Annotated in this window: 47 protein-coding genes and 1 pseudogene (1 of these 48 running past the window's edge); 36 read left to right on the top strand and 12 right to left on the bottom strand. The window is 67.1% G+C overall.

Annotated elements, in window-relative coordinates; all coding sequences use genetic code 11:
* On the bottom strand, positions 1-281 hold a 281-nt coding region (locus tag GTK09_RS16485), incomplete at its 3' end, for a hypothetical protein (protein ID WP_163464501.1).
* A gap of 395 nt (positions 282-676) precedes the next feature.
* Between GTK09_RS16485 and GTK09_RS16480 the strand changes: the two genes are divergently transcribed.
* From GTK09_RS16480 to GTK09_RS16405, 16 genes are all read left to right on the top strand, one after another.
* Positions 677-2098 (top strand): nitroreductase family protein, encoded by a 1422-nt coding sequence (locus GTK09_RS16480; protein ID WP_163464499.1) that lies wholly within the window; start codon positions 677-679, stop codon positions 2096-2098.
* A 13-nt stretch (positions 2099-2111) separates the two neighbouring features.
* Positions 2112-3353: an acyl-CoA dehydrogenase family protein gene (locus GTK09_RS16475; RefSeq protein WP_163464497.1), complete on the top strand. Its 1242-nt coding sequence runs from the start codon at positions 2112-2114 to the stop codon at positions 3351-3353.
* Complete coding sequence (locus GTK09_RS16470) at positions 3350-4843, top strand: class I adenylate-forming enzyme family protein (protein WP_163464495.1); 1494 nt, start codon at positions 3350-3352, stop codon at positions 4841-4843. The genes GTK09_RS16475 and GTK09_RS16470 overlap by 4 nt, the downstream gene beginning before the upstream one ends.
* Positions 4840-5130, top strand: coding sequence for a hypothetical protein (locus GTK09_RS16465; RefSeq protein WP_163464494.1), 291 nt, complete (start codon positions 4840-4842; stop codon positions 5128-5130). The genes GTK09_RS16470 and GTK09_RS16465 overlap by 4 nt, the downstream gene beginning before the upstream one ends.
* Positions 5127-5987 carry a hypothetical protein gene (locus GTK09_RS16460; protein ID WP_163464491.1) on the top strand — a complete coding sequence of 287 codons (861 nt, stop codon included), beginning with the start codon at positions 5127-5129 and terminating at the stop codon, positions 5985-5987. The genes GTK09_RS16465 and GTK09_RS16460 overlap by 4 nt, the downstream gene beginning before the upstream one ends.
* A complete protein-coding gene (dapB, locus tag GTK09_RS16455) occupies positions 5885-6697 on the top strand; it encodes a 4-hydroxy-tetrahydrodipicolinate reductase (protein WP_312869905.1) in 813 nt (270 codons plus the stop codon). Before GTK09_RS16460 ends, dapB begins: the two co-directional genes overlap by 103 nt.
* Positions 6694-8592, top strand: coding sequence for a non-ribosomal peptide synthetase (locus GTK09_RS16450; RefSeq protein ID WP_163464487.1), 1899 nt, complete (start codon positions 6694-6696; stop codon positions 8590-8592). The genes dapB and GTK09_RS16450 overlap by 4 nt, the downstream gene beginning before the upstream one ends.
* Positions 8593-8596: 4 nt before the next feature.
* Positions 8597-14092 carry a type I polyketide synthase gene (locus tag GTK09_RS16445; RefSeq protein ID WP_163464485.1) on the top strand — a complete coding sequence of 1832 codons (5496 nt, stop codon included), beginning with the start codon at positions 8597-8599 and terminating at the stop codon, positions 14090-14092.
* Positions 14089-14988 carry a 3-hydroxyacyl-CoA dehydrogenase family protein gene (locus tag GTK09_RS16440; protein WP_203561073.1) on the top strand — a complete coding sequence of 300 codons (900 nt, stop codon included), beginning with the start codon at positions 14089-14091 and terminating at the stop codon, positions 14986-14988. The genes GTK09_RS16445 and GTK09_RS16440 overlap by 4 nt, the downstream gene beginning before the upstream one ends.
* Positions 14989-15033: 45 nt before the next feature.
* Positions 15034-15324: an acyl carrier protein gene (locus GTK09_RS16435; protein ID WP_163464483.1), complete on the top strand. Its 291-nt coding sequence runs from the start codon at positions 15034-15036 to the stop codon at positions 15322-15324.
* A 3-nt stretch (positions 15325-15327) separates the two neighbouring features.
* Positions 15328-16488, top strand: coding sequence for an acyl-CoA dehydrogenase family protein (locus GTK09_RS16430; RefSeq protein WP_163464481.1), 1161 nt, complete (start codon positions 15328-15330; stop codon positions 16486-16488).
* The gene (locus GTK09_RS16425; protein WP_163464479.1) at positions 16485-17561 is read left to right on the top strand and encodes an HAD-IIIC family phosphatase; all 1077 of its coding nucleotides are present in this window, start codon (positions 16485-16487) and stop codon (positions 17559-17561) included. Before GTK09_RS16430 ends, GTK09_RS16425 begins: the two co-directional genes overlap by 4 nt.
* The gene (locus tag GTK09_RS16420; RefSeq protein ID WP_163464477.1) at positions 17558-18334 is read left to right on the top strand and encodes a thioesterase II family protein; all 777 of its coding nucleotides are present in this window, start codon (positions 17558-17560) and stop codon (positions 18332-18334) included. The genes GTK09_RS16425 and GTK09_RS16420 overlap by 4 nt, the downstream gene beginning before the upstream one ends.
* A 68-nt stretch (positions 18335-18402) precedes the next feature.
* Positions 18403-19026 carry a LysE family translocator gene (locus GTK09_RS16415; protein WP_163464475.1) on the top strand — a complete coding sequence of 208 codons (624 nt, stop codon included), beginning with the start codon at positions 18403-18405 and terminating at the stop codon, positions 19024-19026.
* A 47-nt stretch (positions 19027-19073) separates the two neighbouring features.
* Positions 19074-19559 carry an aminoacyl-tRNA deacylase gene (locus GTK09_RS16410; protein ID WP_163464473.1) on the top strand — a complete coding sequence of 162 codons (486 nt, stop codon included), beginning with the start codon at positions 19074-19076 and terminating at the stop codon, positions 19557-19559.
* Positions 19560-19894: 335 nt separating this feature from the next.
* Complete coding sequence (locus tag GTK09_RS16405; RefSeq protein ID WP_163464471.1) at positions 19895-20230, top strand: Rossmann-fold NAD(P)-binding domain-containing protein; 336 nt, start codon at positions 19895-19897, stop codon at positions 20228-20230.
* Between the two features lie 25 nt (positions 20231-20255).
* Here the strand turns inward: GTK09_RS16405 and GTK09_RS16400 are convergent, their stop codons facing one another.
* The 7 genes from GTK09_RS16400 to GTK09_RS16370 all read right to left on the bottom strand — a co-directional run bounded on the left by GTK09_RS16400 (position 20256) and on the right by GTK09_RS16370 (position 28603).
* Entirely contained in the window at positions 20256-20537 is a 282-nt protein-coding gene (locus GTK09_RS16400; RefSeq protein ID WP_163464468.1) for an usg protein, read from the bottom strand.
* Between the two features lie 315 nt (positions 20538-20852).
* On the bottom strand, positions 20853-21581 hold the full coding sequence (locus GTK09_RS16395; protein ID WP_163464466.1) for an SDR family NAD(P)-dependent oxidoreductase: 729 nt from the start codon (positions 21579-21581) through the stop codon (positions 20853-20855).
* Between the two features lie 150 nt (positions 21582-21731).
* A complete protein-coding gene (fhuB, locus tag GTK09_RS16390) occupies positions 21732-23717 on the bottom strand; it encodes a Fe(3+)-hydroxamate ABC transporter permease FhuB (RefSeq protein WP_163464465.1) in 1986 nt (661 codons plus the stop codon).
* A complete protein-coding gene (locus GTK09_RS16385; RefSeq protein WP_163464463.1) occupies positions 23714-24613 on the bottom strand; it encodes an ABC transporter substrate-binding protein in 900 nt (299 codons plus the stop codon). The genes fhuB and GTK09_RS16385 overlap by 4 nt, the downstream gene beginning before the upstream one ends.
* On the bottom strand, positions 24610-25431 hold the full coding sequence (locus tag GTK09_RS16380) for an ABC transporter ATP-binding protein (protein WP_163464461.1): 822 nt from the start codon (positions 25429-25431) through the stop codon (positions 24610-24612). The genes GTK09_RS16385 and GTK09_RS16380 overlap by 4 nt, the downstream gene beginning before the upstream one ends.
* Positions 25431-27635: a TonB-dependent siderophore receptor gene (locus GTK09_RS16375; protein ID WP_163464459.1), complete on the bottom strand. Its 2205-nt coding sequence runs from the start codon at positions 27633-27635 to the stop codon at positions 25431-25433. The genes GTK09_RS16380 and GTK09_RS16375 overlap by 1 nt, the downstream gene beginning before the upstream one ends.
* 251 nt (positions 27636-27886) lie before the next feature.
* Positions 27887-28603, bottom strand: a complete 717-nt coding sequence (locus GTK09_RS16370; protein ID WP_163464456.1) for a GntR family transcriptional regulator — start codon at positions 28601-28603, stop codon at positions 27887-27889.
* Positions 28604-28697: 94 nt separating this feature from the next.
* Between GTK09_RS16370 and GTK09_RS16365 the strand changes: the two genes are divergently transcribed.
* The 8 genes from GTK09_RS16365 (at position 28698) to GTK09_RS16330 (ending at position 38046) form a co-directional block, all read left to right on the top strand.
* Positions 28698-30749 (top strand): hydantoinase/oxoprolinase family protein, encoded by a 2052-nt coding sequence (locus GTK09_RS16365; protein WP_163464454.1) that lies wholly within the window; start codon positions 28698-28700, stop codon positions 30747-30749.
* Positions 30746-32449 (top strand): hydantoinase B/oxoprolinase family protein, encoded by a 1704-nt coding sequence (locus GTK09_RS16360; protein WP_163464452.1) that lies wholly within the window; start codon positions 30746-30748, stop codon positions 32447-32449. The genes GTK09_RS16365 and GTK09_RS16360 overlap by 4 nt, the downstream gene beginning before the upstream one ends.
* Positions 32450-32511: 62 nt before the next feature.
* Entirely contained in the window at positions 32512-33504 is a 993-nt protein-coding gene (locus tag GTK09_RS16355) for a TRAP transporter substrate-binding protein (RefSeq protein WP_163464451.1), read from the top strand.
* 115 nt (positions 33505-33619) lie between these two features.
* Positions 33620-34138 (top strand): TRAP transporter small permease subunit, encoded by a 519-nt coding sequence (locus GTK09_RS16350; RefSeq protein ID WP_163464448.1) that lies wholly within the window; start codon positions 33620-33622, stop codon positions 34136-34138.
* A gap of 43 nt (positions 34139-34181) precedes the next feature.
* Positions 34182-35492: a TRAP transporter large permease gene (locus GTK09_RS16345; protein WP_163464446.1), complete on the top strand. Its 1311-nt coding sequence runs from the start codon at positions 34182-34184 to the stop codon at positions 35490-35492.
* A 6-nt stretch (positions 35493-35498) separates the two neighbouring features.
* Positions 35499-36014, top strand: coding sequence for a GAF domain-containing protein (locus tag GTK09_RS16340; RefSeq protein WP_163464444.1), 516 nt, complete (start codon positions 35499-35501; stop codon positions 36012-36014).
* A 61-nt stretch (positions 36015-36075) separates the two neighbouring features.
* Positions 36076-37299, top strand: coding sequence for a metal-dependent hydrolase family protein (locus GTK09_RS16335; RefSeq protein WP_163464442.1), 1224 nt, complete (start codon positions 36076-36078; stop codon positions 37297-37299).
* Positions 37300-37326: 27 nt separating this feature from the next.
* Positions 37327-38046 carry a haloacid dehalogenase type II gene (locus GTK09_RS16330; protein ID WP_163464440.1) on the top strand — a complete coding sequence of 240 codons (720 nt, stop codon included), beginning with the start codon at positions 37327-37329 and terminating at the stop codon, positions 38044-38046.
* 237 nt (positions 38047-38283) lie between these two features.
* On the opposite strand, the gene GTK09_RS16325 is transcribed toward GTK09_RS16330, so the two are convergent.
* Genes GTK09_RS16325 through GTK09_RS16315 form a run of 3 tightly spaced genes read right to left on the bottom strand, consistent with a single transcriptional unit; the run spans position 38284 to position 40957 of the window.
* Complete coding sequence (locus GTK09_RS16325; RefSeq protein WP_163464438.1) at positions 38284-38910, bottom strand: response regulator transcription factor; 627 nt, start codon at positions 38908-38910, stop codon at positions 38284-38286.
* Positions 38911-38939: 29 nt separating this feature from the next.
* The gene (locus GTK09_RS16320) at positions 38940-40418 is read right to left on the bottom strand and encodes a histidine kinase (protein WP_163464436.1); all 1479 of its coding nucleotides are present in this window, start codon (positions 40416-40418) and stop codon (positions 38940-38942) included.
* Positions 40415-40957 carry a hypothetical protein gene (locus tag GTK09_RS16315; RefSeq protein WP_163464434.1) on the bottom strand — a complete coding sequence of 181 codons (543 nt, stop codon included), beginning with the start codon at positions 40955-40957 and terminating at the stop codon, positions 40415-40417. Before GTK09_RS16315 ends, GTK09_RS16320 begins: the two co-directional genes overlap by 4 nt.
* A 322-nt stretch (positions 40958-41279) precedes the next feature.
* On the opposite strand from GTK09_RS16315, the pseudogene GTK09_RS16310 reads away from it, so the two are divergent.
* The 12 genes and pseudogenes from GTK09_RS16310 to GTK09_RS16255 all read left to right on the top strand — a co-directional run.
* Positions 41280-43157 (top strand): annotated as a pseudogene (locus GTK09_RS16310) (methanol/ethanol family PQQ-dependent dehydrogenase); the annotation flags it as partial.
* A 165-nt stretch (positions 43158-43322) separates the two neighbouring features.
* Positions 43323-44264 carry a methanol oxidation system protein MoxJ gene (gene moxJ / locus GTK09_RS16305; RefSeq protein WP_163464430.1) on the top strand — a complete coding sequence of 314 codons (942 nt, stop codon included), beginning with the start codon at positions 43323-43325 and terminating at the stop codon, positions 44262-44264.
* Between the two features lie 21 nt (positions 44265-44285).
* Complete coding sequence (gene moxG / locus GTK09_RS16300; protein ID WP_163464429.1) at positions 44286-44810, top strand: cytochrome c(L), periplasmic; 525 nt, start codon at positions 44286-44288, stop codon at positions 44808-44810.
* Between the two features lie 72 nt (positions 44811-44882).
* Complete coding sequence (locus GTK09_RS16295) at positions 44883-45200, top strand: methanol dehydrogenase [cytochrome c] subunit (RefSeq protein ID WP_163464426.1); 318 nt, start codon at positions 44883-44885, stop codon at positions 45198-45200.
* Between the two features lie 347 nt (positions 45201-45547).
* Positions 45548-46576 (top strand): AAA family ATPase, encoded by a 1029-nt coding sequence (locus GTK09_RS16290; protein WP_312869904.1) that lies wholly within the window; start codon positions 45548-45550, stop codon positions 46574-46576.
* Between the two features lie 3 nt (positions 46577-46579).
* Positions 46580-47488 carry a DUF58 domain-containing protein gene (locus GTK09_RS16285; RefSeq protein ID WP_163464422.1) on the top strand — a complete coding sequence of 303 codons (909 nt, stop codon included), beginning with the start codon at positions 46580-46582 and terminating at the stop codon, positions 47486-47488.
* Positions 47485-48411 (top strand): nonribosomal peptide synthetase MxaA, encoded by a 927-nt coding sequence (locus tag GTK09_RS16280; protein WP_163464420.1) that lies wholly within the window; start codon positions 47485-47487, stop codon positions 48409-48411. The genes GTK09_RS16285 and GTK09_RS16280 overlap by 4 nt, the downstream gene beginning before the upstream one ends.
* A complete protein-coding gene (locus GTK09_RS16275) occupies positions 48408-49436 on the top strand; it encodes a VWA domain-containing protein (RefSeq protein WP_163464418.1) in 1029 nt (342 codons plus the stop codon). The genes GTK09_RS16280 and GTK09_RS16275 overlap by 4 nt, the downstream gene beginning before the upstream one ends.
* A complete protein-coding gene (locus tag GTK09_RS16270) occupies positions 49433-50041 on the top strand; it encodes a hypothetical protein (RefSeq protein ID WP_163464416.1) in 609 nt (202 codons plus the stop codon). Before GTK09_RS16275 ends, GTK09_RS16270 begins: the two co-directional genes overlap by 4 nt.
* Positions 50038-51054 carry a vWA domain-containing protein gene (locus tag GTK09_RS16265; RefSeq protein WP_163464414.1) on the top strand — a complete coding sequence of 339 codons (1017 nt, stop codon included), beginning with the start codon at positions 50038-50040 and terminating at the stop codon, positions 51052-51054. The genes GTK09_RS16270 and GTK09_RS16265 overlap by 4 nt, the downstream gene beginning before the upstream one ends.
* Positions 51051-51596 (top strand): SRPBCC family protein, encoded by a 546-nt coding sequence (locus GTK09_RS16260; RefSeq protein WP_163464412.1) that lies wholly within the window; start codon positions 51051-51053, stop codon positions 51594-51596. The genes GTK09_RS16265 and GTK09_RS16260 overlap by 4 nt, the downstream gene beginning before the upstream one ends.
* Positions 51597-51795: 199 nt before the next feature.
* The gene (locus tag GTK09_RS16255; protein ID WP_163464410.1) at positions 51796-52251 is read left to right on the top strand and encodes a hypothetical protein; all 456 of its coding nucleotides are present in this window, start codon (positions 51796-51798) and stop codon (positions 52249-52251) included.
* Positions 52252-52328: 77 nt separating this feature from the next.
* Here the strand turns inward: GTK09_RS16255 and gbd are convergent, their stop codons facing one another.
* Positions 52329-52718, bottom strand: partial view of a 4-hydroxybutyrate dehydrogenase gene (gene gbd, locus GTK09_RS16250; protein ID WP_163464408.1) — the end only. Its footprint extends 720 nt past the window's final position; only the last 390 of its 1110 coding nucleotides appear in the window; the start codon falls outside the window, past its right edge — the gene reads right to left on this strand; its stop codon occupies positions 52329-52331.

Raw genomic sequence — 52718 nt, 5'->3', positions numbered from 1 at the left:
CCGGCGGTGCAGGCCAGGACGGCCTGCCCGGCCTCGACGAGCGCCCCGGCGGACCGCCGCGGATGGCCCCTCCCGGCCACGCGGAAAAGGCCCCACGCCACCACGACGGTCATCGCGACAGGCTGCGTGAGCGATTTCCGACCGCCGGCGAAGAGGCCCTCGCCGACGACGAACTGCTCGACGCGAAAGAACGCATCATCGACTGGTCGAAGACCGAAAAGCGGAATGCCCCACGCGATCCCGGCGCCGACGATCGCCGCCGAGCTCATCGAGTCGATCACACGCGGACACCTCGATCTACTTCGCCGACGGTTCTCCTCGCATCGTGAACCATAAAAATCTGCGGAACAGCCAATTCTCCCGGACCAACTCACTGTCTGGCGTTGGGCGGGCGCCCGACAGGCCGAACATCCGTGATCCGCGCGGCGTCCATCTGGCCCATGAGGCTGTGAAAGCCGCTACCCGCAAAACGCTAACAATTTCTAGATTGACTATTTTGGTTGTGCTCGTTTAAAGTGTATTTCGATTTATCTATCATCAAAAGTTGCATAGCTTCTCCATGTCAGAAAGCACCGGCGACTCCTCGCGAGAACCCAGCGCCCTCCAATTCTTCTGGACAAAGACACGCCTCCGCAATCAGCCCGCGAGCCTTCCCCGCAGTGATTGGCGGGCGGCCATGTTGAGCGATGAAGATCTCTTGGGCTTGCGAGCCCGGCTCTTCTCCCTTCTCGGCGACGCATGCGGCCAAACCGGGCAGGTCTTGCCGCGGATCGGTCTCGATCCGGTTTGCGGCCGGGCGGTGCCATCAGCCGGCGCGCTCTTCCCCTATGAACTCTACCTCGTCTTGCCGGCTGGCGAGACGACCCCCTCGACGAGCTACATTTCCGACGTCGACGCGAACGTGATGCGGGCGGTCGAGGCGCCGGACATCGGGGCTCTCGGTGCCGCCGCCGGCATTCCGGCTCCAACCGGGGCCTTGCTCTGCGCATTGGTCGTCGCCGTGGCGCGACCATGGCGCAGTATGCGAAAATACGGCGATCGCGGTTATCTCTACACATGCCTCGACGTTGCGCACGCCACGGCCTCGATTGCTGCGGCGGCCGAGGCGCAAAGGTTCGCGCCCACGATATTCCTGCGCATTCGCCGCAGGGCCCTGGCGCACGCCTTGGGACTGTCGGACCATTGCCGCGAGCCACAGGTCGTCCTGGCGTTGTCTGCCGACGCGGACGCGACGGATCGGGGCGGCAAGGGCGGAGCGTCGCAGCGCATGCCGAGCGTCTGCAACCTGCCCTTTTACCACGCGGAACCGACCGACGAATTCGAGCAGCGCGCCTGGGAAGGCCTGCGGGCGATCACCTGCTATCATCAGGACTTCCCGCCGCCGCAGGTCATTCGCCGGCACTCCTCCCTTGCCGGTCGATCGCCGGCGCCCGTCGGTGCCGATACGCGAGACTCCGAAACGCTTTGGCGCGGCCTCTTCGAAGCTGCTCCGCTTCGCTTCTCCGCACGCGGGTTTTTGCCCGAGCCCCTGTCGGTGGATGCCCTCGAGGGAGCCCTCCGCGATCTCGATGCCGACCTGCTTCTCGACTGCGCCGACTTCGATGCGCGATCCGGCGTCTCGCTCAGCCTCGCCGCACGCCGGATCGATGGCCTGGAACCCGGCATCTATCGCCTCGACCCAAGCGGCGCCATGAGCCGCGCCGTGGGCGGGTCAGACACCCCGGCATCCTTCTCCCTGGCCTGCATGAACCAATCGGTCGTCGAAAACGCCGCCGGCTTGGTGGTTCTGCATGCTCCGGTTCGCGAAGTCCTGGCGAGACGTGGACGCTCCGGCCTGTGCGAGTTGCATTTCCATGCCGGACAGGTCGCCCATAAGCTGTGCGTGGCGGCAGCGCGCCATGATTTCGGCATCACCTGCATCGGGGGCTTCGACGAACAGCTCATCGCGCAGGCGGTTTGGCTGCAATCGGAAGACGACGCGATCTACGTCATCGCCATCGGCAAGGCCGATCCGGAGGCCGTCAAGCTGGATCGCGCCGCGATCGCCTATGCCCACGGCGCAGCTCAATCCACCCTGCAATGGTCTCGCCTCTCCTGAAGGACCAGCCACGTTGAACACACGTTTTCTCGTTGAAAGTGCACAGAGCGGCGCCGAGACCGATGCCACCCGATTCCGTCTGAAAGGAATGCTCGGCGCAACGGAGTACGCTTCGATCGAGGCACTGTTCTCGCGGCTTGCACGCGAGGTCACGGCGGAGCGGCTCGCGGGGTTCCGGCGCGGGGACGGCGGATCGGTCACGCGGGAGGCGTTTTCCTTTCTCGGGGGTGTCGGCGCTCTGGGCGTCGGCGTCCCGGCCGATCGGGGCGGACACGGCCATGGTCTTACGGGCAGTCTCGCCGTGACGACGCTTCTGGCGGCATGCGACGAAGGTGGGCTGGTTCTCGGCGCCAACGTTCAGAGCGAGGTCGCCTGCAGCTGGCTACTGCGCGCCGAAGCGGACATCTGCGAGACGCATCTGCCGCGCCTCGTGTCCGGCCAATCCATCGCCTGCCAGTGCGACACGGACCCGTCGGCCGACGAGCCCACCCTTGCCGAAGTCGACGGCGACGAAATCGTGGTTACCGGCATCAAACACTACGTCGTCAACGGCGATCAGGCCGACCTTTGCTTCGTCGCCGCGCGCATGGGACCCTCGCCGGCGATCATCCTGATCGATAAGAGCCGGCCGGGTGTATCGGTCGAAAAGGTGTGGGACAAGCTCGGCACCCGCAGCATCGACTCTGCGAGCATTCGCTTCGATGCGGTTCGCGTGCCGAAATCCCATCTTCTGTCCCGTCACGGCCTTCGCCAGATGATCGTCTGGAACGAAGTCATGTCGCGCCTGCGGCTCTCGATCGCCGCGGCGGCGACGATTATCCATGGATGCGTTCTCGACGGCATCATGGCGCATGCGAGCGCGAGACGGCTTGGCGGCCGACCGCTGGCGGCCTGGCCGGTGAACCACCATGCGCTGAGCCAAGCGGCTGCGGACGAGCAGCTGATGATCGCCGGCGTCGCAGGCGCGGTCCGACGTCTCGGGCGTTCGCCCGACGTCGTGTCTCGGGTTGCGCAGCTCAAATGGTTCTGTGTCGAGCGCGCCTGCGACCTGGCGCGGCTCGCCTGCGATCTCGAAGGCGGTCGCGGCTACATGGCCGAAAGCCGATCGCTCGGCGCCTATAAAACCCTGCGCGGCATGCGCATGGCCGGCGGAAGCCAGACCACCATGCTGACCATCGCCAACCACACCCTCGCCAACCAGGCCGAAACGGAGCCACATACGAGACCCGCCGCTGTCGAGATGGAGATCGCATGAGCGCCTCGATCCACGACGTCTTCGCCGAAAGCTGCAAAAGGCACAGCAAGCGCACCGCGATCGTCGACATGGCCGGCGCGATCTCCTACGGTGACCTTCTCGACGCCGCTACGGCCCTCGGCGGCTTTCTGCGGACTTCGTTGCCGAAAGGATGCGACCGCGTCGCCATCCATGCGGAGAACTCCGCCAAGTATGTCGCCGGCTATTACGGCGCGCTGGCGGTGGGGCTCACGCCGTTCCTCCTCGATCCGGCCCTTGGTCGGCGCGATCTCGCGACGATCTCGCAGAGCTGTGGCGTCGGGCCGTTTCTCCACGACGCCAAGGGATCGGCGGCGCTCCGTGATGCCGAACGTCTCGGCGAGTTCGGTGGCCTGACACTTGGCCTCGTGGGCGGCGAGGTCGGAGGCGCCGCGATCCCCGCACTCGATCCCCGCACTGGCACCTGCCGCTTCACGTCCGGCACCACCGGGGCGCCGAAATGCCTCGAATTTTCCCACCTCGCCGTGACGAGCGCCGCCCGGAACTGGATCGAGGGAACCGGTCTTGCCGGCGATGATCGGGTCTTGTGTCTTGCGACCTTCGCCAATGGGCTCGCCTTCAACACCTCGCTTCTTGCAAGCTTCATCCAGGGCGCCGAGCTTCATCTCCATGAGGGGATGCCCACCTCGGCGCGCATTCGAGCGCGGGTCGAGGGCGCCAAGATCACCCGTTTGGTCGGCTTCCCCTTGCTCTACCAGATCCTCGGTGGCTCGTCCGAGGAAGCCCGCGGCGAAAGCAGTAATTCGAGGCTGGCCAGCCTGCGGGTCGCGATTTCGGCGGGCGCGCCCCTGGCGGCGGAGGTTCGGGCCCGATTCGAGGCAACCAGCGGGGTGCTGCTCGCCGACTATTACGGCATTGCAGAGGTCGGCCCCTGCACCTTCGCGCGAGAAGGTCACGATCGCGGCCTTGGCGGCGCTCTACCCGGCGTCGAGATCGAGGCGCCGGGGGCGGACGCCGAGCCGGGCGAAATCCGCGTACGCACGGCCTCGATGGCCACCCGCTATCTCAATGCGCCGGATGCGCTAGGCCAGCGTTTGAACCGCCGAGGCTTCTACAGGACCGGTGATCTCGGTCGCCTGGACGAGGGATGCCTGTTCGTCACCGGGCGGATCGAAGGGCCAATCAATCTCGCAGGACGAAAGGTCGACCCCGTCGAGATCGAGAGCTTCGCCCGGACCCTGCCCGGCGTCGAGGACGCCGCCGTCTTCGCCGATACCGACGCGGCGGGGGGAACCTTCATCCATCTCGCTGTCGCCGGATCATCGGCGTTATTGCCCCGCGCCATCCAGGACGCCTGTCGGCGTGAACTCACGCCCTACAAGGTTCCGGCTCGGGTCAGCCCGGTCCCCACAATTCCCCGATCCTCGTCTGGCAAGGCGCGCCAGACGCTCCTGCGCGAACTCATCGCCGCGGGACGCGACGACAAGTCTTCCAACACGGAGAATGCATGATGGCGGCCGTTCCCGACGAGCGTGACGCGTTGCGCGCGGAAATTGAAGAGATCGTCGAGATCGCGACCGGACGCGTCGTGACGGCGGAGGATCTGCGGCGAGCCGGGGGCGATCTGCAAGCCGCCGGCGTCAACTCGATCGGCCTGATCAACATCCTCGACGCGCTCGATCACCGCTATGCCGTCGTGGTCAGGCCCGAGGAGGACATCATCTTCCTGGAAAGCATCGATTCCATCGTCATCCGCGTGGCGATGGAGCGTTGCGGCGAAGAGACGGCCGCGCAATGACCGCCGATCCGCTCCCTTTCGGCGCGGCGATCGACGCCCTGGGCGACCGGGCGATGAGGGCCCGGCTCAGAAGTCTCTTCCCCGATCGTCCCGAAACCGAAATGGCCTTTGCCTCGGCGGGGACGATCGGCTTCGGCCTTTTCACGCCGAACGCCCAGTTCGATCCCGCAGTCGTTGCGCTGATCGGGGAGGAAACGCCCAGCGGAATCCGCGTATCCGGCCGAGTCATGACGAGCAATCGGCAAGCTGCGGCGACGATCGCGCCCGTGCGGATGGGCGAGCGGGTTCATCTTGCCCTGATTTCCCCGGACAGGGCGGCAGCCGACCCAAGCCACCTCGAGCACCCATCCGGGCCGGCCTATCTCGACTTCGACCGCCATCATCTGGGGGTCGGACGGTTATCGAGATCCTTGAACTGGCCGAAAGACGAAGCGGTGGTTGCGGCGCTCGATGCCTGGTCGGTCGCCACGGCCGGACTCGTCGCCACCAGCTGCGGGGCCGGTCTTCGAGAGCTTCGCCGCCGTCTCGCCGAGTGTCGAACACCGAATGGTGTGGCCAGCCAATCGCAACTCGTTTCCCATGACGTCACCAAGCTCGAGATCGAGATCTCGCTGCTCGGCGATGCGAGCGCTCACCCACGGTCCGAGCCATGGCTGCTTCTGTGTGCCGCGGCACGATGCCAGGAGCGCTTCGTCGGGCTCGTGGAGAGCCTCGAGCGCGAGCTCGGTTTCGCTTGGCACGATGACGGCACGCCATGGCCCACGCGCGCCGACCTCGGTCATATGGGCGGCCGCAGAATGATCGAGGGCGTCGACGCGCACAGGCGTGGCCTCGACGCCGCAGGGGGGCGGCCATGACGATCCCGGTGGTGATCTGTGGACGTGGCGGGCGAATGTCGCGCCTCATCAGCAAGGCCGTGCACGAGGCCGCTGGCATGCGGCTTTGCGGGTACTTGTCGCCGTCGGGACCCCATGGTCCGATCGACGGCGCGTCCGTCGCCGGCGAGCTCGCCGCCTTCGCCTTGCCCATCCCCGTCGTCGTCGATTTCACTCACCCTTCCCGGACCGCGCGGCTCGTCGAGGAAGCGGCGGAGACGCCCTGTTCGCTCGTCATCGGCACCAGCGGCCTCGACGATGGCCTGCTCGAGAGGATTGCCGCCGTGGCATGCCGGCGCGCCACACTCGTGGCTGCCAATTTCAGCGCCGGCATCGACGTCTTGCGTCGCACAGCGAGTGAGTTCGCCGCTTTACGAGACGGCCACTGGGACGCCTCCGTCCTCGATGTCCACTTCCGCGACAAAGCCGACACGCCCAGCGGGACGGCCAGGATGCTCGCGGAGGCCTGGAGCGCGGCGCGGACAAAAGACGCGCCGGAAATCGACATCGCCTCGCTGCGGCTCGGCAAGGGCGTCAGCGAACACCGGCTGATCTGTCATGGCGACGGCGAGGTCCTGGAACTCGTCCACAGGATTGAGAACCGCCGCGCCTTCATCGCGCCGATCCTCGCGGCAGTGCGCTTCGTCCACGAGGCCGAAGCGGGTCTCTACAGCTTGGAGGATCTTCGATGACGCCTCTGCTCGGCACCCCGATCTCGCAGACGCTCGGCGCGCTTCTTGCCGCGAGGGGGGCGGCTCTCGGCGACGCACGGGTCCTCGCGAGCCCCGACAGAGACGACATATCCTATCGGGCGCTCGATGAATTCACCCGGACAATCGGCGGCGACCTCAGGGCGCGCGGCATCGGTGCCGGTGATGTCGCGGCGATCTTGCTCGACAATGGCCCCGAGGCGGCGACGGCTTTCCTGTCGGTGTCGCGGGTCGCGATCTCCGCTCCACTCAACCCTGCACTGAAGACCGAGGAACTCGCCTATCTTCTCGACGACATGAACGCCCGCGCGGTGATCATCGAAGCGGGCCGCGATCATCCGGTCGTCGACCTCGCCCGCGCTCGCGGCATCGACGTTCTTTGCCTGAGTGCCGGCCATCAGGCCGGTGTCTTCTCCCTCGACGGCGGCAATGGGCCCGAGAGCGCCGATCCAATCGATGCCGCAGGGCCTTCGGACGCCTCGCTGATCCTCTATACCTCCGGCACGACCTCGCATCCCAAGCGCGTCGCTCTCAGCCACGCCAACCTGATCGCCGGCTCAGGCTTCGCCGCCAAGGCGATGGGCCTCGTGCCCGGCGAACTCTGTCTCAACGTGATGCCGCTCTATCACGCCCACGGCCTGACCAGCACGATCCTGGCGAGCATCGTCGGCGGTTCGGCGGTGATCTGCACCGGCGGGTTTTCGGCCGACACCGTCCTGCCCATGATGCGACGCTATCGACCAAGCTGGTTCAGCGCCGTTCCGGCCATGCATCAGGCGGTGGTCGGCATGGCGAGAACCGACCCAGACGCTCTCGGCGGCATCTCGCTCCGGGTCATCCGCTCGGCCTCCTCGCCGCTTCCCGCAGATCTCCTCGCCGAGATCGAAGCGACCTTCGGCGCGCCGGTCGTCGAGGCCTACGGCATGACCGAGGCGACGTCGCTCGTATCGGCCAACCCCCTGCCGCCGGGGCGGCGCAAGACGAATTCGGTCGGCATCAGCACCGGCTGCGCGATCGCCATTCTCGACGAGGCCGGACGGCATCTCGGCCCGGACGAGGACGGCGAGATCGCGATCAGCGGGCCGAACGTCTTCGACGGATACGGCAACGCGCCCGAGGCGAATGCCGCCGCATTCTCCGGCGGCTATTTCCGCACCGGCGATTTCGGCCGACGCGACGCCGATGGTTATCTTTACATACGCGGCCGCACCAAGGAACTCATCAATCGGGGAGGATCTAAGATCATCCCCGGCGAGATAGACACGGTGCTGCGACGCCACCCCGCGGTGGTGGAGGCAGCCGCATTCGCGCTCGCCCATCCGACCCTCGGTGAGGACGTCGCCGCCGCTCTCGTCCTCCGAGCCGGCGCGATTGTCTCGACCGCCGAGACTCAGGCATTCCTTCGCGAAAGGCTCGCCGACTTCAAGGTGCCTTCGCGGATCTTCGTGGTGGATGATCTGCCGAAAACGGCGACGGGCAAGGTGCGCCGCTCGGAACTGACGAAGCGCTTCGCGACGGCTCCCGCGTCGCAAGAGTACGCGCCTGCCGCCGTCGATGGGGCGGATCGTACCCACCTCGTCTCCCTTTGGACCGAGGTCTTGGGTCGGGAGCCTGGCTTTCGCGACAATTTCTTCCAGCTCGGCGGTAACTCGATCCTTCTCGCGCGCCTGCATTCCAGAATGGTCGAACGCTGGGGCCGGCCCGACAACATCATCACCCTGATCGACCATCCCACCATCGAAAGCCAGGCTGCGCTTCTGTTCGAGCCCGGTAAGACGCCACCCGCCACCCCCCAGGGGGCCAACGCGGTCACGAGGCGCAGGCTCCTGACCCGCAAGGCCGGCACCTTGCAGAATCTCGCAAGCCGCTCGCGGTGACGTCATGACCAGCGTTCCCAACGAAACCGGTCTTGAAATCGCGATTGTCGGCCTCGACTGTCGCTTTCCGGGCGCGCCCGACCCGCAATCATATCGCGCGGCCCTGGCCGAGGGGCGCGAGCTGGTTTCGCGCTTCGACGCTGAGACGTTGCGCGCAAGAGGCATTCCCGACGCCATCGCCGCAGATCCCGCCTATGTCCGCGCGCAAGGGGTGCTCGCCGACCACGACCTGTTCGATCCGGCGCCCTTCGCCATTAACCCCGCCGAGGCGGAGCTGATGGACCCTCAGATGCGGGTGCTGCTCGAATGCTCCGAGGCGGCGCTTCAGAATGCCGCCTGCGTGCCGGGGCCCGACACGCCATGCGGCGTCTTCGTCGGCGCCTACTACAACACTTATCGCGACATTGCGCTGCGCGCCGGGCTGATGGACCGCGACACCGACGCTTTCATCGCCAATCTCCTCAACGAAAAGGACTTCCTGGCCACGCAGATCGCCTATCGGCTCGATCTCGTCGGCCCGGCCGTCACCGTCCAGAGCGCTTGCTCAACCTCGCTGGTCGCGATCCATCTCGCTTCGCAGGCCCTCATTTCCGGCGAATGCGACGTCGCGCTTGCCGGGGGCGCGACCGTGCGCCCAGAGCAGATCGTCGGTTATCGCTTTCAGACCGGCGGCATCTATGCGCCCGACGGGGTGACCCGGACCTTCGATGCCGCAGCCGCCGGAACCGTGCCGGGCAACGGCGCCGGCGTTCTGGTCCTGAAGCGTCTCGCCGACGCCATCGCCGACAAGAGCCGGATCCGAGCGGTGATCCGCGGCACCGCGATCGGCAATGACGGCGCCAGACGCATCGGCTACACCGCGCCGGCAGCGATCGGTCAGGCGCGCATCGTCGCCGCGGCGCTTGCGGCTTCGGAAATCGACCCGCGCACGATCGGCTATGTGGAGGCCCACGGCAGCGGCAAGCCGATCGGCGATCCGATCGAGATCGAAGGGCTGACGCGCGCCTACGGCGCCCGCGCCGCACACGATCGCGCGATCGGGGTCGGCTCGGTGAAGACCAATATCGGCCACACCCATGCCGCGGCCGGGGTCGCTGGGGTGATCAAGACGATCTTCGCCCTCGAGGATGGCTGGCTTCCGCCGAGCCTCAACTATGCGACCCCCAACCCACGCATCGATTTCGCATCGAGCCCGTTCGAGGTGGTGCGTGAGGGGCGCCTCTGGGAGACGCGCGACGCGCCGCGACGCGCCGGCGTCAGTTCGTTCGGCATGGGGGGAACCGGCGCCCATGCGATCCTCGAACAGGCGCCGACTCCGGCGGAGCGCCCGGACATGCGGTCGCGCGCCCGGCTTTTCCTGCTCTCGGCAGCGAGCGAAACCGCCCTTGGCAATGGCGCGGCGAAGCTCGCGGACACTTTCGCCGTCGCAGATGCGCCACGCCTCGACGACGCGACCCTGACCCTGACCCTGACGTCAGGACGGCGCGAGCGCGACCATCGCATGGCCGTCGTCGCAGAGACCCACGAGCAGGTCGCCGCCGCCTTCGCCGGCAAGGCGGCGGAAAACGTCGTCTTGGGCGATGGCAGTCATGCCGATGGTCTCGATTTCCTGCTGCCCGGCCTCGGCGATCATCGGCCGGGCATGGTTCACGGACTTTATCGTCGGGAACCCGTCTTCCGCGATGCGCTGACGCGATGCTGCACGATCCTGAAGGAGGATCACGGCCTCGATCTTCTCGGACCGCTCACCGAAGCCCCGAGCCGGAGCAGCGCCACGAACGAAATCGACTTGCGCCGTATGCTTGGCCGGGGGCCGAAACCCGAGGACGGTGCCGGGCCTCTGGCCGATACCGCGGCGGCGCAGCCGGCGGTCTTCGCGGTGGAATTCGCGCTGGCCGAATTGTGGCGTGCGTTCGGGATCGTCGCAGACCGGATGCTCGGCTACAGCCTGGGCGAATATGTCGCCGCCTGTCTTGCCGAAGTGATGGATCTGAAATCCGCCCTGTCGGTCGTCGCGCTTCGCGCCAGGGCGATTTCGGCGCTGCCGCCCGGCGCAATGCTCGCGGTGGGTTCGGGCGAAGACATGGTGCGCGCACTCATGCCGCAAGCCGTGTCGCTTGCCGCGGTCAATGGTCCCAACCAATGCGTCGTCGCCGGCGATGTGGCCCATCTGTCGGCCTTCGCCGCCGATCTGTCCAAGCGGGGCGTTCAATCGCGGCGGGTCGAGACGTCGCATGCCTTCCACACCGAGGCGCTGCGCCCGGCCGCCGCCCCCCTAGTGCGCGCGCTCGAAAAAATCACACTTTCCCCTCCCAAAGTCCCCTATCTGTCGAATGTCACCGGCAACTGGATAACGCCGGACGAGGCGACCGACCCGGCATACTGGGTCCGCCACATGTGCGAACCGGTTCGCTTTGGCGATGGGGCCGCCAAGCTTCTTGCCCGGTCCGGCCGCACCGTTCTCGAAATCGGACCGGGGCAATCGACGGCGAGCCTTTTCGTCCAGTCGACAATCGCCGGCCCCCATCGCGGGTCGGTCGTCTCCACCCTGCCCTCTGCTTACGAGCCACGCGGCGACCACGCCGGTTTTCTCAGGGCCGCAGGGCGGCTCTGGTGCGCAGGCTTCAAGCTCGATCCGGCGGCCTTCGCCGAAGCGGGGGCACGAAAGGCAGCACTCCCCGGCTACGCCTATGATCGGCAGCGCTATTGGTTGGCTGCCGGATCCGGCGGCTCGACGGCGCCCTCCTCCCTCGCCACTCGGCAACAGGGCGCGCGGCGCAACGACGTCGCCGACTGGTTCACCGTCGGCGGTTGGCGCAGCCTTCCCCATTCGAAGGGCGTGATCACCAGCGGGTCGAACGGCGGCGAGCGCTGGCTCGTCATCGGATCGGGCGCCGGCATGGCTGAGATGTTGGAGGCTCGGTTCGCCGCCCTCGCCGACGGTCCCGGGGCGCCGACCGCCTGTTTCGTCCCCTTTGCCGATCTCTCCAATCATGACGGCGCGATCGACGTCGCCGCGCTGGCGTTGCATGTCGCCGATGTCGCGCCGAGCCATGTTGTCTGCCTTGCCTGTTTGGACAGAGAAGGTCTCGCCGGAGAGATGGCGAACCTCGATCACGCGCGCCGGACCGGCTTCGACCTCCTCTTGGCGCTGTCGAAGGTGTTCGCGGACCGCTCCACGGATGAGCGCGTCGAGATCATCGTCGCCACACCCGGCGCCTGGCACATCGGCGACGAGACGGCCTTGCCGGCCTATGCCATCGTTCTCGGGGCCGCGCGCACCATGCGGCACGAGCAGACGAACATCTGCGCCCGCGTCGTCGATCTTCTTTGGGACATCCCGGCCGGCTCGCCCGAGCGCCGCAGGATCCCGGACCATGCCGCCGTGGGCACGGCCGATGCCTTCCTTGCCGAGATACGCCAGCCGGAGCGCCCGGATCTCGTCGCCCTGCGCGCAAACCGCGCCTGGGGTGAGGATCACCAGGCGCTCAGGGCGGCTTCACCACCTCCGAAGGACCGCCATCCCGGTGTCCACCTCGTGACCGGCGGCGGCGCGCTCGGCCTGCGCCTCGCCGCGCATCTGAGCGCCACAGGCGCCGCAGCCGTCGTGCTGGTCGTTCGTTCCGGCAAACGCGGCCCCGCACACGACGCCCGCGCGGCGGCGCTCGAGAAACTTCGGGCAGGCCCGGCGGAGGTCGTCGTCGAAATCGCCGACGTGGCCGACGGCCCGGCCATGGCGGCCGTGGCGGCGCGAATCATGGCGCGCTTCGGTCGTTTGGACGAGGTCTTCCACACTGCCGGCGTCGCCGGCGGTGGGCTGATGCAATTGAAGGACCCGGCCGACGCGTTCAGGGTCATGCGACCGAAATGCGAAGGCGCCCTTGTTCTGATCGAAGCCGTTCGGCCGCTCAAGCCGCGAACGGTGATGCTGTTCTCGTCGTCGATCGCGCTCACGGGTGCCGCCGGCCAAGCCGACTATGCTGCCGCGAACCTCTATCAGGACGCGCTCGCGGCAGCGATGGACGGTTGCGACGGGATGCGGGTGGTCTCGGTCAACTGGGACGCCTGGCGCGACATCGGCATGGCGCATCGAAATCTCTCCGGTTCTGCCGAGGCGGAAGAGATCGACGACCATCCCCTGCTAACGCGCATGCGGCAGGTAGGCAGCGTGCGCGTCTACGAGGCGGAAATCCGCGAGAGCGATTGGTTGGTCGACGAGCACCGGATGAGTTCCCACCCGGTCGTCGCTGGTACCGTCCATATCGAGCTGATCCGCGCGGCCGTGACCCATTCGCTGACGGGGGCCTGCGGCGACGGCCGCGATCCGATCGAAATCGCCGAGCTCGTCTTCGTCAGTCCGGCCGTGGTTCCCGCGGGCGGCGGGCTTGCACTCTCGGTCATGCTGACGCCGCGAGCCGGCGGCGGCTTCGACGTGCAATCGGCCTCGCGCCCCCTCGGCGAGGCGGATGCGCCGCTGCGCCTTCATGCCCGCGCCCGCGCAGGCCGGACCGATACACCCCCGCCGGCTGCGAGGCCGATCGCCGATCTCCTCGACGACGTGGCGTTCCGGGATATTGGTGCCCCGGAGCATCGCGGTCCGATGGGATACGGGCCCCGTTCGCACTGTCTTCGTCGGATCCATGCGAAAGACCACGAGGCGATCGCCGAGATCGCGCTGCCCGCCCTCTTCAGCACGGCGTCTGACGCTCTGCCGCTGCATCCCTCGATGATGGACATCGCCGCAGCCTTCGTCGGTCTTCATCTCGCCCGCCGCTTCCGCATTCCGATCGCCTATGGTGCCTTGCGCATCTACGGTCCGCTCGAAGGCACGATCTACAGTCACCATCGCTTCGACACGAACGATGCCGAGGAGACGACCACCGCGGCGGTGACGATCCGCGCGGCCGATGGTCGGGCGCTCGCCGTGATCGACGGTTTCGTCCTGAAGCGGATCGACGATGTCGGCACCCACATGCGCACGCTTCTTGACGGAACCTCGCGCGAAATTGCGACCATCGCGCCGCCCGAAGGCGCAAGGTCGACGCCGCTGCCTCTGGCCGATCATCTGGCCCTCGGCATCGGACCCGAGGAAGGGATGGACGCGATCGACCGGCTCCTGGCCTCGACCGCGGGCAGCAACATCGCCGTGACGACGCGCAGCCTCGATGCGATCCGTGCCGATCTCGAATCCGGCGCGGCTAGGACGCCGCCGACGAAGAAGCCCGCCGCCGCCAAGCGCCGGCTTCCGGTTCCGTTCGTCCCGCCGCGCAGCCCGACCGAAATCGCGGTCGCCGACCTGTGGCGCGACGTCCTCAGCTTAGATGAAGTCGGCGTTCACGACGGCTTTTTCGAACTCGGCGGCCACTCGCTCCTCGGACTTTCCCTCGCCGCGCGCCTCAAGGAACGGCTTGGAATCGAGATCCCACTGGGGGCGCTGTTCCGCGCCCTCACCGTGGAGCGGCTCGCCCAAATCATCGACGGTACGGAGACGACGCCATGAGACCAAGCCAAGCGCAGGACGAGACCGCTTGCGCGCAGGACACCATCGATCTGAGACGGTTCGGCGTCATCGGCGCCGGCATCATGGGATGCGGCGTCGCCCAGGCGATCGCGCGGGCCGGCAGTCCAGTCGAGCTCATCGACCTCGACGACGATCGGCTTCAGGCCGCGCAACGGACGCTGCGCTCGAATATTCGCCAGCAGAAGTTCTTCGATCGCTCGGCCCCGCCCGTCGATGACCAACTCGCCTTGATCCGGATGACGACCTGCTATGATGGACTTGCCGAGGTCGATTTCGTCGTCGAGAACGTGACCGAGGAATGGGACGCCAAGGCCGGAGTCTACGCGCGACTAGACGCCGTCTGCAAACCGGAATGCGTCTACGCCGCGAACACCTCGGCAATCTCCATCACCCGAATCGGCGCGGCGACGAAGCGACGGGACCGCGTCGTCGGCATGCACTTCATGAATCCCGTGGCGATGAAGCCGACCGTCGAGGTGATCCGTGGCCATCATACCAGCGCACGCACGCTCGACGCCGCCGCAGCATTTCTGAAGTCGATCGGCAAAGCGGGCGTCGTCGTGGAAGACATGCCCGGCTTCGTTTCCAACCGGGTCCTGATGCTGACCATCAACGAGGCGGTGTTTCTGGTCCAGGACGGGGTGGCAGCGGCGGCCGAGGTCGATCGCATCTTTCGCGAGTGTTTCGGTCATCCGATGGGGCCCTTGGAGACGGCGGATCTGATTGGCATCGACACGATCCTGAAGTCCCTCGAGCGGCTCTACGAAGCCTATTGGGACACGAAATTCCGACCCGCGCCGCTATTACGAAAGATGGTCGACGCCGGCCTTCATGGCCGCAAATCCGGCGCCGGCTTCCATTCCTACGCGTCCTGACCCCCAGCCCGGCGCGCCGCCCATTCGACTCGAGAAGGACGAACCATGTCGCAAGCTCTGGCAGGCTCCGCTGCCGAAACCACTCCCATTCGTGCGCACACCCGTCAGTTCCTGGCGCGGCACGTGGGCGATACCATGCCCTCCGATTCAGACGATCTGTTCAAGGCGGGCTACGTCAACTCGCTCTTCCTCATGCAGCTGGTCACCTTCGTCGAGACCCGTTTTGCCGTCACCGTCGAGGACGACGACCTCAAGATCGAGAATTTCCGGTCGGTGGAGGCAATCTGCGAATTCGTCGCCGGCAAGGATTGGGCGCTCCAATCCGCCGAGGCCTGAGCGATGTCCCGATCGCTGATCGACATGCCGAGGCATTTCGTCGACCGGGAAATCGCGCCGAATGCCGACCGATGGGACGCGCAAGGGCGGATCGATGAGAGCCTCGTTTCGGCGATGGCCGATGCCGGCATTCTCGGCGTCTTGGTCCCCGAGGCCTATGGCGGCAGCGGCATCGACGCCCTGCGGCTGATGACGCTCGCCCGCGAGATCGGTCGGGGATGCTCGTCGGCGCGCAGTCTTCTGACCGTCCATACCATGGTCAGCCACGGAATCGCCCGGTGGGGATCGGCGGATGTGAAGGCTGCGCTCCTCCCGAAGCTTGCGACCGGCGAATCCATCGGCGCCCTCGCGCTCAGCGAACCCGCGGCCGGCAGCGACGTTTCGGCGATCGAATGCACCGCGCGACCCGATGGTGACGGCCACCGGATCACCGGACAGAAGCGCTGGATCACCTTCGGCCAGCGCGCCGATCTTTTCTTGCTCTTCGCCAAGACGCCGGTTGGCGCGACGGCCTTCGCCGTGCCGGCCCGGACAAAGGGCCTGACCGTGTCCCCGATGGCGCCCATGATGGGAACGCGGGCCTCGATGGTGGCCGCACTCCGTTTCGACGATTGCCGCGTGGGCGCCGAGACGATGGTCGGTCGGCAGGGTTTCGGCCTTGCCGCCGTTGCGGCGACGGCATTGGAGCTCGGCCGCTTCACCGTGGCCTGTGGTTCGCTTGGCATCCTGGATGCCGTCCTCGCGGGCGCGCTCGACCACGCCCGTTCGCGCAGGACCTTCGGACACCGGCTGATCGATCATCAACTCGTCGCCTCAAAGATCGCCCGCATGGGGACCGACGGAGCGGCGGCGGCCGAACTCTGCGAGCGCGCCGCGCGGCTTCGCGATGCTCATCATCAGGACGCGGTCAAGGCAACCTGGATGGCCAAGTACTTCGCATCGACCGCCGCCTTCCGCGCGGCCTGCGACCTGGTGCAGATCACTGCCGCCCGCGGCTGCGAGGACGGCGCGAGTCCCCAGCGTCTGATGCGCGACGCGAAGGTCATGGAGATCATCGAGGGCTCGACGCAGATCCAGGAGATCACCATCGCCGGAATCCTCGATGGGGAGCGCGCCGACGCCGAGCCCCCTGTTCAATCCATCACGACCGGAGCCTTGGCATGAGTGCGACCGAAACGCTCGAGCACCGGAAAGAGAAGGCGAAGAGCGTCAAGCTGGTCGTCTTCGATCTCGACAACACACTCTGGGACGGCACCCTCCTGGAGGATGGCGACGTGCGATTGAAACCATCGATCCTGCCCCTCTTCGAGGAGCTCGACCGTCGCGGAGTCTTGATTTCCGTCGCAAGCCGTAACGACGCCGATCTCGCTCTCGCCAAGCTCGAAGCATTCGGGCTCGTCGACTATGTGCTCCACCCGCAGATCGGATGGGGCGCCAAGTCGCAAGCCGTTGCGACGATCGTGGCGGCTCTCAATCTCGGATTCGATACGGTGGCCTTCGTCGACGACGAACCCTTCGAGCGCGGCGAGGTCCACCATGCCTTGCCCGAGGTTAGGGTGATCGACGGCCGGGCGGTCGAGGAGATCGCCGACCGGCCGGACTTCATGCCGGCGGTGATTACCGGCGAGTCGCGGTTACGCAGGCAGATGTACCGGGCAGAGATCCGCCGCGGCGAGGTCGAGGCCCAGTCTTCCGAGCCCACTCAGGCCTTTCTGAGAAGCCTCGACATGCGTTTTACCATCCTGGAAGCCCGCGAGGAGGACCTTCTGCGCGCCGAAGAGCTGACGCTGCGCACCAACCAGCTCAACACGACTGGCCGCACCTACGACCTTGAGGCGTTGGATGCGATGCGGCTTAGCCCTGACCATCTGGTTCTGGTGGCTCGGCTCGAGGATCGCTACGGCCCCTACGGCACGATCGGTTTGGCTGTCGTCGACATCGACGAGCGCGTCTGGACGATCCGTCTCCTGTTGATGTCCTGCCGGGTGATATCGCGGGGCGTCGGCTCGATCATGATGAACTACATCCGCAATCGCGCCCGCGACGCCGGCGTCGGGCTTGAAGCGGATTTCGTCTCCAACGGCCGCAATCGGATGATGTACGCGACCTACAAGTTCTCGGGATTCTCCGAAATCGCGCGAGACGGAGCCTGCGTTCGTCTCTCGTGCGATCTCTCCGTGCCGGCGGAATACCCCGAGACGGTTCAGCTGTCGCTGCCGCCGGATCGTCCGCGATGAGCGCCGCGCTGCCGCGCCGCGCCGGCCAATGGATCGTCGGAGAAGAGGATCTCGCAAACGCCGATCGCATTCTCGTCTGCTTTCCGCACGCCGGCGCAGGCGCATCGATGTACCGGCCATGGCGTGCGCGGATGCCCGCATCGACCGCCGTTCTGGCGGTGCAATTGCCGGGTCGCGAGACCCGCGCATCCGAACCCTTGATCGACGACGCCCGAGAGGCGGCACGGGCGATCAGTCAGGCCATCGTGACGGCGCGCCGTGGCGAGCGCGCCTGGCCGATGGCGTTTTTCGGTCATAGCCTTGGCGCCCTGGTCGCCTTCGAGACGGCGCGAACACTTGCCGAGGAGGGAGAGCCGGGGCCGCACATCCTCTTTGCAGCCGGCCGCCGGGCACCGGGTCTTGCGCTCTCGCGACCGCTCCTGCACACGCTCGACGACGATGATTTCGTGGCGGCCGTTCGCGAACTGGGCGGCACCCCGCCCGGGATCCTGGAAGACCGGCGTTTCGCCCGCTTCATCCTGCCGATGCTGCGCTCCGACATCGCCATGACCGACGGCTACGTGCTGTCGCCAGGTCCCGACCTCGCGGCACGGATCGTCACCTTGCGGGCGGACGGGGATATCCTGGCAAGCCGCGCCGAGGTCGAAGCCTGGGCCGATTTCGCGCCCGTCGGCCAATTTCGCTGCGTGGTTTTTTCGGGAGACCACTTCTTCGTGCGACATGCGCAACAGGCGGTCATCGATCTCGTCCGGTCGGAATTCTCGCCAGATTGACCACCAGTCCTCGTTGTGATAGCGAATTTTTCTTCTTTTGAGTTGCTCTCTCTTCCCAAGGGCCTTTCATGATCGGCTTCCACCAAGTTCTCGCCTTTGGATTCGCCGCATCCCTCCTCTTGGTGACACCGGGCCCATCCGTCCTCTACGTGACCTCGCGCACCCTCAATGGAGGGGCCCTGGCCGGTGTGCGATCGATCGTGGGACTGGCCGTCGGCGATTTCCTCCAGGTTCTGGCGGTCGCGCTCGGCATCGCTGCGGTGGTCGCCGCCTCCCCGACGGCGCTCCAGGCGCTCAAGCTGGTCGGGGCCTGCTACCTCCTCTACCTCGCCTGGAAGTGTCTGCCGCGACCGGGCGTCACGGCGGCCGAGACGAACGCCGCCGAAACACCGCGACCCGACAAGAGCTTCCGTGACGCCGTCATCGTCAATGGCCTCAACCCGAAGAGCACCCTCTTCTTTCTGGCCTTCCTGCCGAGCTTTGTCGAGCCGACCCATGGGCCGACTTGGCTGCAGGCCCTGTCGCTCGGATTGGTCTTCGTCCTCGTGGGGATCATCACCAATGGGGCCTGGGCTCTTGCCGCGGGCGCGGCACGATCGAGAACGAGCCTGGGGAGCAATGCCATTGCGCAGCACTGGCTGCCCGCGATCGTCCTCATGGGACTGGCCGCCCTGACATTCTGGCAACTATGATCGGGACCGGGACCCGGGGCGGCGGCGAGGCAGGACAGGGGACGACGATGTCCGACACGGGCGACAATACGGCGAAGGCCCGCAGGGAAGCCGACGACCTCGGCATCGCGATGGAGATCATTCCCCACGAGACGAGCGGCAAGGCGACGGACGACGCCGCGGCGGTCTTGGGCGTCGATGCGAGCCTCATTCTGAAGATGATGATCCTCGTCGACAAGAAAAGCGGGACGAATGTCGGCGTGCTGGTGCGCGGGAACGAGCGCATCGACCAGAAGAAGTTGCGCGGGGAGACGGGTCTGAAGGGCCTTCGTTTCGCCAGTCCGGAGGAAGTGACGGCGATTACCGGCTATTTCATCGGCGGCGTCCCGCCGATCGCACTTCAGCATTGCACCCGCCGGATCGTCAGCAAGCGGGTGCTGGAGACGGGTTATGTCTACGGCTCCGGCGGCAGTGAGTTTTGCGCAATGAAGATCGCGCCCGCGGAACTGTCGAAAATCCCGGATCTTGCCTTTGCCGATGTCGGCTCGCAGTGACCGGTCTTTCGAGCGCCGGGCGACAAGGTGGAATCCGTGTTTGTGGACGACCCGGCGATCCGGGAGGGAATCGGCAGCATCTGACGCGAACTTATCGCCGGACACTCTAGGGCCGGGTTTGCCGAGGCTTGGCGCGCGCCCTGATCTCGGGGACGTCCCAACCCACGAGCGTCACGGCTTGGAAGCTGGATACGCCTGTTGTCTCGGTGCGATATCGGCGGCGTCTTGCCTCGATCCTCGACTGATGATCGGATGGCGCGTTCTTCCCTCGGGACGTGATGAGGGGGCTCCGAGGGGCGAGGCAGAGTGAAATCATGGGCCACGGACCGAACGGCATGCCGAAGCATCGGCTGGGCATCATCGGCTTCGGCGCCTTCGGCCGATTGACGGCCCGCCATCTGCAACCGCATTTCGACATCGTCGCGCACGATCCGGCGCTGACGGCGGATGACCTGCCGAGCGATCTTCGCGTCAAGCTTGCGAGCCTCGCCGAGACGGCCGCCTGCGGGATCGTGGTTCTCGCGGTCCCCGTCAGCGCCCTCGCCGGGACGATCGATGCCATCGCGGCGGATTCCTCTATGCCGTATCCGTCACGATCCTCCTGCGCAGGATCGCTCGGTCAACATGACGTCTCGGACGGACTCCGAGGGTCGATCGCGACCTGTCGTTGAAGATCTGCATGCCGCTCGTGAGTTGTTAATGGAGCCGCCCGGCGTCCTTTACCAGGCGGATCTCCCGCGGCGCGATCAGACCTTGATGCATCACCCGGACGGAATGGATGATTGCCTCGATCTCCCGCTCCCAATGGTCGAGAAACCGCTTCAGACGCGGATAGTCCGGCGCTAGATCCTCGAACTGCCACATGAATGTCTGCAGCAAGGTCGGGTGGTCCGGCATGCGATAAAGCACTTCTGCAGATGTGAGGCTGTATCCTTCCAACATCCGGCAGAATGAAGCATCGACGGTTCTTCTGGTCATCGGCACACCCCTTCGACGAGCGGCGGCCGGCGAGCGGCCGACGCTTGGATTTCGCGTCCCGAACCTTCCTGACACGATGACAGGCAAGTGGAACGACAGACCAATGCTGCGCCGTGAATGCTAACGACGCGTTAACCGCGCCCGTGACACAGACGCCGGTTTCCCGAATAATGCCGATGGCTCGCCGTACCGCAAGCGCCGAAATGCCGCATTTGGTTTCAGACGTTGTAGCCGCACAACAAAACGGCATCGCGCCAGACGATCAGCCGCCCTGCTTTGCCTCGCCCGCCCGAGAGGCTCGGGGCGACAAAACGACTAGCTGCGCATGACGCGGATGGACGAGCGGCCGCCGTCGACGCCGATGACCTGCCCGGTGATCCAGGACCCGGCCTCGGTCAGGAGCAATTCGGCCATGGCTGCGATGTCGTCTGGCCTGCCGAGGCGCGGGAGGGCGTGCATCCTGGCGATCGCCTCGGCGATCCTGGCGTTGCCGGCGACCGTCTGGCCGAGCGGTGTGTCGACCAAAGAGGGCGCGATGGCGTTGACCCGGATCTTCGGCGCGTATTCGGTGGCGAGGGTGCGCGTCAGCCCGACGACGGCTCCCTTGGCCATGGCGATCGAGGCGTGGGCGGCAAAGCCCTGCTCCACGGCGACGGTCGAGAAGAACAGGGCGCTCGCGCCCTCTTCCGCATCGAGCAAGGCCGGCGCCGCCGCCTGGAAGGCGAGCGCCGCGCCGACGGCGTTCAACCGGTAGTCGGTGAGGAAGTCGTCGGCGGTCGCCTTCGGGAAAGGCTTCAGATTGATCGAACCCACGGCGTAGACGAAGCCGTCGAGCCGCTCCGGCAGCTCGCGGCCGGCTTGTTCGATCGCCTGCGGGTCCATCACGTCGCAGAGGATCGTCTCGGCGGAGAGTTCCTCGGCAAGCCGCCGAAGTTCGTCGGCGTTGCGGCCGGCGAGCACGAGTTCGTGCCCTGCCCGCGCCAGTCGCCACGCGATCGCCGCGCCGATGCCGCCATTGCCCCCGAAGATCAGATGCCGTCCCATGATGTCCCTTCGTGCCTGCGGATCGCCCGATCCTCGAGTCCTGAGCCGCGATGCGCCATGCCAGAGCTAAGGCACGCATTGCCGAAGACAGCCACCCTGCGGCGAAATGCCGACCCTTATCAGTCAGGAGCCGTTGCGCTGGAAGGAGGCTCAGCGCGGCTTTCGAAGCAGCATTGCGACGAGATAGGGCCCGCCGACGAGGGCGGCGAAAAGGCCGGTCGGCAGCTGATAGGGAAAGGCGAGGCTGCGCGCGGCGGTGTCCGTCGCGATCATGATCGCCGCGCCGAGGAGCGCGGCGCCGAAAAGCTGCTCCTTCGGCCGGGCAAAGCCGATGCTGCGGGCGAGATGCGGCGCCATCAGTCCGACGAAGGACAGCGGCCCGACGGCGAGCGTCGCCGCCGCCGTCAGAATCGCGGCGAGCGTGACGAGGAGGCCGCCTGCCCGGGTCGGCGACAGGCCGAGACTGCGCGAGGTGACGCCACCGAGGGACAGCACCGCCAGCCAGCGATGGGCGAGGACGGCGAGCGGCAGAAGCAGGACGGCCAGCGCGGCTTCGGCGAGCGCCAGGCTGGAGGTCACCCGCAGCGTCGAGCCGCTCATCCAGTCGAGCAGCCGCGAGGCTTCCGGCCCACCGCGGGCCATCACCAGCGTGACGCCGGCGCCGGCCAGCGATGCCACCGCGATGCCACCGAGCAGCAACCGCTCCGGCCCGAGCCGCGCGGCGCGGGCGAAGACGAGGATCGCGGCGAGCGCAGCCAGCGATCCCGCCCCGGTGGCGAGCAGCATGGCACCGGTGCCGGCGAAGGGTACGGCGACGAGCAGCACCGCCAGCCCGAGCCCGGCGCCGGAGCTGATGCCGAGCACCTCGGGGCTGGCGATCGGATTGGCGGTAAAGCGCTGCAGGACGACGCCGGCGACGGCGAGCATCGCCCCCGCAGAGGCACCCGCCAGCAACCGCGGCCAGCGCAGCGGCATCAGCGCCGCAATGGCGGCCGGATCGGTGAGGACGCCGGCGCCATCGGGCATCAGCAGGAGCGAGACGAGCGCGGCGACGAAGGTCAGGACCGCCAGCCAGAGGAGCATCGCCCGCGGCTGGGCCAGCCGCCGGAACGACACCGCCATCGGCACGGTGGCACGTTGCGGCAGGCGCGGCAGCAGCCAGAGGAGCAGCGGCCCGCCGACCAGCGCCGTCACCGCGCCGGTGGCGACGGTGGTGCCGGCCACGGCCTCGATGGCGAGAACCACCGCGTCGGTCGCAAACAACAGGACGGCACCGACGAGCGGCGCGGCGAGAAGCAGCGTGCCGGGCGTCCGGGCGCCGGAAAGCCGGGCGAGATTGGCCGCCATCAGGCCGACGAAGCCGATGATCCCGGCGAAGGCGGTGACGGTGGTGGCGAGGATCGTCGCGACGAGGACAGCGGCGAGCCGGATCGCGGCTGTCGAGACGCCAAGGCTCTTCGCGGTTTCGTCGGACAGGCCGAGCAGCGCCAGCGGCCGGCGGAGCAGGAACGCCGCAAGTCCGGCGGCGACCAGCAGGCCGATGAGCACGGCGTCGTTGCGCCAGCCGGTCTGGGCGAGCGCGCCGCCGCCCCAGAGATAGAGCGACAGCATGTAGTCGCCGCCGGCAAGGATCAGCGTCGCCGAGAGCGCCCCGCAGACCAGCGAGACCACGAGACCGCAGAGGATCATCGTGACCGGATCGTAGTTCCGGTTGCGCGCAAGGACGAGCACCAGCAGAAGCGCACTTCCGCCACCGATGAAGGCGACGACGCTGCGCGCCTCGGCGATCAGCGTCGGAGCAAAGAGCGTGGCCGCGCCGAGGGCGAGTTGCGCCCCGGCTCCGACCCCGAGCGTCGAGGCATCGGCGGCGGGATTGCGCAGGGTCCGCTGCAGAAGCGCGCCGGCCAGCCCGAGCGCAGCGCCGCCGAGAAGGGCGAAGCCGCCCCGCGGCAACAGGCCATAGGCGAGATAGTTACCCGCAAAGCCCGGAGCCAGGCCCTCCAGCGAATGCCGGGCCGCCAGCGCGAAGACGGCAAGGCAGGTGAGAAGCAGGAGCAGCCACAGCCCTGCCGCCACCGCGCCGGGCAGCCGGACCGGCAGTCGCGGGGACGCCGTGTCGCTCTTTGGCCGGCTCATGCGGGCGCACGACCTTCGGCCGCGAGCAACGCCGCCGTCACCAGCCGGGCGAGCCGCAGCGCCGCCGGCAACGCGCCGAAGGCGTTGCAGGGAGCGATCACGGCGAAGCGCCCGGCTGCGACGGAGGGCAGAGCGCGCCACAGCGCACCGTTCCTCATCTCTGTTTCGGCATCCGAGGGAACCGGGCCGACGACGATCAGAAACGCCTCCGGATAAGCCGCCAGCGCCTCGATGCCGACCGGGGCGGCGGCGCTGTAGCGGGTGCCGCCCGCCCAGGCATTGGTGAGGCCGAGCTGGGCGAGCGTCTCGCCAAACAGCGAGTCGGCGCCGTAGACGCGCACGTGGTTGGCGTCGCCGACGTCGACGAGGAGGACGTCGCGGGTGCCGATGCTAGCAAGCCGGCGGCGACGAGTGGCAAGTTCCGCCCGCGCGCCCGCCACCACTGAGCGGCCGCGCCCGGCAATGCCGAAATCCTCGGCGAGGGCCAGCGTCATCGCCTTGATCTTGTCTAAAGGCGGCTCGCCGGGGACGAACAGTTGGAACGTCTTGAAGGGGGCGATCGCCTCGATCTGCGGCGCGGCCCAGGCGCTGTAGTTGCTGCCATAGACGACGCCGGGCCGCAAAAGCGCCAGCCGCTCGAAGCTAAGCGCGCCGCGCAGGCCGAGATCGAGGACCGTGTCCGGGATTTCGGGTTCGACGGCGAGCCGGCGATAGAGGATCAGTTCCGGCGCCGCGAGCGGTACGAGGCCGAGGGCGAGCACGGTTTCGAGCAGCGCCCAGTCGACGACGGCGAAGCGACCGCTCGCGGCAGCGCGCGCGGCGCCGGGCGAGACCGCCGACGCTGCGAGCCCCGCCAGCAATGCGCGCCGACTGATGTGCCCCGGCCAGCCGATCATGCGACGTAGCCGATCGGCGCGCCGGTCCCCGGCTGGCTGAAGACCCCCATCCGGACGCCATAGATCCGTTCGAGCATCTGCGGCTCGACGATTTCAGCCGGTGGCCCGTCCGCGACGATCTTGCCACCCTCCAGGGCGATCAGCCGGTCGCAGGTGCGCGCCGCCATGTTGATGTCGTGGAGGACGATCACGACGGAATGATCGTGGTCGTCGCACAGCCGTCGGACGAGTTCGAGCATCTCGGCCTGATGGGCGACGTCGAGGGCGGAGGTCGGTTCGTCGAGGACGAGGCAGCGCGCCCCTTGCGCGATCATCATGGCGAGCCAGACGCGCTGCCGCTCGCCGCCGGACAGCGTCTCCACCGGCCGCCGCGCGAATTCCCCTGTTCCTGTGCGGACCATGGCTTCCTCGATCGCCACCTCATCGTTCGCGCCGAGCCGCCCGAGGGGCCCGTGATGGGGATAGCGGCCGAGGGCGACGAGTTCGCGCGACGTCATGCCGTCGGTGGGCGGTGGCGTCTGCGGCAGATAGGCTAGCTGCCGGGCGAATTCGCGTTCCCGGTAGGCGTCGATCGGGCGGCCGGAAAAACCGATGTGGCCGCTGCGTGGATGGGCCTGGCGCGCCAGGAGCTTGACGAGGGTCGACTTGCCGGAGCCGTTCGGGCCGATCAGCCCGTGCACGCGCCCCGGCTCGAGCATCAGGTCGAGGTCGTCGAGGATCGTGCGGCCGGAGATCTCGAAACCCACACCCTCAAGCTGGAAAAGCGGCGCCCCCTGGACGCCGCTCCCCGCATTTTCTGCAGTCTCGGTGGCCGTCATCAGAAGCTGAAATGCGCCTTCAACAGCCCGCTCCGACCCTCGCCATAGGCGCAGCTGGCCGCGCTCTGGCAACCCGAGACATATTCCTTGTCGAAGACGTTGTTGACGTTGAGCGAGACGCCCCAGCTCTCCTGCTCGTAGCCGAGCTTGACGTCGAAGACCGTCGCGTCCGGCACCTTCAGCGTGTTCTCGTTGTCGGCGTAGCTGTCGCCCTGGTAGCGGATGCCGGCGCCGGCGGTGACGCCCTTCAGCTGGCCGGAGGGGACGGTGTAGTTGACCCAGGCCGAGGCGAGCACCTCCGGGATCAGCCAAGGGCGATTGCCGACGATGGCCTCGTCGGCGTCCTCGGTGATTTCAAGGTCGTAGGCGGTGAAGGCGCCGGTGACGTTCCAGGCCTCGTCGAGGTTGACGCTCGCCTCGAGTTCGACGCCGCGCGAGCGCACCTCGCCCAGCGCCTCGGTGATGAAGGCGCCGTTGACCGTGCGGTTCTGCAGCGTGTTGCGGCGGGTGAGATCGAACAGCGAGGCGGTGAAGCTCGCATCGAGGAAGGTCGGCGAGTATTTCAAACCGACCTCGTACTGCTCGCCGGTCTGCGGGCCGACAGGCTGGCCCGCAGTGTCGGTGCCGATCTGCGGCTGGAAGAAGCGCGAGGCGCTGACATAGGGCGTCAGGCCATTGCCGAATTCATAGGCAAGGCCCGCCCGGCCGCTGGCGGCGCCGTCCTCGCGGTCATAGTCGTTGTTCAACGCGGTCCGGTCGTCCCGGTCGATCCAGACATTGTCGTAGCGACCGTTGAGGGTGAGTATCCAGCCGTCGCCGAACTTCGCCTGTTCCTGGGCGTAGAAGCCGAGCTGGTTCATGTCGACGATCTCGTCGAGATAGGGGGCGTAGAGCGCGCCGAGATTGTCGGTGTAGTTCGGGTTGATCGGGTCGAGCTGGTCGGCCGGACCTGTCGCCTGCCACTGGTCGATCCGGTAGTATTTGTAGTCGATGCCGGCGAGCAACTGGTGGTGGACCGCGCCGATCTGGTCCTCGAAGACGATCTGGTTGTCGGTCTCGAAGAGATCGGCCTTGGTGTCGTGGGCGAAGTTCAGCCGGTTGAGCGTGTTATCCGTGGTGTCGAAGTCATACGGGTACGGGCCGTATTCGTTGCGCTCGACATGGAAGAGCCGGGTGTTGGAGCGCATGGTGATCTGGTCGGTCAGCGTCTGCTGCAGATCGTAGCCGATGCTCGCCTGACGCGATTCGAAGCTGTCGAGATCGGGTTCGCTGTAGAAGAGATCGCGCGGGATCTTGCCGTAGGGCGCCTCGGTCACCGTGCCGACATAAGGCCAGAAGCCGCCGGTGTGCTTCTGATCGTCGTACTGGTAGGTCGCGTAGAGTTCGAGCCGGGTGTCGGCGTCGGGTTCGTACAAAAGGCTCGGCGCCACGACGCCGCGGAAGTTGTCGGCATGGTCGGTCTGGGTGTCGCCGCCCTTGACGCGGCCGACGACGCGGTAGCTCCAGGGGCTCGCCTCGAAGAACTCGTCGCCGATGTCGAAGCCGACATAGCCGTTGGGATCGTCGGTAACACCCGTCTCGACATAGCCGTGATGGGCGCCGTCGGCGCGCTTGGAGATCTCGTTGACGATGCCGCCGGCATTGGAGCCGCCGTAGAGCACCGAGGCCGGCCCGCGCAGCACCTCGATCCGGTCGAGCAGAAACGGATCGACGGTGATCCCGGCAAAGGCGTATTGGAAGAGCTGCAGCCCGTCGAGGAACATGCCCGACTGCGTCGCGTCGAAGCCGCGGATATAGACCCAGTCGGTGTCACTGTCGGAGCCGAAGGGCTGGGCGAAGACGCCGGGCGTGTAGCGCAGCGCCTCGTCGACTTTCTGGACGCCGCGGTCGTCGAGTTCCTTGCGGGAGACCACCGACACAGCCTGAGGGATTTCGGCGAGCGGCGTCGCGACCTTCGCACCCGCCGTCGCCTCGCTGGCGACGTAGCCGTCGACCGGCGCAGGGCTGGCAAGTCCAATCGATCCGACGGTCGTTCCCGCGCCGTTTCCCTCGCCGCCGATGACGACCTCGTCGAGCCGGACGACGGACTGGGCGAGAGCCGATTGCATGGCCAGCGGACCGAGCCCCGCCATCGCGAGGACAGTGCTCGCCAGGGCGCGCCGACGCAAGGGCTGTCCGGTGAGACGGTGAGGAAACTGATACATGGGAAACCCGCGACTCGAGAAATGCCGAGAAAGCGGTAATCGACAAAACATGATCAATCGAGTCATGTTTATTCCCGCGAGAGTCGTTCCCCATCGGGTGTTGCGTCTTTGCAGCGCATGGGACAGGCGCTCGGAGCCCTGCCTTCGATCTGGCAACGACTCGCGCCGCCACGGCATGGACGATCGGCCGCCCCGCCCGCGCCGTCGCCTTGGCCGGGCCTGCGCCCTCCCCGTAGCCCGCCGCCGCAGCTTCAGCTCTGGGGCGAGACAGCCGAAATGCGGCGCGTCAGATCGGTCGACAGAATGGTGCCCGCGATGCGGTTGCGGAACAGCTCCACATGCTGGCCCGCGAGGCGCTCCGCCGCGTCGGGATCACGTCCGGCGATCGCCGCGAACATCTCCCGGTGATCCTTCATGGTCGCCGCGAGATGGGTTTCCAGGCGCTCGTCCAGCCCTTCGTGCTCGGAGAAGGAGACGTAGCCGATGCGCAGCCCCTCGACCAGGCTACGCCGGTAGGAGGCGGCGAGAAAGCTCGACCGGGCGGCATCCGCAATGGCCGAGTGGAAGTCGTAGTTCACGTCGGCGACGATCTCGCTCTTCAACGCCCGCGCCCCCTCCTCGAAGGCGAGCATGAAAGCCTCGATCCGTTCGAGATCACTCTCCTGGCGGCGATGGGCGGCGAGCCGCGTCACGCTGCGCTGGAGAATGTCCAGCGCCTCGAAAAACGCCCGGAGATCGCCGATGCTGAGCGGTGCGACGCGCGCGCCCCGTCCGCGCGTCGAGGTTACGAGACCCTCGGCCGTCAGCCGGATCAGCGCCTCGCGCACAGGTGTCCGCGAGACGGCGAAGCGGCTCGACACGAAGCTCTCGTCGAGGTCCTCGCCAGGCTTCAGCACGAGGCGCAAAATCTCCTGGCGCAGGTCCCTGTAGACCCGTTCGCTGCCCGGCTCGGCGGCTGTGTCGCTCATCGTTCGCCCTCGTGTATTCGGTCGGAATGCGGCCCCGTTGACAATCTGTATACAAGCAGCATACGCTTCTGACAAATAAACAGGCAGGCTCGAAATGCAGGCAGATGACTGGCTCGTCGGCGTCGACGTCGGCGGCACCTTCACCGACTTCTACGCGTTCGATCGTGCCTCAGGCACGATCGCGCTCCACAAGACGTCGAGCACGCCGGACAACGCCGCCGACGCGATCGTTTCGGGGCTGCGCGAACTGGCCGAGAAAACCGGCTTCCCGCTCCAGGCCGTCCGCAGCCTCGCCCATGGCACCACCGTCGCGACGAACGCCCTGATCCAGCGCCGCGGCGCGCGTGTCGCCGTCGTCACGACGGAGAACTTCCGCGACCTCGTCGAGATTGGCCGACAGATCCGGCCGAAGCTCTACGATCTGAAGACCGACCATCCCATGCCGCTCGCCCCGCGCGAGATGCGCTTCGAGGTGCGCGAGCGCGTGGGTGCGGCCGGCGAGGTGGTGACGCCGCTCGACGAAGCGAGCGTCGACGCTGTGATCGAGAAGCTGAAGGCCTGCAAGGCCGAGGCGGTCGCCATCGCCTTCCTCTTCTCATACCTCAATCCCGCTCACGAAGAGGCGGTGAGAGCGAGAATCCAGGCCGCTCTGCCGAAGATCGCGATCTCCATCTCCTCGCAGGTGCAGCCGGAGTTCCGCGAATACGAGCGCTCCTCGACGACGCTGCTCAACGCCTATCTGCAGCCCGCCTTCTCCCATTACATGACGACGCTGAAAGACGCGCTCGCCGAAATGTCGCCCAAGGCGACGGTCGGCATCAACCAGTCGAGCGGCGGCCTGATGTCGGTGGACAAGGCTCGCGACTTTCCGATCCGCACGGCCCTGTCCGGCCCGGCGGCGGGCGCGATGGGCGCGATCCACACCGCGCGCCTGTCCGGCCGCGCCAACATCGTCACCCTCGACATGGGCGGGACGAGCGCCGACGTCGCGCTGATCCGCAATCTCGAGACGAAGCTCTCCTTCGACCGCGACGTTGCCGGCTTTCCGGTGCGCATGCCGATGGTCGACATCAACACGGTGGGCGCCGGCGGCGGCTCGCTCGCCTGGTTCGACCGCGACGGCCTCGTCAAGGTCGGTCCGGTCAGCGCCGGCGCCGTGCCGGGCCCCGCCTGCTACGGCCGCGGCGGCACGGAGCCGACCGTCACCGACGCCAATGTCGTCCTCGGCCGGCTGTCCGGCCACGGCCTTCTCGGCGGATCGATGACGCTCGACGAGGATGCCTCGCGCCGCGCCGTCGGCAAGATCGCCGAGCGCCTCGGCTTCACCGTGGAGCGGACGGCCAAGGGCATCCTCGACATCGTCTCGGCCAACATGGTCCGCGCCATCCGCGCCATTTCGGTGGAGCGCGGCCACGATCCGCGCGAATTCGTGCTGATGCCCTTCGGTGGGGCCGGACCGCTGCATGCCGAAGGCTGTGCCCGGGCGCTGGGCATCAAAGAGATCATCATCCCCTATTCGCCGGGCATCCTCTGTGCCCAGGGTCTCCTCGTCGCCGACCGGGCCGAGAGCTTCGTGCGCTCGGGGCGCCTGGCGCTGGCGGAGGAAAACGCTTCCGAACTCGCCGAACTCGTGTCTTCCATGATGGCCGAGGCGGAAGGGTGGTGGGAAGCCGAAGCGGTCGAACCGCAGGCGCGCAGCCGCAAGCTGGCGATCGACATGCGCTATGCCAGCCAGAACTACGAGCTGCAGGTCGGCCTCGACGAACTGCCCTCGGTCGAGGAATTGCGCCGGCTGTTCTTCGAAGCCCATGAGCAGGCCTATGGGTTCCACAATCCCGCCGATCCGGTGGACGTCATGGCGGTTCGCCTGACGGCGATTGGCCGCCTGCCCTCGCCCGGCACTCCGCCGATCGGCGCCGGCGCAAGCGCGACACCGGAGCCGCGCACCTACCGGCCCGTCTGGTTCGACGGCGAGGCGGCGATCGAGACGCCGATCTACGACCGCGCCTCCTTCGCGCCCGGGACCCGGATCGAGGGCCCGGCCGTCATCGACCAGTTCGACGCGACGAGCCTCCTCTTCCCGAAGGACGTGGCGACGGTCGACGACGCCCTCAACATCGTCATCACGCGCGGAGACGCTTCATGAGCCGCCCGCCCCTCCCGACCGCACCGCTCGACCCCATCACCATCGAGATCGTCGCCAGCGCCTTCCGCTCGGTCGTCGACGAAACCTTCATCGCCCTGATGAAGAGCGCCTACTCGACCAACATCAAGGAGCGGCACGACCACTCCACCGCGATCTGCGACCGGGACGGCCGGCTGATCGTCCAGGCCGACATGTCGCTGCCGATCCACATCGCCTCGATGACCGGGCTGATGGAAACGATCCTGGCGAAATACCGGCTGGAGGACATCGCCGAAGGCGACGTCTTCGTCGCCAACGACCCGCATGTGGCGGGCGGCACGCATCTTCCCGACATCAACTACGCAGCGCCCCTCTTCCTCGACGGCGAGCTGATCGGCTTCGTCTGCAACATCGCCCACCACGCCGACATCGGCGGCATGGCGCCGGGTTCGATGGCCGGCGGTATGTCCGAGATCTATCAGGAAGGGCTGCGCATCCCCCTCGTCCGGCTGTTCCGCAAGGGCGAGCTGCAGCAGGACCTGATGGACATCTTCCTGCTCAATGCCCGCATCCCGGACGAGCGCCGCGGCGACCACTTCGCCCAGATCGCCGCCTGCCGTCTCGGCGTCAGGCGCGTCAAGGAGATCGGCGAGCGCTACGGGGTCGGGACGATCCGCCAGGTGTTCGACGAACTCGTCACCCGTACCAAGGCCCGCATGCGCGAGGCGATCGCCGGCGTGCCGGACGGCACCTACAGCTTCGAGGACGTGATGGACGACGACGGCGTCGCCGCCGTCGACATCCCGATCAAGCTGGCGATCACCATTTCCGGCGACCGTGCCGTCTTCGACTGGCGCGGCTCCTCGCCGCAGGTGAGCGGCAACATCAACGTGCCGATCAACGCCACCAAGGCGGCCGTCGCCTATGGGCTGAGGGCCCTCCTCGATCCGGATATCCCGAACAACCAGGGCATTCTCGACTGCTGCGAGCTCGTCACCGAGCCGGGCTCGATCGTTGACTGCCGCGCGCCGGCGCCGGTGGCCGCAAGAGCGCACACGTCCCAGCGGCTGATCGACATCATCATCGGCGCCTTTGCCGAGGCCATTCCGGAGCGCGCCGTCGGCGCATCCAACGGCGCCAACACCACCGCCGTCTTTTCGGGCAAGGACCCGCGCAGCGGGCGCGACTATCTCTATTTCGAGACCCTCGGCGGCGGCTTCGGCGGGCGCAACGACAGGGATGGCAAGGACGGCGTGCAGGTGCACATCACCAACACCTCGAACCTGCCGATCGAGGCGATCGAGACCGAATATCCCTTGCGCGTGGTCAGCTACGGCTTCGTCGAGGATTCCGGCGGCGCGGGGCACTATCGCGGCGGCGGCGGCCTGCGCCGCGTCATCCAGCCGATCGGCCACGACTGCCTGTTCAACGGCGCCGGCGAGCGGTTCCGCAATGCCCCCTGGGGCATCTTCGGCGGCAACTCCGGACGGCCCGGTCAATATGTCCTGAAGGGCACGGACGGCGAAACGGTGCTCGACGTCAAGCCTTCGGGCGTCGTCGTCGGTCCGCACGAGCAGGTGGTGATCGAGACGCCGGGCAGCGGCGGCTATGGCGATCCCGCCGAGCGTGATCCGGCAAGACTGCAAGAGGACCTGGCATCCGAGAAGTACAGCCGGGCCTACCTCGAAAAACACTACCCTGCCGCGAAGCTTTCGGACTGACCGCAGGTGTGCTGTACTCGCTGCCGACTGGCATGAAATCGCGAAACGAAGGAAAAGAGCGTATGATGTTGAAGACGATCATGGCGGCCGGCGTGTCGCTCGGCCTCGCCTTTGCCGTTGGTGCGGCTGCTGCTCAGGAGCGCTGGGACCTCGCCAACGAGTACCCGCCGAATTCGGTTCATGCCCAGTCGGCCGACACCTTCATCAAGGCGCTCGATGCCGCCAGCAACGGCGAGATCTCCGTCACCGCCCATCACGGCGCGGCGCTCGGCTACAAGTCGGTGGACCAGTTCGACGCCGTCGGCGACGGTGCGGTCCAGGTCGCCTCCTCCTTCGTCGGCGCCTGGTCGGGCATCGACCCCGTCTTCCTCGTTTCGTCCCTGCCCTTCCTCGCCCCGACCGTGAAGGATACGCGCGCCCTCTACGAGGCGAGCAAGCCCTATTATGAGAAGGTGCTGGCGGATTCGAACCAGGTCTTCCTGTTCGCGACGCCCTGGCCGCCGAGCGGGCTCTGGGGCAACAAGCCGCTCGATTCCATGGATGCCATCAAGAACGTGCGCATCCGCACCTACGACGCCAACGGCACCATCACCCTGCGCAACGCCGGCGCGGCGCCCATCCAGCTGTCCTGGGCCGATACCGTGCCGCAGCTGACCACCGGCGGCATCGACGGCGTGCTGACCTCCGCCGATGGCGGCGCGGCGGCGCAGCTCTGGGAGCACCAGTCGCATTTCACCGAGGTGAACTATGCGAGCCCGCTGCAGATCGTCCACATGAACAAGGACGTCTATGACGGCCTGACCGACGCGCAGAAGGAAGCCGTCGCCAAGGCCGCCAAGGAGGCCGAGGACTTCGGCTGGGGCCTGCTCGAGAACCGCGTCAAGGAGAACTACGCGCAGATGAAGGAGAACGGCATGACGATCGTCACCGACGTCTCGCCCGACTATCTCGCGGCGCTCGGCAAGGCGGCGGAGGAATCGATCTCCGACTGGAAGGCGAAGTTCCCCGAGTCCGACGCGCTGCTCGCCGATTACGACAGCCGGCGCAAGCAGTAAGGCATGATCGGCCGGAGGGGTCGGGGGCTTTCGAGAATGCGTCCCACCCTTCGGCCGAGCCGGCCTTGCTGGCCACGCTCGAACCCTTTCTCTCAGTCGAACGAAGCGTGAGCGCATGCGTCGGTTCCAGACAATCGTCTTCGCCATTTCGCGCCTTGCCGCGGCGGTGGCCGCCCTCGCCCTCGTCCTGATGGTGGGGCACATCCTCTACGAAATCGTCCTGCGCTATTTCTTCGCCACCTCGACCTTCGTCCTCGACGAGTTCGTCGGCTACGGCGTCGCCGCCTGCACCTTCATGGCGCTCGGCTATTCGCTGGAGCACGGCAATCTCATCCGGGTGAACCTTCTCCTGGCGCGCCTCGACGGCGTCGGCCGCCGCGTGGTGGAGGCCGGATGCGCGGCCCTGACGCTCGGCCTGACCTCGATCTTCATCTGGTTCTTCTGGATCCGCGTCGCGAGAAACGTCGCCCGCGGCACCACGTCGAGCTCGATCGCGGCGGTGCCGATGTGGATCCCCGAGGGCTTCGTGCTTCTCGGCCTGTGCGTCTTCTGGCTGCAGGTCCTCGCCTACCTCCTGCGCCAGATCTTCGACACGCCCCCGCCGGTCGAGCCCGACACGACGGGTCACATCTGATCCCCCACCGCCCTGTTTCGCTCCCACGCATGAGGAAGTTTCGATGGAAGCCCTCTATCCGGCCGGCATCGTCGGGATCCTGATCTTCATTTATCTCGGGCTCGGCATCTGGGTCTTTGCGGGGCTTCTCCTCGTCGCCATCAGTTCGCTGATGCTCGTCCTCGGCATGAACATCGACCGGATCGGCACGATCGCGGCCAACATCGCCTATCGCTACGCCTCGACCTGGGAGCTGGCGGCGATTCCGATGTTCATCTGGATGGGCGAGATCATCTTCCGGACGGACATCTCCAACCGGCTGTTCCGCGGCCTCGCGCCGGTGGTGGAGCATCTCCCGGGTCGGCTTCTCCACACCAACGTCCTCGGCTGCACGCTGTTCGCCGCCGTCAGCGGCTCCTCGGCGGCGACGGCCGCGACGGTCGGAAAGATCACCACGACCGAACTCGAACAGCGCGGCTACAACCGTTCGCTCGCCCTCGGCTCGCTGGCCGGCGCCGGCAGCCTCGGCCTCTTGATCCCGCCGTCCATCGTCATGATCGTCTACGGCATTCTCGCCGAGGTCTCGATCAGCCGGCTCTTTGCCGCCGGCATCCTCCCGGGCCTTTTGATCGCCTTCCTCTACTCCAGCTACATCGTGATCCGCTGCCTCGCCAATCCGGGCTTCGCGCCCCCGAGCGGCGTGCGCACGACGTTCCGCGGCTATCTGCACATCGGCCTCGACCTCGCCCCGATCCTCATTCTCATGGCGATCGTGCTCGGTGCCATCTATTCGGGCATCGCCACACCCTCCGAGGCGGCGGCCGTGGGCGTCGCGACCGCCCTGGTGCTGACCATCGTGATGCGCCAGCTCACCTTCAAGCTGTTCCTCGAAACCCTGATGGGGGCGGTGCGCACCAGCTGCATGGTGTCGATCATCCTCATCGCCGCGGCGGTGCTCTCCACGGCCATGGGCTATCTGCACCTGCCGGCCAACGTCGCGAACGCGATCGCGGCGCTGAACCTTTCGCCCTACGGGCTGCTCATCGTGCTCTCGATCTTCTACATCGTCCTCGGCCTGTTCCTGGACGGGGTCTCGATCGTGGTGATGAGCCTCCCCATCACGCTGCCGCTCGCCGTCCAGGCCGGCTTCGATCCGATCTGGTTCGGCGTCTATCTCGTCATCATGGTCGAGATGGGCCAGATCACGCCGCCCGTCGGCTTCAACCTCTTCGTCCTGCAGGGCATGACCGGCGTGCCCATCGGCAAGATCGCCTGGTACTCCCTGCCCTTCTTCTTCCTCATGGCGCTCGGCACCGTCATTCTCGCGGTCTTTCCGGACATCGCGCTCTGGCTGCCGCGCGTCCTATACGGGTGACATCCAATGACCAATTCTTCCATCGCCACCGGCCGCTTCGACATTCCAGCTGCGCTGCGCATCCTTGGCGAGGCGGCAGCCGAAGCCGGCCAGCCGCAGGCCCTCTTCGCGGCCTTCGACGGGCTCTGCAAGCAAAGCGTCGGGCATCAGCTTTTCACCTTGCTCGCCTGGGATGCCCCGGCCGGCGAGGTCGAGCGCATCTATTCCAGCCGGCCCGCGGAATATCCGCTGAAGGGCCGCAAGCCGATGGGGCCGACCGAATGGGGGGCGCGGGTCCTCAAGGGCCGCGGGACCTGGATCGGCAATGGCGCCGACGACATACGTTGGGCCTTTCCCGACCATGAGCTGATCCTCTCGCTCGGATGCGAGGCCTGCGTCAACGCACCGGTGCGCTGGAACGGCGACGTTCTCGGCGTCGTCTCGGTGCTCGGGCCGATGGGATCCTACGAAGAAGCCGATCTCGCCGGCCTCGATCTCCTCGCCGCGACGTTGGCGCCGGCCTATCTCGCGGCCCGCCGCTGACCACCTTCCGCCGCCCGCACACAGGGCTGCGGCACTGCTTCGAAGAAATGGAAAGACCAGCATGATCACGATATTCGAAAACGCCTCCGTCCTCGACGTCGAGGCCGGAACGCTCCTACCCGACCGCCACCTGGTGGTGGAGGACGGCCGCATCCGCGAGATCACTGAGGCGCCCGTCGCCGCGAGCGATGCCCGGCGGATCGACGTCGCCGGCCGGACGCTGATGCCGGGCCTCGTCGACAGCCACGTCCACGTCACCGCCTATTCGGCCAACTTCACCGAGCTGCAGCGCACGCCGCCGAGCTATGTCTCGGCGGCCGCCGCCTCGATCATGGGCGGGATGCTCGATCGCGGCTTCACAACGGTGCGCGACGTCGGCGGCGCCGACTTCGGCCTTGCCCGGGCCGTGCGCGAGGGCCTGATCCGTGGCCCGCGGCTGATCTATGGCGGCAAGGCGCTATCGCCGACGGGGGGCCACGGCGACGTCCGTCCTGCCGGCATCGACGCTCACGACCAAGCCTACAACCAGCCGGGTCTCGGCTGCATCGTCGACGGCGTTCCTGCCGTTCGCAAGGCGGCGCGGCAGGAAATCCGGCGCGGCGCCCACCACCTCAAGATCATGGGCAATGGCGGCATCTCCTCACCGACCGACCGCATCTCCTCCGATCAGTTCTCCGAGGAGGAGATCGCCGCCGTCGTGGAGGAGGCCGAAATGGCCAATCTCTACGTCGTCGTCCACGCCTATACCGCCCGCGCCATCAAGCGCAGCCTGAAGCTCGGGGTGCGATCGATCGAGCACGGCAATCTTGCCGACCAGGACGCCATTGCGATGATCAAGGAGCGGGACGCCTTCCTGGTGCCGACGCTCGCGACCTATCGCGCCCTCAAGGACGAAGGCGTCGAGGCGGGCCTTCCGGCCGAACTCGCCGCCAAGATCGACGACGTCCTCGACGCCGGCATCAACGCCGTCGAGATGGCCCATCGGGCCGGCGTCACCATGGCCTACGGCACCGACCTCCTCGGCGCCATGCACCGGCGCCAGCTGTCGGAGTTCAGCCTGCGGTCCGGTGTTGTCCCGGCGGCCGATCTGGTGCGGGCCGCGACGATCAACGGCGCGAAGCTGATGCGCATGGAGGACGAGTTCGGCCAGGTGAAGGCCGGGCTATCGGCCGACCTCATCGTCGTCGAGGGCAATCCGATCGAAGACATCACCGTGCTCACGAAGCCCGACACCCATCTGAAGCTCGTCATGGCGCGCGGCACCGTCACGCGCTCCGCCCTTTGACCCGCACCAGTTGAGAGAACCAAGCTCATGAAACTCACCGACTTCAAGGCACTCACCTTCGACTGCTACGGCACGTTGATCGATTGGGAGACCGGCATCTTCACGGCGCTGCAGCCGCTCCTCGACAAGCTCGGGACCGAGATGCCGCGCGACCGCGTGCTGGAGCGCCACGCGGTGCACGAGTCCTCGCAGCAGGCTCAGACGCCGGCCATGCCCTACAGCCGACTGCTCGCCACCGTCCATCGCCGCCTTTCCGAGGAATGGGGCGTGCCGGCGACGTGGGACGAGTGTCTGGCCTATGGCAACTCGGTGCCCGACTGGCCGGCCTTTCCCGATACGGCCGAGGCGCTCGCCTATCTGAAGCAGCACTACAAGCTGGTCATCCTGTCCAACGTCGACAACCGCAGCTTCGCCGGCTCGAATGCCCGGCTGGGCGTCGAATTCGACGCGATCTATACGGCCGAGGACGTCGGCTCCTACAAGCCCGCACCGCGCAACTTCGACTACATGCTGGAGAAGCTCTCCGGGCTCGGTGTCGCAAAGGGCGACATCCTGCACACGGCCGAAAGCATGTTCCACGACCACCAGCCGGCCAACAAGGCCGGCCTCACCTCGGCCTGGATCTATCGCCGCCACGGCAAGGAAGGTTTTGGCGCGACGATGAACCCCGGCGAGATGCCGAGCTACGCCTTCCGCTTCACCTCCATGGCGGAACTTGCCGAGGCGCATCGCAAAGAGCTGGGCTGATCGACCTGCGCGACGTCCTTCGCCACGTCCAGGCCAGGGGCGACACGTGGATCGCCACCGGCGCGGAGATCGAGGCCCATTTCAGCCGATGAGAGACAGATGCGGCGGCGCAAGCGACCGTTGCCCCGCGCGGCCCGACGACTGACGGAGATTCCGACAGCCGTCCGCAGCCAAGTCTTCGGATGGCTGCGGCATGGCGGCTCTCGTGGAAGAGCCGAGGGCGCGTCCCCTCCCGGCTCAATGCAGCAGCTGAAGCGCCTTGACGACCAGTTCGGGCAGGCTGCGGGCGGCGAGTTTCGACTTGAGGACCGAGGCGGTGTTCGCCACCGTCTTGTAGCTGATGCCGAGATGGGCGGCGACGTCGGCATAGGCGTGGCCCCGGCTGATCAGGCCGAGGATCTCGATCTCGCGGGCGCTGAGCTGATCGAGCAGCGGCTTGGCGCGCGGTTGGTTGAGCAGCGCGACGCGCGTCGCCATCTCCGGCATCAGGAAGGCCGCCCCGCCCATCACGGCGGCGAAGGCCTGGCCGATCGTCTCCGGCGCCACGTCCTTCTGGACGAAGCCGTTCGCTCCCAGGTGCAGGGCATTGCGCACGATCGTTGGGTCGTCGTGCATGGAGAAGACGAGGACGGGCGTCTTTTCGTCGACCGCCCGGAAACGCCGCAGGAATGTCAGGCCGGCAAAGGCGTTGTCGCGGAACGACAGGTCGAGGATGACGATGTCGGGCCGCCGCCGCCGATAGGCCCGGAACCCGTCGGCGAGGCTGCTCGTGCCGACGACGTCGCAGGCGCCATGGGCCTTGATGGTCTCCAGGCATCCCTGCAGGACGATCGGATGGTCGTCGATGATCAGCGCCAGTGGCATGCAATTCTCCTGCTGTTGGCGAACGCCGCCTATTCCGCGAGGGCGGACATGCGGGCGCGCCGGCCGGTGGCCGAGGGTATGCGGATGGCGACGACGGTGCTTCCGTCCCGGCGAAGCGGCCCCGAAAGCGTCCCGCCGAGGGTCTCCACCCGGTCGCGCACGGCGCTGAGCCCGATCCCGCCGCTCGCGGGCTTGCCAGACGGGCCTGCCCCGTCGTCGCTGACGACGACCGAGAGAACGGGCACATCACCCTGCCCGTCCGTCTCGATCCGCAGGGCGACGGCGATGGTGGTGGCGCGGCCGTGGCGAAGCGCGTTGAGGATGCCCTCGCCGACGAAACGGTAGACGGTCATGTCGACCGCTTCGCCGAAGCTGAGGGACCGGGTGGTCGCGGCAAGGCAGATCGTCGCTTCGGGCGCCGTCTGGCGATATTCGGACACCAGGCCCTGGAGGGAATCGGCAAGCGGCAGGCTGCCGATCGACATCGGCTTGAGCCGGGAGAGGATGCGGCGCAAAAGCGTCTGGACGCCGGCGATGCCGCTCTCCAGTTCGGCGAGAGGCCGGCTCGCCGGATGATCGGCGCCCTGCCCGTCGCCCAACGCCCGCTTCAGTTCCGACAGGCGCACCCGAAGCGAGAAGAGATTGGGCCCGAGTTCGTCGTGAAGATCGTTGGCAAGGCGCCGGCGCTCTTCCTCGTGGGCCGTCAGCAGGCGGTTGGCGAGCTGCTGGTTCGAGCGGGTCTTGACGTTCAGCGAGGCGGCCAGCTCGTTGAAGCCGGCGGTCACCGGCGCGAATTCGGCGAATCCCGCCTCCGGCAGGCGCGCGGAAAGATCACCGTCCTTGAGGTCGACCAGCGCCGTCGAGGTTTCCTTCAGCCTGAGAAAGACCCGCCTGACATAGAGGAGCGCCATCGCCGAAACCAGGAACCCGTAGATCATCGTCAAGGGCAGCACGAAGCGGAAGTCTTCCCAGACCTCGGCGATCTCGTCGGCGGAATCCGAATGCAGGTCGATCGTGGCGAGGCGCGTGTCGTTGCGGGTCACCGGCACGAAGCTGTGGAGGGCGGTGGAGTTGATCAGGCCGGCGAACAAGGCGGGCGCCCTCTCGTCGTCTTCCTCCTCGCTCCCCTGCAACCTGTCGCCGGCCTCCTCCTCGGCGCCGGAGGGGCTCGATGCGCCCGCCGCCGCTCCTTCGGCGCCATGTCGCGGCCCCAAGGTCAGCGTCGCGCGGACATGGCGCATCTCGGCGAGCTGAGCCATCAGCGCGGGAAGCTCCGCTGCGACGTCATCCGTGCCCTTCAGTGCCTCGACCCGCTCCTGCACGAACCGCTCCGCGATAAAGAAAGACGAGGCCACTTCCCGGCCCGTTGCGATGCGGGCATTGACGACGATCACCACCGCCAGCGCCAACCACGCGCCGAGGCTGATCAGCAGCAGACCCGCCGTCATCTGCGCCTGCAGACTGTTCTGGCGCTTCAGCCAGCCGGCCAGGGGGCGACCGCCCTTCATCGGCCTGCAGGGTCCGCCGCATCCGCGGCCAGGGCTCCGTCGAGCCGCTCGATGGCCGCCGCGTGGCTTACCCCCTCCTCGCGCAGGTTGAGATAGTGGTGGATCTCTGTCCCGAAGGAGCGCCTTCCGGAGCCGGACCGCGCGACGAGATCGTCGAGCAGCTGCAGGGGATCGATCGCCTCGCCGCGTTCGGCGAGGAGAACGGCGGCTTGGATCAGGCGATTGGCCAGCATCCGGTCCGTCTCGATGTAGTGCCCTCTTGCCGCGCGAAGAGCCTCGGCATAGGGGCGCACTGCCGGATCTCCCGAGCGAAGGTCCTGGCGCCCCGTCACGGCCCGGGCGAGGAACAGCGGGATCGGCGTCGGGTCGGTCAGCGCATGCCAGCGTGTGCCGGAGCCCTCCCCGAGTTCGACGGCCTCCTCCCGTGACGCGACGACCGGCGCGTCGTCACACGCTACCATCCCGGCGACCAGGACGAAGGCGATCAGACTGACACCGTCAGGCAGCTTCCAACGCGGTGACAGGAGCAGACTGGACATTTCGGCGACCTCCCGGACGACGCCGCGCGAGGCTGCGCCCGGCGACATTCCTCTCCCCGTCCAAGGCCCTCACCTTGCCCCGCACGAGGCTCTCTATGCCTACCTGACCAGTTCTATCTTTTTCGCCTACTGGAAATCTTCGACAAAGCGACGGGCACTTCTTCCCGTTTTTTGGTGCCTCGTTCCTAATGACAGCCGCCGAACCGTATGCAGACTGGCACGTCTAGTCTGGGAGGGCTCCAGAACAATTACGTAGGGATAGCAAATCCACTTCGGATTTGCGGGATTGGCTTTGTACTGCAAAGGCCAAGGGAGGAAAATTATGACGAAATTACTGTATTCGGCATCGGCGCTTGCATTGGGGGTCTCGCTCGTCGTGGCTGCCGGCGGTTCCGTCCGCGCCAACGACAAGCTCATCGAACTCGCCAAGGATCCGGCGAACTGGGTTATGACCGGGCGCGACTACGACGCCAACAATTATTCCAAGATGACGCAAGTGACCAAGGAGAACGTCAATCGATTGCGTCCGGCCTGGTCGTTTTCGACCGGCGTTCTGCATGGCCATGAGGGAACGCCGCTCGTCGTCGACGGAATGATGTACATTCATTCTCCTTTCCCGAACACGACCTTCGCCCTCAACCTCGACGATCCCGGCAAGATCGTCTGGCAGAACAAGCCCAAGCAGGATCCGACGGCGCGGGCCGTCGCCTGCTGCGACGTCGTCAACCGCGGCCTCGCCTACTGGCCGGGCGACGACGAGGTCGGCCCGCTGATCTTCCGCACCCAGCTGGACGGTCGCATCGTCGCGCTGGATACCAAGACCGGCGAGACGCGCTGGGAGATGGAGAACTCCGACATCAAGGTCGGCTCGACCCTGACCATCGCGCCTTACGTGATCAAGGACGAGGTTCTGGTCGGCTCGTCCGGCGCGGAACTTGGCGTGCGCGGCTACGTCACCGCCTATGACGTGAAGACCGGCGAGCAGCATTGGCGCGCCTTTGCGACCGGGTCGGACGAGGACGTGCGCATCGGCGCCAACTTCAACGACGCCAACCCGCAATACGGCCAGAAGAATCTCGGCCTCGAGACCTGGGAGGGCGACGCCTGGAAGATCGGCGGCGGCACCAACTGGGGCTGGTATGCCTACGATCCGGACGAGGATCTCTTCTATTACGGCTCCGGCAACCCTTCGCCGTGGAACGAGACCATGCGGCCGGGCGACAACAAGTGGACGATGACGATCTGGGGCCGCGATCCCGACGACGGCATGGCCCGCTTCGGCTATCAGAAGACGCCCCACGACGAGTGGGACTATGCCGGCGTCAACGTCATGATGCTCTCGGAGCAGAAGGACAAGGACGGCGAGATGCGCAAGCTTCTCACCCATCCGGACCGCAACGGCATCGTCTATACGCTCGACCGCACCAATGGCGACCTCGTCTCCGCCGACAAGATCGACGACACGGTGAACTGGGTGACCGAGGTCGATCTCGACACCGGCCTGCCCAAGCGGGACCCGGAATTCGGCACCCGCATGGACCATGTCGGGCGCGACATCTGCCCGTCCGCCATGGGCTACCACAACCAGGGGCACGATTCCTACGATCCGGACCGCCAGTCCTTCTTCATGGGCATCAACCACATCTGCATGGACTGGGAGCCCTTCATGCTGCCCTACCGGGCGGGTCAGTTCTTCGTCGGCGCGACGCTGAACATGTATCCCGGGCCGAAGGGCGACCGGCAGAACTATCTCGGCCTCGGCCAGGTGAAGGCCTACGATGCCATCAACAACACTTTCAAATGGGAAGTGATGGAGCGCTTCGCCGCCTGGGGCGGCACGCTCGCCACCGCCGGCGGCGTGATGTTCTACGGAACGCTCGACGGCTTCATCAAGGCGCGCGATTCCGACACAGGCGAGCTTCTCTGGAAGTTCAAGCTGCCCTCGGGCGCCGTCGGCCATCCCATGGCCTACGAACATGACGGCCGCGAATATGTCGCGATCTACTACGGCGTCGGCGGCTGGCCGGGCGTCGGCCTGGTCTTCGATCTCAACGATCCGACGGCCGGTCTCGGCGCGGTCGGCGCGTTCAAGGAGCTCGCCAACTACACCCAGATGGGCGGCGGCGTGATGGTCTTCTCGCTGGATGGCGAGAGCGTCTACACCGACGATCTCGACAAGGGCGAGTTCGAGCCCTCCAGCGGGGAAAACGCGCCGAAGTCGGGTGAAAAAGACGCTCGCCTTCCGTCCGACGAGACGGCACGTCAGCCCGGCTGACCGGCCCGGACGAGGTCACGCGGCAAGGCTTCGCCGCGTGACCTTTCCCAGAATCTTTTCCGAAACCACTCTCCGATCGGAAGGTGCCCTATGCGCGCCAATCTCGCTTCGCATCCGCTGTCCGCCCTCAGGCGGCGAATTACCGCCAGCCTCGCTTGCCTCGCATTCGCGGCCGCTGCCGGCGCAGCCTCGACCGCCGCGGCGCAGACTGCCGGCCAGGTTCCCGTCCCGCCGACGGCCGAGGGGCCGAGTGCGACCTCGCAGGGCGACGTCCTCAAGGTCTGCGCCTCGACGAAGGAGGCGCCCTATTCGACCAAGGCCGAGGACGGCTTCGAAAACCGCATCGCCGAAGTCCTCGCCGAGACGATGGGACGGACGCTCGAATACGAGTGGATCGAACGGCCGGCCATCTACGTCGTGCGCGACGGCCTGAGCAAGAAGACCTGCGACGTGGTGATCGGGGTCGATGCCGGCGACGAGAGGCTCGCGACCTCGCGGCCCTACTATCGCACGGCCTATGCCTTCGTCAGCCGCACCGACGAGAAATTCGCCGGATCACGCTGGCAGGACGTCGGCGGCGAAGGTTTGTCGCGCTTCGCGACCCGGCTCTACTCGCCCGCCGAGACGATGCTCAAATACTCCGGCAAGTACGAGGACAACCTCGCCTATCTCTATGGCCTCGTAAACTTCAAATCGCGGCGCAACCAGTATATCGACGTCGCGCCGGATCGGCTGGTGCAGGAAGTGCGGGACAAGAACGCCGATCTCGCCATCGCCTTCGCCCCCGACGTCGCCCGCTACGTCAAGGAGGCCGGCGGCGATCTGACGCTGACGCTGATCACCAACGACGTCGAACGGTCCGACGGCGAGACCGTCGAGCTGCAGTATTCGCAGTCCGTCGGGGTGCGCAAAGGCGACGAGGCCCTGCTGGCGGAGATCGACGACGCGCTCGGCCAGGCAAGCGGCAAGATCGGGGCCATTCTCGACGAGGAGGGCATCCCCACCCTGCCGATCGAAGACCAGACCAACTAGTCGCCGGGTAAGCATTGCATCATGCGTAAGTTGAAAGTTCTCTCCGCCGCGATCCTCGTCGGCATGACCACGGCATCGGCGCTTGCCGCGGTCCAGCTCTACCACACCGTCGAGGGAACGGCTCTCGATCTGAGCTTCGCCCTCGAGGAGGGGCGCGACACCGAGGCCGTGAAGCACTTCCTGGCGACGGGAGAAGACCTCTACACGACGCAGGAGGCCGTTCTGCCGGAAGGCGAAAGTCTCTACCTGACGGCCTGTTCGGGCTGCCATGGCCACAATGGCGAGGGCAAGATCGGTCCAGGGCTCAACGACGACTACTGGACCTATCCGAAGAACGGCACTGACAAGGGCCTGTTCGAGACGATCTACGGCGGCGCCCAGGGAATGATGGGCCCGCAATATGGCAATCTCACCCTCGACGAGATGCTGAAGGTGATCGCCTGGGTGCGCCATCTCTATGTCGGCGATCCGGACAAGGCCGACTGGCTGACGCCGGAACAGCGGGCGAATTTCACGCCCTACGAGCCGAAACACGGCACCAAATAGAACACGGACACTGGAAGCGGCCGAGGCCGTTCGGGCCATGCCCGTTCTGGTGGAACAAGAGGAGGAAAGAGCATGAAACGCAGTCTGACGATCCTGGCGGGGTCCGCCATCTGTCTCGCAAGTGCCTTCGCCGCCGCGCCGGCGCTCGCCTATGACGGCACCAACTGCAAGGCACCGGGCAATTGCTGGGAGCCAAAGCCCGGCTATCCGGAAAAGGTCGAGGGGTCCGAATACGATCCCAAGCACGACCCGATGGAGCTCAACAAGCAGGCGGAATCCATCCGCGCGATGGACGAGCGCAACGCCATGCGCGTGAAGCACTTCAAGGAAACCGGCGACTTCGTCTTCGACGTCTCGAAGATCAAGGAAGGCGGCTCGACCGCCCAATAGAAACCGCGAACCGGGGCAGCCTTCGTCTCCCAAACGGGGCTGACCCGGCCTGCCGGGGTCCGGCTCCGCCAAACATTCGACGCTCCTCCCATGGGACTTCGATCGGCGGACCGGCCCCGGTGGGCACCTGCTCCGGCGGCGGACGAGACCGCCACGTCGTCCGCCGTCGAGCCGAACCGATGTCCGTTTCCGGTGCTCGCTCTCGAGCCGAAGCCTCGGCGAAGATCGGGATGCGTCGCCAGGGTTCATCGTCATGCCTCTTGGCATTTTTCACGCGGCGCCGCGCAGTAGCCTCAGCGGCTGCGAATGCCGCGGACGTTCGCGATCCAGATCGAGCAGGACGGCCTGTGCTTGTATTCCCAAACCTTAACCTCGCCGAATGGCGGGCCAAGGCCTTGTCCTTCGAAAGCGAGATCGCGAAAGCCGTCGTCGGGCAGGATCGCGCCATCAGGCTGATGACGATCGCCACCTTGTGCCGCGGTCACGTGCTGCTCGAAGGCGATGTCGGCGTCGGCAAGACGACGCTGCTCCGGACCGTGGCGCGGGCGCTCGGCGGCCCCTACGAGCGGATCGAGGGCACGGTCGACCTGATGCCCAACGACATGCTCTACACCCCCTTCATCGGCGAGGACGGACGCCCCCGCGTCGATCCGGGCCCGGCCCTCGCGCATGGCGAGAACCTGGCGATCTTCTTCTTCAACGAGATCAACAGAGCCCGTCCGCAGGTCCACGCGCTCCTGTTGCGCATGATGGCCGAGCGCAGCGTCACCGCCTTCCGCCGGGAGGTGAGATTTCCCCATCTCCAGGTCTTCGCCGACCGCAACAAGGTGGAGCGCGACGAGACCTTCGAGCTGCCCGCCGCAGCGCGCGATCGCTTCTTCATGGAAATCCGCGTCGCCGCTCCTGCCGAGCGGGCGATGCGCAGTCGTCTCGTCTTCGATCCGGCCTTCCACGACGTCGACGCGCTGATCGGCCGGGTCGACGAAGGCATCCTCCCCTATGACCGCCTCGCCGAACTCGCGACGGCGATCCAGGCAACGATCCATGCGAGCCCGGCGATCGAAGCCTATGTGATCGGGCTGTGGGACGTGCTGCGCGATCTCGCCGGCAACGACATTGCGATCGAGGGCGTCGACGTCGCGCGTCTCGTCGTCGGCGGGGCAAGCCCGCGCGGCCTGTCGGCGCTGGTGCGCGCCGCCCGGGCGAATGCCTGGCTGGAAGGGCGGGACAGCGTCGTGCCGGAAGACGTGCGGGCGATGTTCCCGGTGGTCATGGGGCACCGCATCTTCTTCTCGCCCATCTACGAGATGCGGCGGGACGAGATATCGCCGGCGCTGCATCGCGCCGTCTTCGATGCCGTTCCGATCCCGGCCTGAGCCATGGTTTCGCCAAGGCCCGCCGGCTCGCAGGGATACGTCACCGAAGCCGAGATCGAGCGATTTTCGCATCTCGCCTATGCGATCCGCCACCGCGTCGCCTCGCCGCGGCCGGGCAATCATGCCAGCAGAAGCCCAGGCCCCACCGGGCGCTTCGTCGGCCTGCGCGCGATGGGCGACCAGGCTGATCTTCGCCGCCTCGACCTTCGGGCTTCGCTGACCGATCCGTTCGGGCTCCTGTGGATCAGGCAGCATGTCCAGGACGCCTCGGGCACGGTGACGATCCTCGTCGATCTTTCGGGATCCATGGGGTTTCGCGGCAGCGTCGACCGCCATGCGGTCGCCGTCTCGCTCGCCGCCGGTCTGGCTCGCGCGGTCCTGCGCAGCGGCGACCGGGTGAGCGCCTTCGCGGCGCAAGGCGACCTCGGCGCTTCGGCGCTCGTCTTGCCGACGCGGCGGGCCTCGGCCCCTGCCGAAATCGCTTCGGCGCTCGCCGGCATGGCCCCCGAGGGGCGAGGATCGGACGGCTTGCTCGAAGCCGCGCGGGCACTTCCGGCACGACCCGGCCTCGTCTTCCTCATCTCCGACTTCCAGTGGCCGCTGCGCGAAGTCGAGACGCTGCTTTCGGCACTGGCGCCGCACGACGTTCGTCCGATCGTCCTCGGCGATCCGGCCGCCGATCGACCCGACGGGCGCTTCGGGCTCGCCCATCTTCGCGACCTCGAGACCGGCCGTCGTGGCATCGCCTTGATGCGCAAGGCATTGGTCGAAGCTTGGGAACGCCGCGCCACGGACCATCGCGCCGGGCTCGAAGCGCTGTTCGCGCGGACGGGATGCCTGCCCGTCTTCGTCGACGGCCAGATCGATCCCGCCGATCTGTTCGCGGGCCTGATGGCAGGCGGGCGGACATGAGCCGGGCAAGGCTCCCCGCAGCCGCCATTGCCCTGGCTGCCTTCCTCCTCGGCGGCACGGTCGGCGCTATGGGCGCGGAGATCACCCTTCGGGCCCATCCGCCCCGGGAGGTCGGCTGGTTCACCGGCGACGTCCTGGTCTGGCGCGGTGAACTCTCGGTGCCGGCCGGGCGGGAACTCGATCCCGCCTCGCTGCCGCAGACGGGACCGATCGACGAATTCACCGAACTCCGGTCGATTTCGGTCGAGAGCAAGGAGATCGAGGCCGGGAAGCGCTACGACCTGACGCTCGCCTATCAGAGCTTCTACGTGCCGCTGGAGCCCAAGGAGATCTCGATCCCGGGCACCACCTTGGCCTTCCACGCCGCGGCCGGATCGGAGGCAGCGAGCGAACTCGTCACCCTTCCCGCCTGGACCATCGTCCTGTCGCCGCTGCGCCCGATCCTCGCCCGTTCGAGCCCCGCGGGGATGAAGCCCGACAAGCCGCTCGCGGTCATCGACACGGTCCGGCGGCAATGGACCGTTGCCGCTGCTTGGGGGGCGGTCGCCGTCCTGGCGCTGGCTTTCGCATGGTATCGCGGCTGGGGACCGTTCGGGCTCCGCCCCTCGCGCCCGCTGGCAAGTGCGCTGCGGGTGATCCGGACGAAGCGGCCCACAATGGACTACGGAGCCCGCCTCCTCGCCCTGCATCGCGGGCTCGACGCGGCCTTCGGCCGCCGCGTCGTGGCGGACGATCTCGGCGAATGCCTGGCGGCGCGGCCACGCTTTGCCGCAGCGCGCCAGGATCTCGAGACCTTCTTCTCGGCCTCGCGCGGCTTCTTCTTCGACGGCGACGCCGAGAAGGCCGAAGCCCGGCTCCCGGCCGCTGCATTAGTCCAGGTGGCGCGCCGTCTCGCGGCCATCGAACGGGCGGGGGCCCGATGATCGCCTTCGACAATCCGCTCTGGCTCCTCGGCCTGCCGCTGGCGGCGCTGCCCTTCGTGGCACCGGTGCTGGCGCCCGTCGGCCATCCGCGCCGCGCCCTCGCCCCGCTGGACACCCCCTCGAAGGTGGTCTCCATCCTTCTGCCGCTTCTGGGAGCCGTCGCCGTCACGCTGCTCCTTCTCGGTCTCGCCGGCCTTCACCGGACGGACCAGACGATCACCCGGGAAGGCCGCGGCGCCCAGCTGATGCTGCTGATCGACCGCTCGTCCTCGATGGACAACAGCTTTGCCGGCCGCAGGCCGGACGGGGCCGAGGAATCCAAGGCCATGGCGGCGCGCCGGCTTCTGTCCGACTTCGTCGACAGGCGGCCGCACGACCGTCTCGGCGTTGCGATGTTCTCGACCTCGCCGATGCTCGCCGTGCCGCTGACCGATCACCGGACGATCGTCAAGGCGGCGATCGCCACGATGGGCGAGCACGGCCTCGCCCAGACCAATGTCGGACGCGGCCTGGCGCTGGCCATCGGCGCCTTCGACGGCGCCACCGCGAAGGCCTCGCGCGCCGTCATCCTGGTCTCCGACGGAGCGGGCGTGATCAGCCGCGAGGTGCAGGCCAATCTCCGCGATCTTGTCGGCCGCGAGCCGGTCAACCTCTACTGGCTGTTCCTGCGCACGGAGGGAGCCAAGAGCATCTTCGAGGTGCCGACTTCGGGTGAACGGGACACGCCGCAGGCCCGCCCCGAGCGGCACCTGCATCTCTTCCTGCAGAGCCTCGGCGTGCCCTATCGCGCCTTCGAGGCCGAAAATTCCGAAGCGGTGGAAGCGGCCATCGACGAGATCGACACGCTCGAGGCGCGACCGATCCTTTACGAGGAGCCCGTTCCCCGGCTGGACCTGGACGGGTTTCTCAATGCTGGCGCCGCCCTGTCGATCCTGCTCCTGGTTCTTGCCAAGCTCGCCCAGAGGGACCGCCTCACCTCAGCACGGATGCTCGCGCCGATCCGACCGGCGGAGCAGGCCCGATGAAGCCGGCGCGGACGAACGAGGCTCGGCACCAGCGAGCGGCAGCGCGCGTTCCACGGGATGGGCTGATCACCGCGGCCTTCGTCGCCCTCCTGGTGGCGATCGGCGCCTTCGCCGTCCACCAGTCGTTCGAACTTCGTCGGGCCCTGGCAGACAACGACGCCATCCGCGCCCTCGCCCTGGGCCAGTCCGTGCCGCTTCGCGACGGTGCCCCCGGCCCTCTCCTCCTCGCGGCGGCGGCGCAGGTGCTCTCCCGCGACGATCTCACGGCGGCGGAAGCCCTGGCGCCCCGCATCCAGACGGCGGGCGATGCGAAGGTCCAGGCCGCCTTCCTCTACGCTCTCGCCAATGCCCGCATGCGAGCGGGCTTCGAGCTGATCGAGGCCAACGACATCGACGAGGCGACGGTGACGATCCGCCTCGCCCAGGAGGACTATCGCCGGGCGATGCGGCTCGACCCGGAGGATTTCGACGTCAAGGTCAACTTCGATCTCGCCAGCCGCCTCGTGCGCGTCTTCCCGCGGCCGGCGATCGAGCGGGAGGAGGAAGGCAAGCGGCCGCGCGACGTCTGGACGGACCTGCCCGGTGTGCCGCGAGGTTTGCCATGAGGACCGCGAGCACCGATCGACGGCAGATCGACCCCGCGCTGTGGCTGCTTCTCGGTGCACTCGGATTCGCCCTTCTAGCCGCGCTCGGGCTTGCGACGCAGGAGGAGCGCCGCGTCCGCAACCTCTTCGTCGTCGTCGATCTGACCCGCAGCATGACGGCGCGCGACTATGGCAAGGGAGCCAAGGTCCGCAGCCGCCTCGACGAGGCCAAGTGGGTGGTGACGGAAATTGCCCGAAAGCTGCCCTGCGGCTCCCGGATCGGCCTCGGCCTGTTCACCGAAAGGCGCTCCTTTCCGCTGATCGAGCCGGTGGAGGTCTGCGAGAACTTTCCGCCCTTTGCCGATGCGGTCGCCGCGCTGAACTGGCGCATGGCATGGGAGGGCGACAGCCGCGTCGTGCGCGGCCTCTCCTCGGCGCAGGAGCTGGTGACAAGGCTCGGGGCCGACCTCGTTTTCGTCACCGACGGCCACGAGGCGCCGCCGCTGCCGGTCGCCGGCCGCAGGCGGGCCGAGAATCCCGATAGGACTGCCGGGGTGATCCTCGGGGCGGGAGGCGCAAAGCTCGTTCCCATCCCGAAATACGACGAATCCGGCCGGGCGATCGGCTTCTACAGCCTGCCCGACATCGCCGCAGGCGCCCGCGTCAGCATCGCCACGCCGGGCAGCACGGGCGGCGAATACCATCCGCGCAACAATCCTGTCGGCAATCTCGCCGCCACCTCGACCGAGCATCTGACGCAGGTCCGCGAGGGCTATCTGCGAGAAATCGCCGCCGAGGCCGGTCTCGGCTACGCCCCGCTCGGCGACTTGCCTGCGATCGAGGCGGCGCTCGAAAGCCATACCGGCACCAATGTTCTCAAGGCACCGCGCAGCCTCTCGCCGGTCTTCGCGGCAGCGGCACTGATCTTCCTGATCGCGGCCCATGGCGCCAACCACCTGTTCGTCTGGCGGCGCGCAGTCGCAAGCCCGCGAGGCGATCGAAACCACCCGAGAAATGGAGCTTTCCGACGATGACACTCTCGCGACGCAAGATCATCGGCGGCCTCATGACCGCCAGCCTATTTCTCGCGCCCGTCCAGGCACTGGCGCACGGGCCGACACCCCACAAGACGGACGAGACCGTCGTCATTGATGCGCCCTTCGACGCCGTCTGGGACGTCGTCGCCGACTTCGGCTCGATCGCCAAGTGGCATCCGGCGGTGCGGGCGATGAGCCTTGGCGAAGACGGCAAGACGCGCAGGCTGACGCTGGAAGGCGGCGACATCACTGAATCCCTCGACGTCGTCTCGAAGGAGCGGGGCGTCGTCGCCTGGCGGATGGACGAGCCGAACCCCGCCGCGTTGGCGGTGAGCTCGTTCAACGACAAGCTGAGGATCACGGCCGAGGACGACACCCATACGTCGGTGCAGTGGATCGGTCGCTTCTACCGCGCCGACACGAGCAATTTTCCGGCGGAGGGACAGACCGACGAGGCCGCGGTCGCCGACATGTCGCGCCATGTGAAGACGGGGCTCGACGGGCTCAAGCGCTTCATCGAGGAAAGCCGAACGCAATGATGGCAACGCCGCAGGGATCGGCCTGCGGCAGGGCGGAGCATGCCGCCCTTGCCGGAGTGCTACCACAAACGCAGCTTCCCGACCGAACGCGGACGGCCGCGACCGCTGGCGCCGGCTGTGACACTGCCGGCATAATTCGACGATCCGGCAAGACGGCTTTTCACGAAGAGCGGCTTCCACAAAGAAGGGGAATGGCACGATGACGTGCGAACGAACCGTGGTCGCGCTGGCGGCCTCGATACTGGCCATGGCCCCCGCTCCCCTCGCGGCGCAACCGGCCGGCGGGACGCCGCCGGAAGACATTGCGATCACGGTCAGCCGCTCCGCTGACGGGATCGCGCTTTCCGAGGACGCGATCACCCTGGCGGTGGGAAAATACTACCGGCTCGGCTTCGCGTGCACATCGAGCGATGCCGGCGATCCGTCCTTCAGCTTCGACACGACCCCACTGCTGCGGGACGTGCATCTGCGGGTGCTGACCGTCGATGCCATCGAGGTCTATCTGCAGGGGCTGTCCTTCCGTGCGCTCCAATGCGAGGGCGCGGGTTCTGTCAGGTTCAGCTTCTACCCGATGCGCGCCGGGAACTACGCGGTGCCCATCACCGACCAGACCGACGACGCAGTGAAAACCTCGTTGCGGGTGACGGTGGAGTGACGGGAAGGCAGGCGGCCCGTCGCAGTGACGGGCTCCAAGCCCCCCAATTGCCGCGCCGGCGCGGCGATGACGCTCCGTCAGGCCGTGCGACGAAGGATCTCGAGATAGTCTTCGCGGCTGGCCCGCCGCGGATTGGTCGCGTGACAGTGATCCTTCAGAGCGGCGTTGGCCACCTCCTCCATCATCGCCTCAGTGACACCCATCGACGCAAGGCCCGAGGGCATGCCGATCCGCACGTTGAGCGCCTCTACGACCTTGTCCGGCTCGCCGCCCATGCGTTTGGCGAGGACGTCCCACTTCTCGCCGATGCTGTCGCGGTTGAACCGCAGCACCTCAGGCATGAGCACGGCATTCAGCGTGCCATGGTGGAGGTTGAGCTCGCGGATCGCCCCCAGGGGATGGGTCAGCGCGTGAACGGCGCCGAGACCCTTCTGAAACGCCATCGCGCCTTCCAGCGCGCAGACCAT

It is taken from the genome of Jiella pacifica, from assembly GCF_010500815.1.
Lineage (GTDB): Bacteria > Pseudomonadota > Alphaproteobacteria > Rhizobiales > Rhizobiaceae > Jiella > Jiella pacifica.
This window is presented reverse-complemented; position numbering and strand designations above follow the sequence as displayed.

Excerpts from the sequence above, each read along its gene's own strand:
- GTK09_RS16480 (WP_163464499.1), top strand. The coding sequence starts at position 677 with ATGTTGAGCGATGAAGATCTCTTGGGCTTGCGAGCCCGGCTCTTCTCC.
- GTK09_RS16470 (WP_163464495.1), top strand. The coding sequence starts at position 3,350 with ATGAGCGCCTCGATCCACGACGTCTTCGCCGAAAGCTGCAAAAGGCAC.
- GTK09_RS16465 (WP_163464494.1), top strand. The coding sequence starts at position 4,840 with ATGATGGCGGCCGTTCCCGACGAGCGTGACGCGTTGCGCGCGGAAATT.
- GTK09_RS16460 (WP_163464491.1), top strand. The coding sequence starts at position 5,127 with ATGACCGCCGATCCGCTCCCTTTCGGCGCGGCGATCGACGCCCTGGGC.
- dapB (WP_312869905.1), top strand. The coding sequence starts at position 5,885 with ATGGCCCACGCGCGCCGACCTCGGTCATATGGGCGGCCGCAGAATGAT.
- GTK09_RS16450 (WP_163464487.1), top strand. The coding sequence starts at position 6,694 with ATGACGCCTCTGCTCGGCACCCCGATCTCGCAGACGCTCGGCGCGCTT.
- GTK09_RS16445 (WP_163464485.1), top strand. The coding sequence starts at position 8,597 with ATGACCAGCGTTCCCAACGAAACCGGTCTTGAAATCGCGATTGTCGGC.
- GTK09_RS16440 (WP_203561073.1), top strand. The coding sequence starts at position 14,089 with ATGAGACCAAGCCAAGCGCAGGACGAGACCGCTTGCGCGCAGGACACC.
- GTK09_RS16435 (WP_163464483.1), top strand. The coding sequence starts at position 15,034 with ATGTCGCAAGCTCTGGCAGGCTCCGCTGCCGAAACCACTCCCATTCGT.
- GTK09_RS16430 (WP_163464481.1), top strand. The coding sequence starts at position 15,328 with ATGTCCCGATCGCTGATCGACATGCCGAGGCATTTCGTCGACCGGGAA.
- GTK09_RS16425 (WP_163464479.1), top strand. The coding sequence starts at position 16,485 with ATGAGTGCGACCGAAACGCTCGAGCACCGGAAAGAGAAGGCGAAGAGC.
- GTK09_RS16420 (WP_163464477.1), top strand. The coding sequence starts at position 17,558 with ATGAGCGCCGCGCTGCCGCGCCGCGCCGGCCAATGGATCGTCGGAGAA.
- GTK09_RS16415 (WP_163464475.1), top strand. The coding sequence starts at position 18,403 with ATGATCGGCTTCCACCAAGTTCTCGCCTTTGGATTCGCCGCATCCCTC.
- GTK09_RS16410 (WP_163464473.1), top strand. The coding sequence starts at position 19,074 with ATGTCCGACACGGGCGACAATACGGCGAAGGCCCGCAGGGAAGCCGAC.
- GTK09_RS16405 (WP_163464471.1), top strand. The coding sequence starts at position 19,895 with ATGCCGAAGCATCGGCTGGGCATCATCGGCTTCGGCGCCTTCGGCCGA.
- GTK09_RS16400 (WP_163464468.1), bottom strand. The coding sequence starts at position 20,537 with ATGACCAGAAGAACCGTCGATGCTTCATTCTGCCGGATGTTGGAAGGA.
- GTK09_RS16395 (WP_163464466.1), bottom strand. The coding sequence starts at position 21,581 with ATGGGACGGCATCTGATCTTCGGGGGCAATGGCGGCATCGGCGCGGCG.
- fhuB (WP_163464465.1), bottom strand. The coding sequence starts at position 23,717 with ATGAGCCGGCCAAAGAGCGACACGGCGTCCCCGCGACTGCCGGTCCGG.
- GTK09_RS16385 (WP_163464463.1), bottom strand. The coding sequence starts at position 24,613 with ATGATCGGCTGGCCGGGGCACATCAGTCGGCGCGCATTGCTGGCGGGG.
- GTK09_RS16380 (WP_163464461.1), bottom strand. The coding sequence starts at position 25,431 with ATGACGGCCACCGAGACTGCAGAAAATGCGGGGAGCGGCGTCCAGGGG.
- GTK09_RS16375 (WP_163464459.1), bottom strand. The coding sequence starts at position 27,635 with ATGTATCAGTTTCCTCACCGTCTCACCGGACAGCCCTTGCGTCGGCGC.
- GTK09_RS16370 (WP_163464456.1), bottom strand. The coding sequence starts at position 28,603 with ATGAGCGACACAGCCGCCGAGCCGGGCAGCGAACGGGTCTACAGGGAC.
- GTK09_RS16365 (WP_163464454.1), top strand. The coding sequence starts at position 28,698 with ATGCAGGCAGATGACTGGCTCGTCGGCGTCGACGTCGGCGGCACCTTC.
- GTK09_RS16360 (WP_163464452.1), top strand. The coding sequence starts at position 30,746 with ATGAGCCGCCCGCCCCTCCCGACCGCACCGCTCGACCCCATCACCATC.
- GTK09_RS16355 (WP_163464451.1), top strand. The coding sequence starts at position 32,512 with ATGATGTTGAAGACGATCATGGCGGCCGGCGTGTCGCTCGGCCTCGCC.
- GTK09_RS16350 (WP_163464448.1), top strand. The coding sequence starts at position 33,620 with ATGCGTCGGTTCCAGACAATCGTCTTCGCCATTTCGCGCCTTGCCGCG.
- GTK09_RS16345 (WP_163464446.1), top strand. The coding sequence starts at position 34,182 with ATGGAAGCCCTCTATCCGGCCGGCATCGTCGGGATCCTGATCTTCATT.
- GTK09_RS16340 (WP_163464444.1), top strand. The coding sequence starts at position 35,499 with ATGACCAATTCTTCCATCGCCACCGGCCGCTTCGACATTCCAGCTGCG.
- GTK09_RS16335 (WP_163464442.1), top strand. The coding sequence starts at position 36,076 with ATGATCACGATATTCGAAAACGCCTCCGTCCTCGACGTCGAGGCCGGA.
- GTK09_RS16330 (WP_163464440.1), top strand. The coding sequence starts at position 37,327 with ATGAAACTCACCGACTTCAAGGCACTCACCTTCGACTGCTACGGCACG.
- GTK09_RS16325 (WP_163464438.1), bottom strand. The coding sequence starts at position 38,910 with ATGCCACTGGCGCTGATCATCGACGACCATCCGATCGTCCTGCAGGGA.
- GTK09_RS16320 (WP_163464436.1), bottom strand. The coding sequence starts at position 40,418 with ATGAAGGGCGGTCGCCCCCTGGCCGGCTGGCTGAAGCGCCAGAACAGT.
- GTK09_RS16315 (WP_163464434.1), bottom strand. The coding sequence starts at position 40,957 with ATGTCCAGTCTGCTCCTGTCACCGCGTTGGAAGCTGCCTGACGGTGTC.
- moxJ (WP_163464430.1), top strand. The coding sequence starts at position 43,323 with ATGCGCGCCAATCTCGCTTCGCATCCGCTGTCCGCCCTCAGGCGGCGA.
- moxG (WP_163464429.1), top strand. The coding sequence starts at position 44,286 with ATGCGTAAGTTGAAAGTTCTCTCCGCCGCGATCCTCGTCGGCATGACC.
- GTK09_RS16295 (WP_163464426.1), top strand. The coding sequence starts at position 44,883 with ATGAAACGCAGTCTGACGATCCTGGCGGGGTCCGCCATCTGTCTCGCA.
- GTK09_RS16285 (WP_163464422.1), top strand. The coding sequence starts at position 46,580 with ATGGTTTCGCCAAGGCCCGCCGGCTCGCAGGGATACGTCACCGAAGCC.
- GTK09_RS16280 (WP_163464420.1), top strand. The coding sequence starts at position 47,485 with ATGAGCCGGGCAAGGCTCCCCGCAGCCGCCATTGCCCTGGCTGCCTTC.
- GTK09_RS16275 (WP_163464418.1), top strand. The coding sequence starts at position 48,408 with ATGATCGCCTTCGACAATCCGCTCTGGCTCCTCGGCCTGCCGCTGGCG.
- GTK09_RS16270 (WP_163464416.1), top strand. The coding sequence starts at position 49,433 with ATGAAGCCGGCGCGGACGAACGAGGCTCGGCACCAGCGAGCGGCAGCG.
- GTK09_RS16265 (WP_163464414.1), top strand. The coding sequence starts at position 50,038 with ATGAGGACCGCGAGCACCGATCGACGGCAGATCGACCCCGCGCTGTGG.
- GTK09_RS16260 (WP_163464412.1), top strand. The coding sequence starts at position 51,051 with ATGACACTCTCGCGACGCAAGATCATCGGCGGCCTCATGACCGCCAGC.
- GTK09_RS16255 (WP_163464410.1), top strand. The coding sequence starts at position 51,796 with ATGACGTGCGAACGAACCGTGGTCGCGCTGGCGGCCTCGATACTGGCC.